We start from the raw sequence: 57,671 nt of genomic DNA, 5'->3' as shown, positions 1-57,671 counted from the left end.
CATCGAGATGCCGTAATGACGCATCCGTTCGGGATCTAGCTGAATCTGATATTCTTTGATATCTCCTCCGAGCACAGCCACTTGTGCCACTCCTCCGGTAGACAGCAGGCGTGGACGGATAGTCCAGTCCGCAATCGTGCGAAGATCGAGCATGGAAGTGGAGTCGGCAGTCAGACCGACGATGAGCATTTCGCCCAAGATAGAAGATTGCGGTCCAAGAGTCGGTTTGCCGACATTGACCGGCAGTGATTCGCTCACCACCGCTAATTTCTCACTAACAATCTGACGGGCGAGATAAATATCCGTTCCCCAATCAAATTCTACCCAGACAACGGAAAATCCGTTGGTAGAAGAAGAGCGGACACGACGCACACCCGTAGCTCCGTTAACGGCAGTTTCAACAGGAAAAGTAACGAGCTGTTCAACTTCTTCCGCAGCCATACCATTCGCCTCGGTCATGATTACTACCGTAGGTGCATTTAGGTCGGGGAATACGTCTACTTCCGTATGCATGGCGGTATACGTTCCTGCAATAAGCAGGAGGATGGCCGCACAAACTACAACCAGCCGGTTGTGTAGGGAGTAATGTATAATTTTATTAAGCATGATGTTTCATTAATTGAGAGTTATAAATAACTTGATAGATGCGCCGCACAAAAAGACGGCTGCGACGCCTAGTCTCTTTAGTGTTCGTGGCTGTGTGCCGGGATTGCATTGCTTGCGCTTGCCAGTCGAACCTGATAAGCACCCTCGGTCACTACACGGTCGCCGGCCTTTACACCAGTCAGAATTTGAACACTTTTGCCGTTGTCGGCTCTTATCGTTACTTCCTGTTTTTTATAACCCTCTTCGTCCAGTTGCAGATAGATGAAGAAGATACCTTGTTCCTCTGTCAGCGCGGTGCGCGGAAGAGAAATCACGTTTTCCATTGCTGAAGAAAGCAGGAATACCTCCACAAATGAGCCGGGAATCACTTCCCCTTTGTTGTCGAACTCAAAAGTGACAGGCACATAAAAAGAATTGTCTCCGGCAGCTTTTCCGAAAGAGAGAAGTTTACCGTTCAATGCTTTCAACTCGTACACCTGATTATTATAAGGAGTCTGGAAATTGGCGGAACTGATGGTGCGGAGATACGGGTAATACTTTTCCGACACTTCGGCACGGAGGAAAAGACGACGGTTCTGCGTCACGCTTACCAGCGGTTGTCCGATTGTCACATAGTCGCCTTCTTTCACGAGAATACTTTTCACATATCCGGCAATGGGAGCCGTAATACTTTGTCCGATGGCCGAATGATTCTTGGAAAGAGCTTCGTAACTAAGACGGGCGTTTTCGTAACTTTGCTCCGCTTGTGCAAAATCCTTGTCGGATACAATCTTGTTTTTAACAAGCTCCTTCATACGTTCGTATTCCTTCTTGGATACCTCGTAGGCAATGCGGGCACGTTGCACCGGATCACCGTCAGCGATATTCTTTGAAGAAATGGTGACTAGAGGAGTGCCGCTGCCGACGCTCATTCCTTCCGTTACTTTTCCACGGAAAGATACCACGCCGGCTACTGTGGCTACGGCAACCGATTCATCCCCTTGAGCAGCCAGCACCTGTCCGCTGGTTTTAATTACTTGCTGGAAAGGTGCAGGTTCAATAACGCTCACCTTTACACCGGCTGCTTCAGCTTTCGCTTTCGGAAGAATGATTTCATCACTGTGGGCTTCGGCAGCTTCGTTGTGTTCATCGGCTGCTTCATGATTGTGTTCTCCGCTACATTCGCCTTCATGGGAATGATCGGGTCCCTCTGCCTCGTGATTATGTCCTTCCGCGGCATGAACGTGTTCATTGTGTGTGTGTGTGACGGTACTATTATTACAGGATCCCAGAACGAATAAGCTCAGGATTCCCACGAAAATAAGTTTTTTCATAATGATATTTTCCTACTAAATTTTACTGTTTTCTTTTTACGCTACAAAGATAAGGTAGCGCAGATGCAACTGATTTGCATTCACGCTTTTACGCAAAAACAGAGTAGGGAGGGGCACGAAGAGAAGTGGTACGATGGGTATCCGTACCATGCAAAGAGTCTCGGTAGACGTAATAGTTCTTAACCCGTTTCTCTTGCGGTCGTAATAGATGTTCGATGATTACATCCGTGAATAAGGTAGCAATGAATACGTAATCCGGTCCGCTATCCGTATGGATGGATGGAGTGGGGGAGTAGAAACGAGTCAAACATTCGCTGCTGCAACATGAGTCGTTTCCCGGGTGATGATGATGCGTGGGACATTGCTGTTCTACAGGCAAGTCCTGCTTCATGCAAATCATCCCGTTGGGATGATGATGATGGGGAATAACCGCTGCCACCAACATAATAATGTTGATAAAAAACAGCAGAGTTACTATTATTCGTTTCTTCCCTTTCATCCTTTCTTTTAGAGAATTTATTTTTTTAGTGATTCTTTTTCTTTTTCCTGCAAACGTTCCAGCAATTCGGTTGCTGACACATAAATAACTTTTCCATCCGGTGTCCCCTGACTAAGGAGTGTGCCGTTACGAGCATTTTTTTCCAGCAACCGCTTTTCGGCTAATTGAAGGCCGCGCCGTAATTTATCGCTCAATTCTTGCATTTCATTATTTGACATAATTCTTGATGCATTTAAAAAGTTCAAGTTCATATATCCGATCCTCGCCGTTTTGGTAGCCTTCGGCTACAATCACTCGAGGAGAAATACTGTTATCAGCTAACAGCCAGTAGTCTACACGCGGCATATATATCTGAAACAGATTATTAATGCCTGCCTGATAGCGGCGGTAGATGACATCCATCGGTACATTATGTCCCCCTTCATTGACCCGTTGTAATACACGGTTGACGGCAAGTTCCGGAGAATTCAGCCAAAAATAAATCAAGCTGATTTTATATCCGGCATTTTGGGCTCTTTGAATGAGCCGGGTATATGAACGGGTTGCTAATGTCGTTTCAATAGAGAAACTCACTTTAGAAGCTAATAGTTCATCAATACGTTTCAACATCAGACGACCGGCTTCTATAGCCATACTTTCTGGATTGAAAGGTGATAAGCCTTTGGCAATTTCATCCGCATTGACAAACTCTTTGCATAATAGAATTTCAGGCAATACAGTGTAGGAAGCCGTAGTTTTACCAGCTCCGTTACATCCACTTATAATGTACAACTGCCTTGTTTCATCCATTCTTTTCTAAATACCTGTTTTAAATGATGTTGCAAATATACAAATACTTTTATTTCGCCTGTAGCCGATCCCCTCTTTTTATTATTTATTATTTCTTTTCCAGTTCTTGCAGTGAATCCATTTTCTTCTTTTCGAGGAACTCATAGATACCGCAAAGATGTTCCGTCACCTTTTGATTACCGAACTCATACACCTTGGTAACCAGCCCGTCGAGGAAGTCACGGTCGTGTGAAACGACGATCAGCGTACCGTCAAAATCCAGCAATGCCTGTTTCAGAATATCTTTCGTCTTCATGTCCAGATGATTCGTCGGTTCATCCAAAATAAGGAGGTTGACAGGCTCCAGCAACAATTTAATCATGGCCAGACGGGTACGCTCTCCGCCCGAAAGCACTTTGACCTTTTTCATCGATTCCTCGGGACCGCCAAACATAAACGCCCCCAGCAAATCACGAATCTTGTTCCGGATATCCCCTTTGGCTACATCGTCAATCGTTTGGAAAACCGTCAGGTTTTCATCCATCAGCGAAGCTTGATTTTGAGCGAAATATCCGATTTGCACATTATGTCCCAGAGTCAATGTACCGTCATGCTCAATTTCCTTCATAATACACTTCACGAGCGTAGACTTACCCTCACCGTTCTTACCGACGAAAGCCACCTTATCACCGCGCTCAATCGTCAGGTTAGCATTGCGGAATACCACTTTGTTTCCGTATGTCTTTCCAACTCCCTCCATAATGACCGGGTAACTGCCCGAACGGGGTGAAGGCGGGAATTTCAGTCGCAATGCAGAAGTATCCTCTTCATCCACCTCCAGCAATTCCAGCTTCTCCAGCATTTTGACGCGGCTCTGCACCTGCAACGTCTTTGAATAAGTCCCCTTGAACCGTTCGATAAACTCCTTCGTTTCAGCAATAAACTTCTGCTGCTCGTCATAAGCCTTCTGTTGCTGTTCGCGGCGATCCTTGCGCAATTGCAAATATTGCGAGTAATTCACCTTGTAGTCATAGATACGTCCCATCGTCACTTCGATGGTGCGTGTTGTAATATTATCCACGAATTTGCGGTCGTGACTAATTACGATGACCGCTTTCCCATTATTAATAAGGAAATCCTCCAGCCATTGAATAGATTCGATATCCAGATGATTCGTCGGCTCATCGAGCAAGAGCACGTCCGGTTTCTGCAACAGCAATTTGGCGAGTTCGATACGCATTCGCCATCCACCGCTGAAATCACTCGTCTGACGCTGAAAATCCTCTCGGGTGAACCCTAATCCGAGCAATGCCTTTTCCACATCCTCTTCATAATTAGTCGCGTCAATCGAATAAAACTTCTCGCTCAAGCTGGACACTTCCTCAATCAGCGCCATGTAACTGTCGCTCTCGTAGTCCGTCCGTGTCTCAAGCTCCTTATTCAGCTTTTCGATCTGCGCTTCCATCTCATGAAGATGTGAAAAAGCCTGTGCCGTTTCGTCAAACACTGTTCTTCCGTCTTCCGTCATCAGATGTTGAGGCAGGTATGCCACTACACAATCTTTGGGTGTGGAAACTTTTCCACGTGTCGGTTGCCGTGCGCCTGCCAGAATTTTCAGCAGCGTACTTTTTCCCGCCCCGTTTTTACCCATCAGAGCGATGCGGTCTTTTTCATTAATTACGAAAGAAATATCACTAAATAAAGCAGTGCCGCCAAACTCTACGGCTAGTCCGTCAACAGAAATCATACTATTCTTTTAAATTGAGGCACAAAGATAGCGAAATATATGAATCTTTTTTATACCTTGCGGGCTGAAAAGGAAAATTGCTTAAAAAAACAGATAAAAAAACAATATATAAGCGATATGGAAAGCGAACAAATGAATGAATTCAGACCTTTAATTTTGGTAGCTGAAGACGATGACAGCAACTTTAAATTAATCAAAGCTATCATAGGCAAAAAGTGTGATATCGAGTGGGCTAAAAATGGACAGGAAATGGTGGAGTTGTTTCAGCAGCACCAGCAAAGAGCCAAAGCAATGCTGATGGATATTAAGATGCCGGTGATGAACGGATTGGAGGCAACGAAGATAATTCGTGAATCTAACACAGAAATTCCTATTATTATGCAGACTGCTTATGCTTTTAGCTCGGATAAGGAAAATGCAATGAATGCAGGAGCAACTGAAGTATTGGTGAAACCTATCACCTTGGGTATTCTCCGCACTACGTTGAGTAAATATTTACCCGATTTGCAGTGGTAAGATTTATTCTTACGGGATTTTTTAAATTTATCAAAAAGAGCTTAAGCGCTAAAAACGTAAAAGCATAGAAAAGAAGTATGATTGGGTAGAAAAATGGTATTACTCTAACTTCATCTCATGCATTTGGATAAAATAAAATAGGCGAACCTCACGGTTGGCCTATTTTTGTTCGTCTCTGTTAATTTGTTAGAGTACAGAAACGACTCTATGTAAAGTCTCTCCTTTGAGAGATTTTAAGTTCATTATTTGTTTCCGCCAGCCCACCATACGGCCTCGCTATATACGTACTGACCGTCACCGAAAGCAGCTTTCACTTCAGGATTTGCCAATACATCGTCTGCTCCATAACCGAAGCGCAATGGGAATTTACTGCTGTTCTGCGGGTTTTTCAGTACAATGAAGTTTTCTCCTGCACCTTTCAGACGGCGGTAGTCATTATAGGCTTCCAGTGATTCGCCGGATGCGCCGAAGAAAGCAAGATACTTTTGTATCATTGTCTCTTGCAGAGGATTGGCATCGAACAAAGGTTCCACTTCATCCGTGAAATATGTTTCTGCCACATCTGCACCCAAATCGCTGTCACCATCATATATCCAAGTATCAGCAGCATCTATAATTGAATTTCCCAGATTCTCGAATCCGGCAGTGATAGCAGCTTTCAAAGCACTCTTAGCTTCACCCAGTCTGCCTCCTAAGCGGCATAATGCTTCTGCTTCAAGGAATTTCACTTCGTGATAGCTGATTAAAAGAGTAGGAGCCGACATAGCCCATGATATCATCGACATACCATAATTATTCTGCAACTCTTGCGGAGTTCCGTTAGGAGCCGCTTTGATGCCTGCGATGTCCGTAGCTTGCGTAGCTCCGTATCCATAAGTGATATATCCGGTAGGATCAGGCTCCAGAAACGCTTGCGGTGCTCTGGGGTCATTGCGCTCAACGAACTTTTCAATCAGACTTTCACTGGCTGCCAAACTGTTACGGCTGTAGCTGAATGCCCAAAGCGGATTTACTTGTGCATCAGCATCGTAAACTGCCAACTTACATTCTTCACTTGCGTTGGCGAATGATTTGCTTACATAAGTAAGAATATTCTGAAGATCTGTTGTCTTATTGGCACTTTTGTTGAGCAGACGCATTGTATAACGTGCTTTTAACGCATAGGCCGTTTTGAGCCACATACTTGCCTGTGTACTGGTGCTTGAACCATAGATCAAGTCTTTAGAACCGACAGCACCGGATAAACCCGTATCTTTGGCAGTACCGTTATTCAGTAGGGTGATAGCATCATCCAGGTTCTGCATCACTTCCTGATAGATACTTTCCTGTGTATCTATTTTAGGTTGCATATACATCGGTGTGCCGTCCGGATTGAGGATACCAGTCTGGCTGTACGGTGTGTTTCCGAACACATCGGCTGCCACTGCTCCGTTGTAGGCGAGCAGGATTTTAGCAATCGCTTCTGTCACTACGTTTCCTTTTTCCGAAGGATCTTCTTCGCACTTCTTGATAACGATTTTAGCGTTCTTGATATTTGCGTACACATTGATCCATGCGTTGTTGTAGGTTGTAGCCGTTGAAGGCTCTCCGCTGCGTACTTCCGCGCGGTAAAGCTGGTTGGATATACCCGTTTCATGTTCTATGTAAACAGAAGAGTAGAGCGAGAAATCCCCTCCTACAGTGCTGAATGCAGTACTTACGCCTAAGTCTGTAATCAAAAACTTAGCGGGCGCATCCAACGGATTGTTAGGGTTTTCATTGATTTTATCCATTGCGTCTTCCGTACAAGCAGAAGCAATGGCAGCAGTCAAGAAAGAAACTGCCAGCAATTTTCCTATTGATTTATATTTTTTCATTGTCTTGCAGATTAAAATTTAATGTTGAAACCAAAGCCGAAACTAGCTGTTTGCGGCATTGAATAATCTTCAAATGCTCCTGCCATGTTGTTGTTACCCTGACTGGCTTCCGGATCGAGGTCAGGCAATTGTGCCCAGATCAGAATGTTTCTGGCAAATGCGTTCACAGAAAGTTCAATCGAACGTTTTTGAAGAATTTTGTAGTTGACAGCCACTTCACGCAGTTTGATGAAAGAGTTGTCATATACAGAAGATTCGTCGATGTCGTTCAGACGGCTGTAATATACCTGTTGTGCGTTTGCACCTGTGATGGCGATATCGTTTTTAGTTCCGTCAGTTTTGTATCCGTCGAAGATGATGGTACCTTCACGGTTTTCCGTTCTCTTGCTGACACCGTAGTAATCTGCCAGTCCGGTTGTTCTACTATACATCTGACCACCCTGTTTCCAATCAAGCACTGCGCTGATAGTACACTTCCATAAGCGTAATGTGGTGTTGAAGCCCATCAGGAAGTCCGGAGAAACCTTACCGATAACCTGTGCTTCACCAGCGATAGGTAAACCGTTTTCGTCTACCAGACGATTACCGTTTGCATCTCTCTTGAAACCTACACCATAGATGACAGGGAATTTCTCACCTGCTGAAGCGCGTACCTGCGGAGTAACGTAACCACCCAGAGAGATATTCTCTACACCCGGTGCCAGTTCATCTACGTAGTTGTCGATCTTTGTCCAGTTGAATGCAAAATCCCAGTTGATATTCTTCGTCCGGATTGGGGTGAAGCCAAGAGTGAATTCGTGCGTGTTGGTATGAATCTTACCACCGTTGGTAAGCAGTTTGCTGGCACCGGTAGAAGAAGCCAAAGGCACTTCAAAAATCTGGTCTTTAACGTTCTGGCGTGAGTATGTATAACTGAATGTGATTAAGTTATCGAGGAAGTTCACGTCAGCACCCACTTCATACGAACGTGTGTTCTGTGGTTTCAGTTTCGGGTCGAAAATCGTTGAGTACGGAGTATAGGCGGTAGTGCCTTTCATCGGGTACATGATCGGAGTCAACATATAGAATCCACCTCCATAAACCGGAGTCGAGTAATAGTTTTCGAGGAAATCCCCTGCTTGTCCTACTTCCGCGTAAGATACTCTTAATTTGGCGTGATTAACCACATTGTTTTTCAATGCATCCAGTTCCGTCAGGATAAAACCGGCCGAAATAGAAGGATAGAAGAACGAGCGGTTGTTGCGTGGCATATTAGATACGTAGTCCTGACGTCCGGTGAGGGTCAGATAAAGCATATTTCTGTAAGAAGCCGATATGTTACCGAAGAATCCTACTGTACGGTTTTTCCATGTCTCTTCCTCCGTCTGTTGAGTAGTGGCGTTGTTGATGTGGTTCCATCCCGGGAAGTTGTAGTTCGTACCATATTCATAATACTTCTTTCTGTTGCTTTGGATAATTTCGTTACCCACTACCGCATTCAGTCCCCAGTCTTCATTGATGTGCCAGTCGTAGTTGATGGTCAGTAATGAGTTGTATGTAGCGTTCGTCCAGCCGTAGTTCTCGATCTGTCCGCGACCGCCACCGGTGTTACTACCGTATCCGTAGCTATCTACGTAATGAGTGGTGTAAGCATCCACACCAACCATGTATTTAGCGTTCAACTTGTGGTTCGTTGTGCCGAAATCAGTCTGATAGCTTGCATATACATTTCCGAAGAAACGGTTGGTATCTTCCGTAAATTTGTTGTTCTCCATCGCCCAGTAAGCGTTGTCAAAACTGCCACGGAAAGAATTTTGTGCGTACAGGTTGCCGTCTACATGGCTTGGAATCCCGGCCAGATCATAACTGGGAGGGGCTGCGTAAACCGTTCTCAACAGACCATTACCGGAAGTCACCGCTTTATCGATGGAAGTGGTGATGTAGTTAGCTGTAAATCCGGAGCTCCAGTTATTAGTCAGTTTGGTGTCCGCACTTACCTTTACATTATATCTATCCATGCCAGTGCTTGAGATAATACCATCTTGATGTGTATTTCCCAATGAGATAGAGTAGGAGCTTTTATCGAGCATCTGTGCTACATTCAGTGAGTTACTCCAGGTAATTCCTGTGTCGAAGAAATCCTTGGCATTGTCGTATGCCTGTGGAGTGACCCATGGATCAAGACCAGCTGCTGCACGTTGGGGAACATAATATTTTCCTTGATGTACACCATACTCTTTGGCATAGTCACTATTTGCATTACTACCACCATACGTTGCGTCGTTGGGAAGTTCGGAAATCTTAGGTCCCCAAGATGTTCCCGAAGTGGCACTGAATACTCCCCCGAACCTTGTGCATATGTTTTCTGGAACTCCGGCAGACGACCGACTACATCGAAGCTGACATTGGAAGAGAAGCTAACCTGCGGTTTACCTTTTTCCAGTCCTTTACCGCTTTTGGTCGTGATGATAATCACACCATTGGAAGCGCGGATACCATAAAGCGCAGAAGCAGCCTGACCTTTCAAAATGTTGATACTTTCAATATCATTAGGGTCGATATCCACTGCACGGTTGGCGAAGTCCGCTCCGCTCACACTACCATTGTTCTGAATGTCTGTGCTAACGTCAGGAGTACTGGTCACCGGCATTCCGTCAATAACGTAAAGCGGAGTATTGTCACCCGAGAAAGAACGTGCACCACGGATGGTGATCTGTGAAGAAGCTCCCGGCATACCACTTGAAGGTTTAACGTCCAGACCTGACACTTTACCTTGCAATGCTCCCGCCAGATTAGAGTTGGCAGCTTGCGTCAGTTGATCTGATTTTACGTCCTGAACGGCGTAACCCAGTGCTTTTTTCTCGCGCGAGATACCCATGGCTGTCACTACAACCTCATCCAGTGCTTTCGCGTCGCTTTTTAATACAACATTTATCACTCCCGGTTTGATGGAAACGTCCTGTGAAATCATTCCTACATAAGAAACGCGCAAAGTTTTAGCAGAACTTGGTATGTAGAAGTTTCTGCCTTTATCATTGTTAATAGTTCTTTAACCTTTTTGAAGGTGTAAAATGATAAAAAGATACCGTTTAGGAGGTAATAATGTTCACTTTTCCTTGAAAAGCCTGATTTTGATGCTTTCTTTCTGATAGAAATCATCTTTTAAAAGATGCTAAATTGGAAACGTTTTGTTTTAACCTATCAGTTTTTAGAAAGTTCTTGCTTTCAAAACGATATTTTTTAGTTAAATACGTAACACTTTTTTCGATTTGTCATAATTCGTGTTATCTTTGCAACCTGTTAGAGACAAAAAATCTGTTTATAGGTTAAATTTAAGAGAGAATTTATGAAAAGAAAATTGATGTTCTTAATGACCTTCCTTTTTATAGGTATAGGTCTGGTGACAGCGCAAACATCCAGAGTTACCGGTTTGGTTACCTCTGAAGAAGATGGGCAACCTGTCGTAGGTGCTTCAATATTGGTGAATGGCACTACCCTTGGTACTATCACTGATATTGACGGTAAGTTTACAATCACGAATGTACCAAGTTCTGCTAAGACTTATTGATCTTTTTTTCTCCCTTTCCTCGTGCTTTTTTTCTCCTATCTTATTGTTTTTCAATGTTTTTGTTTCGGATTTTAAAAAATAACCTATTCTTCCGTTTCTTTTATTGAAACTTCCTTTATCAATTCTCATTTATTTAGTAATCTTTGCTTCTCATTGATTTTTGAGATGGGATTAATATTCTACCCAAATTTTGAATGAATTTCCCGGTGTTTTTCTTCATCTAAGCATTTTTAATGTTCGTGTTTTGAAGGCATGAGTTAAACGTTATAATCTAATAGTGATTGAAATTATAAGTGATAGTAAAGGAGAATATGAAGCACTGCAAGTATAAGTTGTCTGACACCCGGGTGTCAGACAACCTAGTTCTACTAACTAAAATAAGTGTAAAGCCATACTATTTAATTTGTATTAGAACAAATCAAATTTACGTTTCTACAAAAACGGGATTTTCAATTGCTGTTATTTTATTCCGCCACAATTACTTCGATGTCATAACCTATGAAAAGTCCACTCTCTATAACACCGGTGATTGCCTTCAGTTGTTCTTCGAGCGAAGAGTCGATGTAGTTGAAACGGGTGTCGAGGATAAAGTTGCCGTTTTCTGTAAAGATAGGCCCGTCTTTGCCATGAGCAGGACGGAGGACAATCTCCGAGGCACCCAGTCGTTGCAACTCGTGCTCTACATAAGTCAGCGAGTCCGGAAAGACCTCTACCGGAATGGGGAATTTGCTTCCCAACTGATTGACACGCTTGCTGGGATCGATGATGATGAACGTTTTGCGGCTGCTTCTAATCAGCAGTTTCTCTTTGAACATCGCTCCGCCACGTCCCTTAATCAAGTTCTGTTGCGGATCTACTTCGTCCGCTCCGTCGAATGTCCAGTCGGGGCGTTTGTTCCAGAGGGTAGTTTGGGGGATGCCTAGCTGTATGCAGGTCATCGAGATTTCTTGTGAGGCGGGAATCACTTCGATATGCAAGTGCTCTTCACGAATTCGTCGTGAGAGTTCGAACAGAGTCAGGTAGACTGTAGAGCCGGAGCCGGCTCCTATCACATCCCCGTCTTTTGCCGTGGCGGCAATTTCGCGGGCTACGTGTTCTTTTGCCTCCCGGTTGATGATGGAGTCCGACCATTGCAGGTGTTTTATCAGGTGATTTTCCCAATCCATAAGTTTACGTTCTAAATCGTTTTCGTTTTAAGTTCCTCTTTCCTATATAACGAATTTGTGAATCTGTTTGTTTGTTCGTTCATTGGTTCATTTGTTCGTTCGTCTGTTGGTTCATTCGTCTGTTCGTTTCAATTTCAGGTGATTCGATTGTTTAAATAGTTAATAAACGGTTCGTTAATTTTTAACTTTGTTGCGTTAAACGTTAACGAATCTCTGCTTTTTATTAAACCGTGTTATAAGTTCGGCTGCTTTGGCCTGAAAATTTGGAGATGACCGAAAAGTTCGTATCTTTGTACTGTGTTTTTCATAGTATTAGATTTAAGGTTAACAAAGATTGGCTGTCTGGGATAGATAGCCTTTTTTTTGTTCCTACCATTCCTTACAGAATCAGCCAGATGGCAATGATATGTCCGATGCTGCCTCCCAGGCAAAACAAATGGAAAGTGGCATGCATATACGGTTTGCGCAATGAATAAAAGACAGCTCCCACGATGTATGAGACTCCACCGCCGATCAGCCACCAGAAAGCGGTAGTGGCTCCCATTTCTCCCAGATGATCCAGCAAAGGCTTCATGGCCACTAATATGCACGCACCCATACCCACATAACAGGCCGTTTCGAGGTTGCTGTGTTCTTTTAGCTTTTTGAAGCTAAGAATGAAACCGGCAATAGCCGACAGCCAGACGAAAGCGAAAATTCCCCATCCCCATCCCCCGGCATGCCGCAGGACAAGTAGCGTGAAAGGAGTGTAGGTGCCCGCGATATGCAGGTAGATAGCTCCATGATCGAATTTGCGGAGCAACTCTTTCAGTTTCCCCGGACGGCTGCCGTGATACCACGTAGAACTGATATAAGAGGAAAGCATCCCCGCCAGATAGACGGATACACAAGCAACTGCCCACTGCGGTTCCATATTCTCGGAAGCCTTTTCCAATAGGAAATATCCGGCCACGATTCCAAGTAGGATACCTGCTCCGTGACTAAGAGTATTTGCCCATTCTTCTATATGATTGTATCGTTGGTTCTTCAATGTTCCTTTTATTGAATGGTTAAGTCGCAAAAAATATTGAGTCGCAAAGATAAAAAAATAGAGAAAGGTGTATCACCTTTCTCTATTTTAATTTTGTTTTATGTATAAAATATATTATACCAAATGTCCGATCCATTCTTCGCGGTCGCCGGGGAGAAGGTCGATAACGGGAACTTCTACCATCGTGTAGCATCCCGGTTGTTGCTTCATGGAAGCGCGTGCCACGCATACCAGTACTTGTGCGGTCAGTGCGGGGTTGTTGATACGCATATTAAATTCGAACAACTGGTTCTGTGTTTTGCCTGATACACCTTTGCGAGTCAGATTTACACCATGACCCATGTCCAGCAGGGCGTCTACACTCGGAACGAGTTTTACGTGTGTTTCATCGTTCACGAAGTAAGGATCTGCTTTGATGGCAGCGGCTACTTCTTCGAATTTATATCCGTCTTTCAGTTCGATGTATACCATGCGGCGGTGGATTCCCGTGCCGGTCGGAATGGTCATGGAAAGGGCAGCTTTCACTCCGTCAACCGCTTTTACGGCTACTGTGTGTCCCATACTCATACCGGGACCGAAGTTGGTGTAGGTGATGCCTTTCGGAGCAATTGCTTCCAGCATGGTGCGTACGATGGAATCGCTTCCCGGATCCCATCCGGCAGAGATGATCGATACGGCTTTATGTTCTTTGGCGGTAGCATTCAGGGTACGGCGCAGGTCTACGATACCGGTGTGGATATCGAAACTGTCTACCGTGTTAATTCCCATCGCCAGATATTCTTTTGCATATTTCTCTACGCTGCGGGTCGGCGTGCAAAGAATAGCTACGTCTACTTCTCCCAGCTCTTTTATGTCCTTCACTACTGCGTAGTTTGCCAACTCTTCCGGTTTGTTCTCTGCTCCTGCACGACGAACGACTCCGGCTATTTCGAAATCAGGTGCCGCCTGAAGCGCTTCAAGTACATAATGTCCAATGTTGCCATAACCAACGATGGCAGCTCTTACTTTTTTCATTCTTTTCTTGGTTTTAATGAACAAATTTCTTTCTTTTGCTTGCAAAAGTAAACAAATTACTACTAACTTTGGTTCATCTGCTTTAATATTTTATTTTTTTTCACTAGCAGGTGATATCGGTCCGCATGAAAGCAAATCAGGGTGTGATGTGCTACATTGAAAAAACTCTGTGGCCTCTGTGTCCTCTGTGGTGAAATTGTTTTATCTTTGTCCCTGTTATGATAGAATATAATTAGATATGATAGAATATATTAGGGGCGAACTTGCCGAACTAAGTCCGGCAACCGCGGTGATTGACTGTAACGGGGTGGGATATGCCGCCAATATATCTTTGAATACCTATTCGGCTATTCAAGGAAAGAAAAGCTGTAAGCTATATATTTACGAGGCGATTCGTGAAGATGCGTATGTGCTCTACGGATTTGCCGAGAAACAGGAGCGGGAGATTTTCCTATTATTGATTTCCGTCTCCGGAATCGGGGGGAACACGGCACGTATGATTCTTTCGGCTCTCTCGCCTGCCGAACTGGTGAACGTTATCAGCACCGAAAATGCGAACATGCTGAAAACGGTGAAAGGCATCGGGCTGAAGACTGCGCAACGCGTGATTGTCGACCTGAAAGATAAGATAAAAACAATGGGAGGGGTTGCTGCCGGAGGGGCTTCCGCAGGTCTGTTGTTGCAACCTGCCAATGCGGAAGTGCAGGAAGAGGCGGTGTCTGCATTGACGATGTTGGGGTTTGCTGCTGCACCTTCACAGAAGGTGGTATTGGCTATCTTGAAGGAGGAGCCGGATGCTCCGGTAGAAAAGGTTATCAAACTGGCTTTGAAACGTTTGTAGTATGAAGCAACAGAAGATATATATGAAAGCATGGCTGGACGCTCATGGTCGTGCAAAGGTGGTAGGCACGGATGAATGGTATCTGGATTTCGCTAATCATTTATTGCCGTTGGTGGCAGAATCGTATTTATTTAAATGGGAAACAGCGGAAAGTCAGCAACAAGTAGCTTTGATGGTGGCTTTGTACCTGGAAGATTGTGTAGCGGATGGCGGAAACTGGCGTCAGTTTATTCATTGGCACCGGAAAAGCTACGGACGTTATTTGCCTTTCTACGCACTGACGGAGGAATATTTGCCGGACGAAATTAACCGTGAAGATGTTGTTTTCCTTTTGTGGGCCATCAATTCTCCGGTTGGCGATGATTTTGATGGAGTAGAGAACCCGATGGATGCGGATTTGCTGGAGTTTGCGGATACACTTTACAACCGTTTGGATGCTGCGTTCGAATTGGCTCCTATCAGCGATCACCTGGCAACGGACTGGCTGATGGAAACGGAGCTGATGCAAAAGAAGCGGATGCCTCTGCCGGTAGTTTTGCCGGGAGAAAAGATGCCTACAAACGTAGAACGTTTCCTTGAAGCGAGCAAAGGTGAACCACTTTTATACTTTGATTCTTACGAAGCGCTGAAATTTTTCTTTGTGCAGTCGTTGAAGTGGGAAGATGAAGAGGATTCTTTGTTGCCTGACTTAAAGGAGTTCGGTAACTTCGTGGTTTTTGCCAATCCGAAAGGGTTGTTGATCGGTCCTGATGTAGCCGAATATTTTGCAGACAAACGTAATCCGCTCTACAATGCCGAACTGGCTGAAGAGGAAGCATACGAATTGTTTTGTGAAGAAGGCTTGTGTCCGTTTGATCTGCTGAAATATGGAATGGAACATGATTTGTTGCCGGAAGCACAGTTCCCGTTTGAGAACGGAAAGGAGTTGTTGCGGGAAAACTGGGATTTTGTGGCTCGCTGGTTTTTGGGTGAGTATTACGAAGGAGAATAGGAGTTATAAGAAATAAGTACTGTTTATATAATTGCTGTCTATGCCAATCAAAAAAAGTAACAATCCTTTTGCCGGAAAGACAAAGTCTGCAGTCGGTAAAAAGAAGACGACCGGAAAACGGGTCGGAAAATCGAAACAGGAAAAGGCTAATAATCAGTTGAATAGAAGGGTGAAATAAAGGTGTGTAGACCACGCCGTTTTGGGTTGTCAGGCTACGCCGTTTGATGATGGCAGACTACGCCTTTTCTCCCTACCAGGAAACGCCTTTTCTCTCACGCAGAGGATTAAGAGTCTCATTATACATTTGACGGGAATAGTTGTCGTTTATGAAAAATAACAACTATTCCCGTCTATTTTATTATTAACCAATGTTTTTTTCTGCTGGATAGCTTCTCTTTTGACGGTTATGAGTGATATTATAAGTAAGAAAGTAGGCACGGATTACGCGGATTACACGGTTTTAAAAAGATTGCGCAGCCAAGACCGTGTAATCCGCGTAATCCGTGCCTAAATATATTTCTTTCTAACCGGATAGTTTTCTTTTTGCTGAATGGTTTCTTTTTACTAATCGGTAATTTCTTCCTGTGCTTTCCGTTCTTTCTTCTTATTGATGAATCCGATTTTCAGGTTGGCTTCCTCTTGTTCTTTTTTAATCTGCTCCATGGCAGAGAGGATTTGTGCTAATTCGTAAACACCTGCTGCGGCCTGGCGGTCGGTGGGACTCATTGTCGTTTTATAGGTGCGGTCGCCTATATATTCCACACGGATATTTTTGTCTTTATTGAGATTCAGGAATTCGATTACATTTCCGTCTTCCCCTAGTTTGTAGTCAGCTTTTTCTATTTTCTCGTTCATATCCGTTGACTCGTAGCTGTCTTTGGAGCTTGGAGTTTCTGCAAAACTGCCGTCAGGGGCAATCACTTTCACTTTTGTATGGTGGATATTGCCGGCACCACAGTAGATGGAAGTCATACTCATTATACCTTGCTCGTTCACTTGGAAGCGGAGGTATGAACGGTGCATATTCTTTTCAATGGTCTGTGTAGGCCAGAGGTAGTTGCCGACTTGTTGATATTCGGCATCTTTTTCTAGTTTGAATTTGTCCTTGATGGCATTGAATTCTTCCGTCTTTGCCTGAAAGGCGCTATCCAGGTAAGCAAGCGTTTTTTGCTGTGCCTTTGTTTCAACATCGAGCATCAGTGCCTGTCCCGCCTTACGTGCTTCGAACGCTTTGGGATAGAGAATCTTGATACTGTCAATTTGTAACTTAGCTTCTTCATAGTCGCCACGTTCGTAGGCAGCCTTGGCAACCATCAGTTTTTCATTGGCTTTTTTCTCAAGGCCATTTCCGCAGGCAGCTAATGCCAGCGTACCCAAAAAAGAGGATAGTCAGTTTTTTCATCACAAATTCTATTTACTGGTTTTATTAGCGGCAAAAGTACAAATATATCCCTTATTTTTGTAATTTTGTCCCCTCAAAACTTATAACTAAAAAGAATGATAGAGTTGACTCAAGAGGAATTGAAGCAGCATTTTAGCGAACCCATCTTCGGACAGATAGCCGAAACGGCTGATACACTTGGTATGGAGTGTTATGTGGTAGGTGGTTACGTTCGTGATATTTTTCTGCAGCGTCCCTCTAAAGATATAGATGTAGTAGTTGTAGGAAGTGGAATTGCAATGGCGGAAGCCCTTGGAAAACAGTTGGGACGTGGTGCTCATGTTTCTGTTTTCAAGAATTTCGGAACAGCACAAGTAAAATATAGAGGCACGGAAGTAGAGTTTGTTGGTGCGCGTAAAGAGTCTTATCAACGGGATTCGCGTAAACCTATCGTTGAAGACGGCACGCTGGAAGACGATCAGAATCGTCGCGATTTCACGATCAATGCTTTGGCCGTATGTCTCAATAAAGCACGTTTTGGCGAATTGGTAGATCCGTTCGGAGGTTTGGAGGATATGAAGGAAAAGACAATCCGCACTCCCCTCGACCCGGATATCACTTTCAGCGATGATCCCTTGCGCATGATGCGTTGCATCCGTTTTGCTACGCAATTGGGTTTTTACATTGATGATGATACTTTCGAATCGCTTTGCCGGAATAAGGAACGGATTGAAATTATATCCCGTGAACGTATTGCGGACGAACTGAATAAGATTATTCTTTCTCCAATCCCCTCAAAAGGATTTATTGATTTGGAGCGTAGCGGTTTGCTGCCGTTGATTTTTCCGGAATTTGCTGCCTTGCAGGGGGTGGAAACACGGAACGGGCGTTCCCATAAGGATAATTTTTATCATACGTTGGAAGTGCTGGATAATATCAGCAAGAAGACTGATAACCTTTGGCTTCGTTGGGCTGCTTTGTTGCACGACATTGCCAAACCTGTCACGAAACGTTGGGAACCTAAAGCGGGATGGACGTTCCATAATCATAACTTTATCGGTGAAAAGATGATTCCGCATATCTTCCGCAAGATGAAGTTGCCGATGAATGAGAAGATGAAGTATGTACAAAAGCTGGTCAGCCTGCACATGCGCCCGATCGTTATCGCGGATGACGTGGTGACAGACTCGGCTGTACGCCGTCTGCTCTTCGAAGCGGGTGATGACATTGACGACTTGATGATGCTTTGCGAAGCGGACATTACTTCCAAGAATATGGAACGTAAACAGCGTTTCCTGAATAACTTCCAGTTGGTTCGACAGAAACTGAAGGATTTGGAAGAGAAAGACCGTGTCCGTAATTTCCAGCCTCCTGTGAGCGGTGAAGAAATTATGGAGATTTTCGGCTTGGAACCTTGTCGTGAGGTCGGAGTCTTGAAGAGTGCTATTAAAGATGCAATCTTGGATGGAGTGATTCCGAACGAATATGAGGCGGCTCATGCTTTCATGTTGGAACGGGCGAAGAAGATGGGAATGACGCCTATCCGCTGATAGAAGGATGGAACAGATATATTATAGTATTCAGATACAGATTTATACGAGTCAGTAGTTGAATTGGAGTAAAAACAGTATATAAATGAACTATTTCACCACAGAGGACACGGAGGACACAGAGGTTATAATAATCTCTGAATTAGAACTCTGAAAACTCTGTGTCCTCCGTGTCCTCTGTGGTGAAAACGGTACGGAAATGAATGATAACTTGCTTTCCAACTGCTGATTACTCATTATTTCTTTATCCGTACGTTTACCGTTTGGGCAACGTTACCGAAAAATGAGGATTCGGAGTATGTTGTTCAAAGATGATAGCCTTCATCTTTTCCACGATATCCGGATGTTGGAGTGCTATATCATGATCCTCATGAATATCTGTTTTTAGATTATAGAGGAACGGTGTTCCTTTTTTCACTACCATTTTCCAATCATCCATGCGTACGGCAATCTGGTCTGTTTCATCAAACTCCCAATACAGAAAGTCATGTTTCTTTTGCTTATTTTTACCCAGCAGTGTGGGAGCGAAAGAAATCCCATCGAAATAATCGACTTCTTTTTCCTTATTGCGATATTTCTTTTCGTAGTCTTTGATACCAATGACTTCGCAGAACGTCGGCATTAAATCATAAAATGCACAGATGTGATCATTTACTTCGCCTGCAGGTATGTGTCCCGGCCAACGGGCGATAAATGGAATACGTATTCCTCCTTCGTGACATTGACGTTTCAGTCCGCGTAGTTTTCCGTCTCTGCCGAAGAAAGTAGGATCGGCTCCGCCTTCCTCGTGAGGGCCGTTGTCACTGGAGAAAATAACCAATGTGTTTTCGTCCAGTCCTTTTTCTTTCAGTTTTTTCAAAACTTCGCCCACGTAATAGTCCAGGCGGGTAATCATTCCAGCAAATTGGGCGTGTGTATGCGTGATGGCGTTGTATCGTGAGCCTTCGCTTCCCTTAAATTCTTTATCCGGGTTGAATTTAGCTTTGTATTCATTCAGGATAGAATCTTCCGGCTGAACGAGTTCCGCATGAGGCAAGGTGTAAGTCAATACGCCGAAAAACGGCTGTTTACCGTCTTGCTGATCCAGCCACTCCAATGCTTTCTGGTGGATCATGTCGGCCGAATATTGCGGACGTTTCAGGTAGTCGGGACCATACATCGGATATTGGATGTTTTCATCCATCACTACACGTACCACTCCGGTGTCACCCAACGCTTTACTATAACGGTTCAGGAAATTAGGGTAATAAAGATGGGCCTGAAACTGACAGATATAACCGTAGTATTCGTCTATCCCCCGTTTGTCGGGAGTGGAACAGGAGCCTTCGTAACCTCCGGCCCATTTGCCGAACATACCTGTGGTGTAGCCGTTATCTTTCATGATCTCCGGCAGGATTACGTGGTCGGGATCATAAGGGTGTTGCCCCACTATTGAGTATTCTTTATTCTGTCCATATTCCACGATCGGTGCATTTTTCCAGTACTCCTTGTTACCTCGTACTTCACAATGGCCTGAATGTTGTCCTGTCATGAATGAAGCTCTGGAAGGGGCGCTGACGGGACTTCCTGCGTATGCTTGCGTAAAACGCATTCCTTCACTGGCCATGGCGTCTATATGAGGGGTGCGGATAAATGGTTGACCGTAGCATCCCAAGTCTCCATATCCCATATCGTCACAAAGGATGAAGAGGATATTGGGCTGGGTATTTTTTTTCTGTCCGTTGGCAGATAGGGTAGATAGAAGCAGGATGCTGCCTATCAATGGGATTGATTGATGATTCATGATGTTGTTGTCTTTAAAATGAAACATTTCCTTCACGTACGCTTTGAAGGATACCCTGCAGTTCTGCCACTTTCTCCGGCATATTCTTTGCATAGTTGGTTACCTCTTTCACTTCTTTCATCTTATAAAGCTGGGGTTCTTTAGAGTTTCCGGTTTCTATCTTCGGTCCCCATTGAATCATTTTCGGTCCGTCATTCGGTTCGATGTATTTCCAGTCTTTGGTGCGGACGGACAGTGTGTGATTGGAAGCCTGCTCTATCACCCACGGGCGGTCTGTCTTTTCTTTACCCAGCCAACTTCCCAGATAGTTGTAACTATCCGGTGCGGCATTCTTAGGCATCGTAGCTCCGGTCAGGGAAGCGAGAGAGGCGAGCCAGTCCACTTGTGAAACCAATAAGTCTGAAGTCATTCCTTTTTCTACTCCTGCAGGCCAGCTGACGATGGCAGGAATACGGGTTCCTCCTTCGAAGGCACTATATTTGTTGCCCCGTAGCGGTCCCGCAGGACTATGACCGTTGAGCAGTTCCTCTGCTTTGTCATCGTATCCGTCGTCTACTACCGGGCCGTTGTCACTTGAAAGAATAATGAGTGTATTTTCTCTTAATCCCAGTTTTTCGAGTGCATTCAGGATTTCACCGACACAATAATCGAACTGTACGATAGCGTCGCCTCTTAATCCCATCGGATTTTTTCCTCTGAAACGGTCGTGAGGAAAGCGGGGCACATGTACGTCATTGGTGGCAAAGTAGAGAAAGAAAGGTTTGTTTTGGTTGTCCTCGATGAATCGAATGGCGTGTGTGGTAAGTGAATCTGCAATGTTTTCGTCTTTCCAGAGTGCTTTTCCACCGCCTTTCATAAAACCGATGCGTGAAATTCCATTAACGATCGACATATCGTGACCGTGACTTGGCTTGAGGTTATAAAGTAATTCAGGATTACTTTTTCCGGTTGGTTCACCCTCGAAGTTCTTTTGATAGCTGACTTCGATGGGAGCACTCGGATCATAGTTGGCTACTTTCCCGTTTTCGATGTACACACAAGGTACACGGTCGGCTGTAGCTGCCATAATGTAATGATAGTCGAAACCTAAATCGCCCAGTGCACAAGGTAACGGAGCATTCCAGTCTTGAGTGGCGGTTTGATCTCCGAGTCCCAGATGCCATTTGCCTACTGCGGCAGTGGCGTAACCGACACTTTTGAACATATCTGCCATGGTGTATTGTTCGGGACGGATAATCATTCCGGCATTTCCTGCCGCTACATCCGTTCCTTCTTTGCGCCATGCGTATTCTCCGGTCAACATGGAGTAGCGGGAAGGGGTGCTGGTGGCGGCTGTTGCATGAGCATTGGTGAAAAGGATTCCCGATTTTGCCAGTCGGTTGACGTTGGGTGTCTGTACGTTTTTAGCTCCGTAACATTCCAGATCGCCGTAGCCGAGATCGTCGGCATAGATAAATACAACGTTGGGTGTTTTTGACTTTGTCGGTGTGGTGTTTTCCGGTGCTTTGTTGGCGGCTGTTGCAGCGCAGGCAACAGAGGAAACAAGGGTTAGAATGAAAGGTTGTTTCATTGTTTTTGGGGGTTAAGTGTGTTATTATTAGTAGAAAAAGATGTGCCTGTTCTTTGCCGGACACATCTTTTTCATTGTCTGTTTAACTTAATTCAATGATTTCTTCATTGCAGTTTGTCAGTTTTTCGATTCCTTCGTTGGTCACTACCCAGGAGTTCTCAATACCTACGGGACCTACACCCGGAATAACGATTTTCGGTTCGAGGGCAAAGACCATACCCGGTTCTAATGGTTGCTTTATGCGGGGAGCCAGTACCGGAGCTTCATTAATCTCAAGTCCGATGCCGTGACCGATAAACTTGGCTTGTTGTCCTGTTCCCATAAATTTGTCGGCAAATCCGGCTGCTTTGACTACTTCGATTGCTGTGTCGTAAAGCACTTCACAGGCAATGCCCGGTCTGGCAATGGAAGCAATCTTTTCCTGGATATCCAGACAAACTTGATGGGCGGTGTAAGCTTCTTCGGGCAGTTTGCCGATGGAGAATACACGGCTCATATCGTTCATGTAGCCGTTGAAGTTGCCACCTAAGTCCACCATAACGCTTTGTCCCTCTTTTAACGGAGTTTTATTTGCTCCTCCCGGCAAGGCAGGATCAAGTCCCTGACCGCCTAAGGCAAAATCGTAAGGAGAGGGGTAACCGGCATTGTCTCCGGTCAGTACACTACCCATGAATATTTCCATACTGCGTCCGAATACCCGGAAAATTCCAAGACAACCTTGCAGGCGCATCAGACGTTCTATTTCGATGGAAAATTCAATGTCCGTCATACCGGGACGGTATACACTTGGAATCTGCTCATAAGCCTTTGCATGAGCAATGCTGGAGCGGCGGAACATTTCAATTTCTACAGGTGTTTTCACACTGCGCGCCTGGCGAATCAACGGGGTACCATTTACCACTTCCGCTTCCGGGAAGAGACTGGCCAGACGACAATATTCCGTATAAGGAAGTTCGTCACCTTCTAACATCAGTTTGGTTGGCATCGGCAATCCTTGTTCTTTCAGCAGATCAACGATTTGTTCCGGTTTGCGGATAGAGAATGAGTGCTCTCCTGTGATGTTATTAGGACGTTTAAAAAATAATAGTGCAGGCGAATGAAGGGGGGAGGTAAAGATAGCCACTGACTACACAGCCATACGTGTAAATTAAATTTGCATTACAAGTGATAAGTGCGGCGTCGATGCCCTGTGACACCATCAGGCTGCGAATTTTGTCACGGCGAAATTTCAATTCGGGTTGTAGCATTTTTTATTTATTACTTGATTATTAATTACAAAACCAATAATAGTAAATTATTAGTTGTGAGTTATTTATCGCATATAACAAATTCACAAACTATTATTTAACCTATTATGCCACAAAGATAATTAATTCCAGCGAAAATAACGTTAATCTCAAAAAAATAGCGCTACCCGCGTCCTGTCACAGGAGGCGAGCAGCGCAAACCACAAATACAAATACAACTAAACAAAGTCCTTGAATAAATTGAGAATTAAAAATTGAGAATTGAAAAATAAATGTCTTGTTGACTAACATAGTCCACTACCAAACTCTTTTATTTTTTAATTTTTAATTCTCAATTTTCAATTATTAAATAACGCCTTGTCCCATCATTGCGTGAGCTACTTTCATAAACCCGGCAATGTTGGCACCTTTCACATAATTAATATATCCGTCGGGTTCCGTGCCGTATTTCACGCATTGTGCATGGATGCCGTGCATGATTGCATGGAGCTTTTCGTCCACCTCGGCAGCACTCCAGCTAAGGTGCATTGCGTTTTGAGACATTTCCAGACCGGAAGTGGCTACACCACCTGCGTTGACCGCTTTACCCGGAGCGTACATCGTCTTATGTTCAATGAAAAGATCGATAGCTTCAGGGGTACATCCCATGTTGGAAATTTCTCCGACGCAAAGTACGTCATTTTTTATGAGATTTTGAGCATCTTCTCCATTTAATTCGTTCTGGGTGGCGCAAGGAAGTGCGATGTCTGCTTTCACTTCCCACGGGCGTTTTCCTTCTACGAAGGTTGCGTTCGGATATTGTTCGGCATAAGGAGCCACAATATCGTTACCCGAAGAACGAAGTTCGAGCATATAGTCTATTTTTTCACCACTGATACCATCCGGATCGTAGATATATCCGTCCGGACCGGAAATCGTGATTACTTTTGCACCTAGTTCGGTAGCTTTAGTAGCTGCTCCCCAGGCAACGTTGCCGAAACCGGAAATTGCCACTGTCTTACCTTTTATATCAATCCCTTTTGCCTGAAGCATCTGATTGACAAAATACAGTCCTCCGAAACCGGTAGCTTCCGGACGAATCAATGAACCGCCGAATTCCAATCCTTTGCCGGTGAATGTACCGGTAAATTCACGAGTTAGTTTTTTGTACATGCCGAACATATAGCCCACTTCACGTCCTCCTACGCCGATGTCACCGGCAGGCACATCCATGTCCGGCCCGAGATGGCGCCACAACTCCAGCATAAATGCCTGGCAGAAACGCATGATTTCGGCATTACTCTTACCGCGTGGAGAGAAATCGGAACCGCCTTTACCGCCACCCATAGGCAGGGTAGTCAGTGCATTCTTGAATGTTTGTTCGAAACCAAGGAACTTCAGAATGGAAAGATTAACGGATGCATGGAAACGGATACCACCTTTATAAGGACCTATCGCATTGTTGAATTGTACACGATAGCCGAGATTGGTCTGTACCTCGCCTCTATCGTCCACCCATGTCACACGGAAAGTGAAGATACGGTCAGGTTCTACCAATCTTTCTATGATTTTAGCTTTTTCAAATTCAGGATGTTGATTGTATATATCTTCGATAGAAAGAAGAACTTCCTTCACTGCCTGAAGATATTCAGATTCACCGGGATGCTTAGCCTCCAAAGAGGACATGATTTTCTGGATGTTCATGATACTATATTTTAAAAGGTTAATTCTGATAAAATGTCAACTAACTCACTGCAAATATAGGAAAAATTTTCAGATGTGATTGATTTTATGCCATTATTTTGATTAAATAATGATAAAATGATAGTAGGAACAAGTGCTAGGTATAAAGTATAAGGTATTAAGTATTAGGCTGCGCTGCAAACCGCATAGACTTATACTTAATACCTTATACCTAATATTTAATGTAAGTATTCAGCGCTAATACTTAATATTCATCCCTAGGTTGTACATGATGAAACCGTAGATGTCTGCTTGTTCTTCAAGTACTTTTGCCATCGGTTTACCTGCACCGTGACCTGCTTTGCTGTCGATACGGATCAGTGTCGGGTTTGTACCGTCGTTGTCTGCTTGCAGCGTAGCGGCAAATTTGAATGAATGGGCGGGAACCACGCGGTCGTCATGGTCGGCAGTGGTCACCAGTGTTGCCGGATATTTCGTGCCCGGTTTCAGGTTGTGCAATGGAGAATAGCCTTTGAGGTATTCAAACATTTCTTTGCTGTCTTCGCTTGTTCCGTAATCGCTTGCCCAGTTCCAGCCGATAGTAAATTTATGATAGCGTAGCATATCCATCACGCCTACCTGCGGAATTGCTACACGGAACAGGTCCGGACGCTGTGTCATGCAGGCACCTACCAGCAGACCACCGTTGGAGCCACCTACAATGGCGATTTTATCTTTGTTCGTATATTTTTCGTTGATAAGATATTCGGCAGCAGAGATGAAGTCGTCGAATACATTCTGCTTCTGCATCTTAGTTCCGGCTACGTGCCAGTCTTCACCGTATTCGCTGCCACCACGCAGGTTGACTTGTGCGTAGATACCGCCATTTTCGAGGAATGGGATGCGCATTGCACTGAAACCAGGGTTGAGGCTGATGCCGAAACCACCGTATCCGTAAAGGAATACAGGATTTTTTCCGTCTTTCTTCAGATCTTTCTTATAGGTAAGGAACATCGGGACTTTTACACCGTCTTTGCTGGCAAAGAATACTTGTTCCGTCACAAAATCATCCGAGTTGAACTGTACTTTCGGTGCACGGTATAGTTCATAGGTGTTCTGGTCCATGTCATATTTATAAGTGGCACCCGGAATGGTGAATGAAGTGAATCCGAAGAAACATTCTTTATCGTCTTTGTTGCCGCTGAAGCCTACCGAACCGAGTGACGGCAGTTGGATTTCCTGAATCTGCTTGCCGTCGAGCCCGTAAACGTATGCATGGTTCGAAGCATCTTTGTCGTAAGTAAGGAACAGTTTTCCACCGATCACTTCTGCGTTTGAAAGAACGGCTTCCGATTCGGGAACGAGTTCTTTCCAGTCCTCCAGTTTCGGACGGTTGATGTCGGCTACCATGATCCGGTTTTTCGGTGCGCCATAGTTAGTATAAATATAAATCTGGTCGCCTATCACTTCAATCGGGTAGTATTGGTAGTCGAGGTCGGTAGTCAGTTGGATGAAAGGAGAATTCGGCTTTTTCAGGTCTCGTATAAATAAGTTGTTCCCTCTTCCGGCACCGGATTCTGTGAGGAAGAGAATACGTTCGTCTTCGCTGGTGCTGGCTGTATAGAAACGTTTCGGATAAGCCGGATTCTGATAAATCAGTTTATCTTTCGATTGCGGTTCACCTATTTTGTGATAATAGATTTTGTGCTTTTCGTTTACGTTGGAGAATTCTTTTCCTTTGGCGGGAGCATCGTAGGCGCTGTAATAGAATCCGTCTCCCTGCCAGGCGGCACCGGTAAATTTGGCCCATTCGATGTGGTCTTCCAATAACTTGCCACTTTCAGTGTCCATGACAAATATTTCAGACCAATCCGATCCGCTGCGTGAGATACTGTAAGCGGTATATTTGCCGTCGTTTGAGAAATAAAGACCGGTCAGTGCCACTGTGCCATCGTCCGAGAGCTTGTTCGGGTCGAGGAAAACGCGAGGCTCGCCGTCCAGTGAATCCTGTACGTAGAATACACTCTGGTTCTGCAGGCCGTCATTTTTACTGAAGTAATATTTGCCATGTTTCTTGATTGGCGCACTGATTTTCTCGTAATCGGCCAGTGTGGTCAATCGTTTCAACAAGTTTTCCCGGAACGGAATCTGGCTTAGATACTCATTCGTTACTTTGTTTTGTGCTTCTACCCAGGCAGTAGTAGCTGCACTGGTGTCATTTTCCAACCATCTGTAAGGGTCGGGAACTTGTGTACCGAAGTACACGTCTACGGTGTCTACCTTCGCTGTCTCGGGGTAGACTAGCTTTTCTGTTGGGGAGCGCATGACATCACCATGATTCCACTCATTAATAAAGTTACTTTTTTCATGTGAATAAAAAGTCTTTTTGAATAAACTTAAAGTTACAAATCTACAAAATAATAAGAGATAAACAAGTAAACTTTATAAAGAAGATGATGGAAAATGAGATTTAAAAAATTAACTTTGCAAAAGTAATCATCAAGTATAAAGGACTATGGGTAATTTTATTACGAATATCAAGGTTAATCACATTTTTCATTTGGAAAACTTTTGTATTCCAATTTCTGAAAATGAGAAAAAACATCTGATTATTACGGGAAAGAACGGAAGTGGTAAGACTATTTTGTTGAATGCAATTGTGGAGCATTTGAGCAAGGTTTGCAATGATAAGACGTTGAGCTTTTTAGATGTTAAAAAGAATTTAATATCTCATCGAACATGGTTGCAAACGGCTAAGGCCGCTAATAATTTGCGAGATATTGTCTCTAATCAGGATAGTATTGAACATTATAAAACTAGAATTGAAGAAATGTATGGAAAAGTGGAACTTTCATTCCATGATATATATTCCATCTCTAAGGATTTTCTAAGTCAAGATTTTATCATAGCCTATTATGCAGATGAACGTAGATCTCTTTTTGTAGAACCTAAGAATCCGATTAAACCGGATTTGGAAATGAAAACTGATCTGACACACAATAAAGTAGATCAGTTCTTGAATTTTATGGTTGACTGTAAAGTGCAAGAAGCCTTAGCCCGTAATGAAGGAAAAATGGAGGATGCTGATTATATTCGTCAATGGTTTGTCGGTTTTCGTAATATCCTCCGTCAGATATTTAATGATACAACCCTGGAACTTGATTTCAATTATAAAGATTACTCTTTCCTCATTCAAACACGTGGAAAATCGTTTAAATTCACGGAGTTGTCAGCAGGATATTCAGCTGCATTGGACATCGTAGCCGATTTAATCTTAAAAATGCAATCGCAGGATAATGTGGTACGTGCATACGAGAAAGAGGGAATTGTGTTGATTGATGAAATAGAAACACATCTTCATTTGGAACTACAGCGAATGATCTTGCCGATGTTGACTGCTATTTTCCCTAATATACAGTTTATTGTTACTACTCATTCTCCTTTTATTCTTAATTCTTTAGAGAATGCTGTTGCTTTTGATTTGGAACATCGTGAACCGATTGAAGATTTAACGGATTATTCTTATGAAGCATTAGCGGAAGGTTACTTTGGTGTTCGCACAGATTCCAGTGAAATTCAAATGCGTTTACAACGGCTGGAAGAGTTGATTCGTGCAGAGCAGCTTTCTGTTTCGGATAAAAGTGAATTGGATATGTATCTGAAAGATTTTGATAAGATTCCGGAGGCAGTAGCTCCTGCAGTTAAAGCTAAATATTATGATCTGAAAAGAGAGTGGCAAAATAAGAATGAATTAAGATGATTAGAATTTGTAAGAATGCGGATAAGCCACAAACTTTAGATAAAAGTTATAATACGGACGAAGTCTGCAAACAATTACTGATGGATCAGAATGATAAATGTTATTTGTGCGAACGGCATTTGACAACAGATTACCAAGTAGAACATTTCAAGTCGCAAGCTAATAATGGAGACTTGAAACAAACATGGGAAAACTTATTTGTAGCTTGTGGATACTGCAATAATAAAAAATCGAATAAGTATGATGATATCTTAGATCCGATCCATTATGACATAGAGACTATAATAAGGCATTCGAATGACTTTGTCAATCAGAAAGTAATATTTAATAGTGACCATGCGACTTCCGAAGTGCTTTCAACGATTCAGTTGTTGAATTTATTATTTAATGGGAAACTACCTTATAGGAACTGTCGTGAACAACGATTTTATGATGAGTTTATTCAAAAAATGAACTTTTTCTCTTATGCTGTTAATGAATATATGTCAGGTAAGAAAGAAGATTATTATCCGGTTATAAAGGAGTTGTTGGATATTCGTAGTGAATATTTGGGATTTAAATATGCCATTATTCATAGTAACGATCTGCTGAAACATGATTTTGGAGATATGACGATTTGGAATAAGAAAGGAGAATGACTTTATGCTTAGTAAATATAAATTAAACCAGCTTTACTTCAAAGATACACAATTCGCTAACTTGATGACAAGGCGGATTTTTAACGTGTTATTAATCGCTAATCCTTACGATGCTTTCATGTTGGAGGATGACGGGCGCATTGATGAGAAGATTTTCAATGAATACACTTCTTTGTCTCTGCGCTATCCACCTCGTTTCTCGCAGGTGTCTACGGAGGAGGAAGCACTGTCACAGTTGGAAAACATGTCGTTCGATCTGGTGATTTGTATGCCGAGCACGGGGGATAATGACAGTTTCGACATCGGCCGTCACATCAAAGAGAAATACGAGCATATTCCTATTGTCATCCTGACTCCTTTCAGTCATGGTATTACTAAACGGATTATCAATGAAGATTTAAGTGCGTTTGAATATGTATTTTGCTGGTTGGGTAATACTGACTTGTTGGTGTCTATCATCAAGTTGATAGAGGACAAGATGAATCTGGAACACGATGTGCAGGAGGTCGGTGTGCAGTTGATTCTTTTGGTGGAGGATGGTATTCGTTTCTATTCTTCTATTTTGCCGAATCTGTATAAATTCGTGTTGAAGCAGAGTCAGGAATTCTCTACTGAAGCCTTGAATGCTCACCAGCGTACGCTCCGTATGCGTGGACGTCCTAAAATAGTGTTGGCACGTACGTATCAGGAGGCGATGGAAATCTATCATAAGTATCAGAATAATATATTGGGGGTAATCACTGACGTCCGTTTCCCGAAAGTGGAACGGGGGGAGAAAGACGGTCTGGCAGGTATCAAGCTGTGTGCGGAGATACGTAAGAATGATCCGTTTGTTCCTTTGATTATCCAGTCTTCCGAATCTGAAAATTCGTCTTATGCAGCCAAGTATGGTGCCAGTTTTATCGACAAGAACTCCAAGAAGATGGACGTTGATTTACGCCGTATTGTCTCCGATAATTTTGGTTTTGGTGATTTTATTTTCCGGAATCCGGATACAGGGGAGGAGATTGCCCGCGTCCGGAATTTGAAGGAGCTGCAAAATATTCTTTTTGCCGTACCTGCGGAGTCTTTCTTATACCATATCAGTCGGAATCACGTGTCGCGTTGGTTTTATTCGCGTGCCATGTTCCCGGTAGCTGAATTTTTGAAACCGATAACCTGGAATAGTCTTCAGGATGTGGATGCTCACCGTAAAATCATCTTTGAGGCGATTGTGAAGTATCGTAAGATGAAGAACCAGGGAGTCGTGGCGGTCTTTAAGCGCGACCGCTTCGACCGTTATTCTAACTTTGCCCGTATCGGGGATGGCTCTCTCGGAGGAAAAGGACGTGGACTGGCATTTATTGATAATATGGTGAAGCGTCATCCGGAGTTCGACGAGTTTGAAAATGCGCGTATCGCTATTCCGAAAACAGTGGTGCTTTGTACGGATGTGTTTGATGAATTTATGGATACTAATAATCTGTATCAGATTGCACTGTCAGATGCGGATGATGCTACGATTCTGAAATACTTTCTGAAGGCAAAGTTGCCTGACCGGTTGGTAGAGGACTTTTTCACTTTCTTCGATGTAGTGAAGTCTCCGATTGCCATTCGTTCTTCTTCCTTGTTGGAGGACTCTCATTATCAGCCGTTTGCCGGAATTTATAACACCTACATGATTCCTTATCTGGACGACCGCTATGAAATGTTGCGGATGCTCTCTGATGCTATCAAAGGGGTGTATGCTTCGGTTTATTTCCGTGACAGCAAAGCGTATATGCAAGCCACTTCGAATGTAATCGATCAGGAGAAAATGGCTGTTATCTTACAGGAAGTAGTTGGAAACCAGTACGGCGATCGTTATTATCCGTCTATGTCCGGTGTGGCCCGTTCACTGAATTATTATCCTTTAGGAGATGAAAAAGCCGAAGAAGGAACGGTTAATCTGGCTTTGGGATTAGGAAAATATATTGTTGACGGTGGCATGACCCTTCGTTTTTCTCCCTATCATCCCAATCAGGTGTTGCAAACCAGTGAAATGGAAATAGCCCTCAAGGAGACTCAAACTCGTTTTTATGCATTGGATTTGAAAAATGCCGGACATGATTTTTCTATCGACGATGGTTTTAATTTGCTGAAACTTCATGTCAAAGAGGCGGAAAGTGACGGTGCTCTGCGTTATATTGCTTCTACCTACGATCCGTACGATCAGATTATTCGTGATGGTTTATATCCGGGAGGACGTAAGGTGATTACTTTTGCTAATATCCTGCAACATGATGTTTTCCCGTTGGCTCGTATTCTGCAGTTGGTATTGAAATATGGTGAACAGGAGATGCGTCGTCCGGTTGAAATTGAATTTGCAGCAACGTTAAGTCGCGAACATGATAAATCCGGAACTTTCTATCTGTTGCAGATCCGTCCTATCGTAGACAGTAAAGAAATGCTGGACGAGGATTTGAACGAGATTCCTGATGAAGATGTGATTCTCCGTTCGTATAATTCATTGGGACACGGTATTATGAATGAGGTATATGATGTGGTTTATGTAAAAACCGACAATTATAGTGCTTCCAATAATCAGACGATTGCCTGGGAGATAGAAAAGATCAATCAACAGTTCCTGAGCGAAGGAAAGAATTATGTGCTCGTTGGTCCGGGTCGTTGGGGAAGCAGTGATACATGGCTGGGTATTCCGGTGAAGTGGCCTCATATTTCGGCTGCCCGTGTGATTGTGGAAGCCGGTCTGACTAATTACCGGGTAGATCCCAGTCAGGGGACACACTTTTTTCAGAACCTGACTTCTTTCGGGGTAGGATATTTCACGATCAACGCCTTTATGAATGATGGGGTTTATAATCAGGATTTCCTCAATGCACAACCAGCAGTGCAGGAAACGAACTATCTCCGTCACGTTCGCTTTGAAAAACCTGTGGTAGTCAAGATGGACGGCAAGAAGAAGTTGGGAGTAGTCTTGATGCCAGGCGTTGATAAATAAGCTTTATTAACGTTCAATTTATTATATAATGAAGTTCTGTTTTTCATCTGAAAGACAGAACTTCTATGTTATATCTCTTAAAAATGTTTCATTTTTCATATTCTAGGCCTTAATTGTGGTCTTCTTTTCATATTCGAAAATAAAACTTTCTTTAGATACTTTATTATAAAGAAATAAAACTGTATTTTTGCGGCTAGTTTACAAGATAGCACCTGTATATTAGGTATTTAAGCTTATCTTTGATTTCAGAGAGAGGGACTCCGTATTATTTAAAGGCGTATTTAATTCGGTATGAAGGGTATTTTGAAGTTTATTTTATTTTTAGAGATTGTATTATTGTGCAGTTGTGTAAACGATGAAAAGCGTTCGGGTGCCTTTGGTGGAATGAGCTTGCATCTATCCGCAAATTCTTCGGTGACAGATGTTACGACACGCTCGAGTGAGGAAGTACTGCCTTCCATACAAGATTTCTCTATTTCCGTGTTGCAAGGTGACAAAGTGCAGGCTTCCTGGGATAAGTTAAGTGACTATGATGAAGACACTACTTTTCCGGTAGGAAGTTATACCTTGAAAGCTTTCTATGGTGACATTGAGAAGGAAGGCTTTGATTCTCCTTATTATGAGGGTACTACCGATTTTAATATCCGTGGTGGCGAGACTACTCCCGTGGAAACTACTTGTAAATTGGCCAATACTAAAATAAGTATTGAATACACGGATGATTTCAAACAGTATTTTAAGACTTATTCTTCTACTGTACAGGCAGAGTTGGGAAGTGAAGTTTCTTTTTCGTCCGGAGAAACGCGTGCTGCTTATGTGAAGCCGGGTAGAATTTCAGTAAAACTGACTTTCACGAAAGTGAATGGCGGACTAAGTCCGACTACCGTTGAAGTGGCTACCATTGAGGAGGCGTTAGCTCAACATCATTATCATTTGCAAATGAATGTGGATGCTGGTAAAGCCATGTTGAGCATTGTCTTTGACCGTGTAACGGAAGTCAGACCCATTACTTTGGATATTTCGGATAAAGCATTGAATATTAAACCTCCTTATTTCACATTGACCGGATTTGAGAAAACAAGTAATGATGGTAATCAGTGGGACGGTAATCCGATTGAATCGAATCAGTTATCGGCTTTGTTGACTTCTTTGGGCGGTTTTACGAAATGTATTCTTAGAACTACTTCTCCTAATTTACCCGATTGGCCGGAGGAAGGATTTAATCTGGCGGCACTTACTCCTGAAGATCAAGCATTGCTGGACAAATCAGGTGTGAAGTTGATTGGCTTTGGTATTAATCAGGATCAGATGGGTATTATTAATTTTACTGGTTTGATTCCTAATCTGAATATTACGGATAATAATGATACTCATTTATTCTATTTGAGTGCCACCAGTACTTATGGTAAGCAAAGTGAAGATTATGTGTTGAATATAACAACGCCTAAGAACTTTATGTTGCTACCTACGGATCCTGTGAAGATGAAGAGTAAAGAAGTGACAATTCCGGTGAAACTGAAAGAAGGCAATCCGCAGAATATTAAGCTCTATTATCGTTATTATGGTGTGATGACTTTGATTAACAATACGGTTATCACTCCGATAGAAGGAAAAGAAGGATATTACAATATAAAAGCAAGTGGTATTGATATGGGAGTTGTAGCCAAAGACTTCCAAGCTGAATATAACGGTTTGAAATCGGCCATCGTTTCCGTAGCTGTTATTATACCTTCTTATAGTGTTATTCTCGAACCGTTTCATGTGTGGTCGTATACGGCCGAAATGACGATTGTACCTGAATATGCCGAAGATATGTCTAATGTGATAAGTGCTATTGAAGCATATATTTCTTTGAATGGAAGTACGTGGACGAAAGTGGATGCCAAAGATTTGAAACTTGATGCAACCACTGGAAAGGCTGTCATTTCAGGACTTACTCCGGGAACTACTTATTATTTCAGAACGACTTGTGATGATGGTACGACTTATTCAATTCCTGTTATGCAGGTAACAGAGAGTGTAATACAGCTTCCGGATTTCACGCAAGGATGGGGTAAGACAATCTTTAGTGGAACTATTAATAAAGGAGGAAAGTATAATCATAGTTCTTTTTGGGGAGATAATAGATTTGATACAACAAATTTAACAGCACTTGATTTTGATGAAAATGAATCTTGGGCTACAGTAAATGAAAAGACAGTACCTATTAGTGGTGTTAAGAACACTTGGTATATGATTCCTTCAAGTATGAAACAAAGTAATGGCATTCTGATGCGTAATGTGGCTTGGACTGTGGCAACAAGTGACCCTCCATCAAGAAATGCGATTGGTGCAAGTACTCTTAATGATTTGACGCCTCCTACTCATGGTCATCATTCTGCCGGTAAGCTTTTCCTGGGAAGTTATAGTTATAACCATTCTACTAATGTAGAAATCTATAATGAAGGCATATCCTTCACTTCCCGTCCGATAAAGCTGAAAGGTACTTATACTTATGTAGCTAATAACGATCAGGGCGGAATTGTAACTGTAATAGTAGAAAACCGCGAAGGAGGACAAACATTAAAGTTAGCTGAAGGTAGTGAAGTCTTAACAGCGACGAGTTCTCAAAAGGATTTCACGGTGGACTTAACTTATAATACGATGTTTGAGAAAAAAAGCGACTCATTTAAGAGTGATGTTTGCCTCTTCTTCCAATGCTTCAAACACTCAAAGTGTTGAAGACAGTAAGATTAAAACAACGGATAATAAGGGTGAAGCTATTTCTACTGGTAGTGAATTGTATATAGATAAAAATATAATATTAGAATATAAGTAATGAGTAATATGAAAGCAATAAAAAAACTCGTTTTTATATGTTTGGCAAGCATTTTAGGATTATGCAGTGCTTGTATGAATGATAACCCTGATTTTGGAAGGGACGACGAAGGAACCGGGAATACAAATCAAGGTGAAGGACAGGTAAGACTTGCGGGAACAAGTGTTTCTGTTTCTGTGGATGTGCTGTCACGTGCAGACGGTAAAGCAATCAATACAGATGATTATATCATTCGGATTTATTCGACTGATAATAATTTATTGGTAAAGGAATATACAAGATATAGGGACATGCCCGAAATCTTAACCTTGAATGTGGGTAACTATAAGATTGAAGCATTATCACATGACGTAAAACCTGCTGAATGGGAAAAACCTTTCTATAAAGGAACCCAAACTTTTACAATAAAAAAAGATGAGGTTACATCGGTTGATGTAATCAAATGTTTCTTGCAGAATATAATGGTGACAGTCGACCTCAATGATGATTTGAAACAGAAAGTAGGTGGTGACCAGTCCATTACAATAAAAGTCGGTACAGGTGAACTGACTTTTAATAATACCGATATTGGAAGTGGACGTGCCGGATTCTTTGAAGCTGCCGAAGTAAGCAATATCATTATTGTTCATTTCCAGGGAACGGTAGATGGGGAATGGACAGAAGAGCAAACCAGTTTCAGCAATGTGAAAGGTGGAGAGCACCGGAACATTGTGTTTAATCTGGAGATACCTTCAGTGGGTGACATGGGATTAAGCGTAAAGCTGGATGCAGTATGTAAGAAAGTGGATTTACTTGCTTGGGCTAATCCGGGAGCAGAAGATATATTGCCGGAAGATCCATCCGTAAATCCTGGAACAAGTGCACCGACAATCGTAGGACAAGGTTTCAATATAATGGATGAGATAGAAGTAGAGAAAGACGAAACCAAAACCATTATTGTTAATATCACAGCAGATAATGGTATTCAAAATTTGAAAGTGAAGATTGATTCGGAGACTTTGACACCTGAAATACTGAAGTCAGTAGGTTTGTCTTCTGAATTTGATTTGGCACACCCTGCAGATGCAGATTTGGAAAAAGCGTTGAAGAGCTTAGGTTTCCCAGTGGGCAGTGAAGTGATCGGAGTGAAATATTTGGTGTTTGATATTACACAGTTTACGCCGCTACTCGGATTGTATGGACTTGCTTCTCATAATTTTATTATTACCGTTGTCGATCAGGCAAATAATACCAGAACAGCTACTTTAGCATTGAAATCAATAGCAAAGAAAACAGAATGAAAAAACTGATACATATATTAGTTATAGCTTTCATTGTTGGACTTGTTTGTGTCTCCTGCCGTGAAAGTGACCTGACAAATAATGGAGAGGGCGCATTATCTTTGAAGATAGGTGTTCAACGTGAATTACCTACTGTTTCTGCCGGAAAGACGAGAGCTACGCTTACTGATGAAGAATTGCTCCAGAAGTGTAAAGTGTATATCCGTAACGCGGAGGGCTTGGTGCGTAAATTCGCCACTTTGGATGAAATGCCGGAACAAATACTGTTAGTTCCCGACAATTATAAAGCGGAAGTTACTGCGGGTGATTCCGTAGCTGCATCTTTTACCGATTCTTATTTCAAGGGGACGAAAGAGTTTACAATTTCAAAAGGGACGGCTATTTCGGAATCAGTAGTGTGTGGCATTCGCAATACAGTAGTCAGTCTGGCTCTGTCTGACGAATTACAGGAGGCATTTCCTACTTATAAAATTACAGTGAGTAACCGATTGGGAACTTTGGAATATACACAGGATAACATATCCCAACTAGGATATTTTATGCTGTTGGATGATGAAAACCAATTAAGATGGAACCTTGTAGGGCAACTTAACGGCAGTGGAACAGAAATAACCAAAAGTGGAGTTATTAATCTGGTACGGAAAGCAACCAGATATGATTTGACTTTTAGTAATTCTTCCTCTGAAGTGGGTGGTGGCATGATCTCTGTAAATGTGGTTGAGACAGCTTTGACGACGGATGAGAAAGTAGATATACTGGCACGTCCTGTTATTAAGATAATCGAGAATGATCAGATTTACGAGTTGGATAATGCAGTTTATCGTGCGCAATTCGACAAGGAAACACCTATTGTTGTGCGGATGGCTGCTAGTGTGCCTTTTACTGAATTGAAAGTGACGAGTGCGGATTTTGCACGGTTGGGAATTACCCATTTTTCTTCTTTCGACTTGATGGAATTGACTGAAGTTCAGATAAGAGAACTGGATAATCTTGGATTTAGTATCCAATTTAATGCGGATATGACAAAGGTTCAGTTTGCATTTAAGGAAAACTTGAGAGAGATAATGACTAATTCGATCGATGACGGTAATAACACCTATCGATTTGACATTGAAGTAAGGGACCGGAATGGAAAAGATAGAGCGAAAACGTTGACGGTTATTGCTACAGATGCTTTGGTTGCTACCGAGGATATTGCTACACAGAACGATGTTTGGTCAACAAAAGCCACTCTGTATGGTAGTCTGGTTGCTTCAGTTACAGAGATGAATTTCCGTTACCGGGCGATTGGTTCCAATGATTGGATGTATTCGAATCAGGCTGTGTTGAATAATAAAATATTTACGAGTCAAATAACCGGACTTGAACCTGGTATAACCTATGAATATCAGGCAATGGCTGGTACTGTTGCAGCGAAAGAAACAAAACAATTCACTACAGAAGCTCCTGCACAATTGCCGAATGCTGGATTTGAAGACTGGCATGGAGATTCGCCTCTTTATATCTATAAGAGTGGTGGAGAAATGTTTTGGGATAGTGGTAATACGGGTTCTGCTACATTGAATAAGAATGTGACAACGTATGATGCAGCCATTAAGCACAGTGGGAATTATTCTGCAAAATTACAGTCTCAATATGTGGCTCTTTTTGGAATTGGTGCTTTTGCTGCCGGAAATATATTTGTCGGGAAGTTCCTGAAAATAGATGGTACAGACGGTATTTTACGGTTTGGACGTCCTTTCACTTCACGTCCATCGAAATTGGTGCTTTATTATAGATATGTAGCTGGTACAGTGGACTATTCAACATTGGGTGAGTTGCCGAAAAACAGTAAAGATATGGGCTCTATTTATATAGCATTGGGCGACTGGCCACATCAGACTTTTGACGGAGAAACGGATATACCGGTACTTGTTAAGACAAAGCCTGCTGACAGGCAGCTTTTTGATTCAAATTCTTCAAATGTGATAGGCTATGGAGAGTGTATTCTTAAAGAGTCGACGGAGGGTGAAGGATTGATAAAACTGGAGATCCCGATTAACTATCGCTCTAACCGTAAACCGACTGATATTATTTTAGTGGGTAGTGCAAGTAGATATGGAGATTATTTTACCGGAAGTACGGGCAGTACTTTGTGGCTTGATGATTTGGAATTAATTTATGAATAAGCAAAGTATGAATTACTTTATCAAAACTTCATTCCTGATAATCTTGGGAATAATTGTTGGAACGACGCAAACATGCGCGCAACAGGAGTTCAAACGGAATATAGAAATGAGAACTTTCATTCCTAAGGGACAATGGATTGTGGGTAGTTCAGTTTCTTATTCTCAATACTCAAATGATAACTATCAGTTTCTGGTGATAGAGAATTTGAGTGGGGAAGGGTATGCTTTTAAAGTGAGTCCGGTATTGTGTTATGCTTTTAAGGATAATGTAGCTGCAGGTGGACGTTTTATGTATAGCCGGACGTATACCAAGCTAAATAATATCAGTGTAAATATTGATGAAGATACCAACTTTGATATTAGTAACCTGTATGAATTGAAGAACTCTTATTCGGGAATTGCTGTCTTGAGAAATTACATCAATTTAGGTACTAGCAAGCGTTTTGCATTATTCAATGAAGTGCAGTTAGAATTGGGAGGTTCTGTTTCAAAAGTGGTGAACGGTAAAGGGGATGACCTGACAGGAGTATATCAGACTTCTTTGGATGCAAGTGTTGGTTTGAGTCCGGGTTTGGTTGCCTTTATCAATAATTATACGGCAGTGGAAGTAAGCATTGGGGTGTTGGGACTGAATGTCAGCCGAACCCATCAGGTGACGGACCGGATTTACGAAAGCAACCGTTCGTCGATGAGTGCCAATTTTAAAATTAATCTTTTCAGTATAGGACTGGGAATAGCTTTTTACCTTTAAAAAACAGGACGAATGTATAAACGGTTATTGGTAACAGTACTGGTGTCTGTATTCTTTTTCTCTTTGTGGGGAAAGACAGAAACGGTTTGTCAATCGTTGGAGGTAGAAGATTCTGTCCCCGTTTTTCAGAAGGATACGCTACCAGTAAAAGGGAGCTTGGACTTCCTGCGAATCAAACGTATCGGACGTTATGATCGTGGAATCATGAACTATCGTTTCATTCCTAAAGGGAAGTGGATCTCTGGTTTCACAATGTCATACTGGGATTATAATAGTGCGGATAATAAACTGCTGTTTGCCTATTTTGATAATTTTGATTGTGATGGGCGTAATCTGAATTTTTCTGTATATGGAGGCTATGCTGTCCGTGATAATATGGTGTTGGGATTGAAGTTCGGATACCGGAATATGCGAGGAGCCTTGAATAATATCACGTTGAAAATCGATGATGATGTCGATTTCTCTTTGAAAGATTTAAAGTTGGAACAAAATTTGTATAACGTGTCGTTCTTCCATCGCTCTTATGTAGGTTTGGATGCCGGTAAACGATTTGGATTGTTCAATGAGACTGCCTTGACATTCAATTTTGGAAAGTCTAAATTCGACCGTGGTGTAGACGAAAATTTGGTTAATACTCAAACAGATATATTTGAGGTGCAATTGGGAATAAATCCGGGATTGGCTGTTTTTATTATGCAAAATGTAAGTATTGAATGTTCGCTCGGAATAGCCGGCATTCGTTACAGGCAGGAAAAACAGAAAAATAATCTGGGAGAGACGGGAAAACGGATGACGGGTGGATCTAACTTTAGGGTGAATCCTTTCAATATTAGTTTGGGATTGACGATTTGCTTATGATTTTATGAGACATAGAAAAAAATACATATTACTGTTCCTGCTTCTGGTTGTATGCGCCGGCTTGGTATTCTTTTATGGAATAAAAAGTGAGGGACAGGAAGACAAACAGGAGGTATTGTCATCAGTAGAGGATACTTATCAGGTACCTGAAGCTGCTGTGGACTCTGCCCGCCAGATAATTGGAGAAGTGGAGGAAAACGTGTCTCCAGCAGAGAATTCTGTGGAAAAGGTTGTGAAGAAGCCTGAAGAAAGACCAGTGGGGAAGTTTGTAGATAAAAAGCAGGCAGATAAAAGGCAGAAGGTTGCGTCTAAGAGAGAAGCAGTAGCTGTTCCGCCAGTTTCTTCAACGGATATAAAATTGGCTTCTGATGTTGTCAATACTCCTTTGAAGTTAGAAGGAACGATTTGTGACCTTGTATTGTCGGAGCGTAAACAGGATAGTAAAATAACAGCTGCACTTCCGGTTCACACGGTTGAAACAGTTAAAAGAGAGTTCGATTGGAAAAGTGATACGTTAGAGACCAAGCGAGGCATTGATTTATTGAGAATCAAAAGGGTAGGGCGGTTTGATCGTGGCATTGTGAATTATCGCTTTATGCCTAAAGGAAAATGGATATTTGGTACGGATTTTTCGTTTTGGGATTATAACAGTGAGGACTCCAAATTATTGTTTACTTATCTCGATGATTTTGATTTTGAAGCACGTACCATTAATGTGGCTCCTTTTATCGGTTATTTTTTCAAAGATAATCAGGTAGTGGGTGTAAAGCTCGGTTATAAGCATACGGACGGTCATTTAGGCAATGTTAGTTTTAAGATTGATGATGACGTGAATTTCACTCTCAAGGAATTGAAGTTGAAAGAAGAGTTGTATAATTGCACCTTTTTCCATAGCTCCTATATCGGGTTGGATCCGGGAAAACGTTTCGGATTGTTCAATGAAACCAATCTGCGTTTGGGATTCGGACATTCGGAGTTTACAAGAGGTTCGGGCGAGAGTTTGAAGAATACCAAAACGAATATATTTGAGGCACAGTTGGGGATTAATCCCGGAGTGGCTGTCTTTATTATGCAAAATGTGAGTGTGGAATGTAGTGTGGGAGTGATAGGCTTGAAATACCGTAAGGAAAGTCAGGTGAATAATCTTGGTGAGAAAGGTTCCCGTACGAACGGTGGAGCCAACTTTAAAATAAATTTGTTTGATATTAATTTAGGATTAACTATAAGTATGTAATCATGAAAAGTAAAGGCAGAAATAGACTTTTATCCTTAATTATATGCATTTGCATTGCATTTGCTTTTTCATCATGCGTCAAGAATGATTTGCCGTATCCTGTTGTCAGATTGTCTATTACCGGCTTTGAGGTGAATGGACAGATTGGTAGTGCAGTCATTAATAATGAAGAACGTACGGTGACAGTAGACTTGCTCGATTCTGTGGATTTGAAGAAAGTGATTGTCACCCGTTTCGATTATTCAGAAGAGGCTAATACGGATTTGAAGGTGAATACAACGATTGATTTGTCTTCTCCTAAAGAAGTGGTATTGTCTTTGTATCAGGATTATCGCTGGAAGATTATAGCCAACCAGACCGTCGAACGAGTATTTAGCGTCAAGAATCAGGTCGGAGGAGCCGTGATTGACGAAAAAGCTCGACAAGCTATCGTTTATGTCAATAAAAATACGATGCTCAACAAAATAACCGTGAAAGATTTGAAGCTGGGGCCGATCAGTTCTACCGTTTCGCCTGACTTTACCACTTTGAAGGACTTTACACAAGAGCAGAAAGTAAATGTGACATTTAAAGGAAAAACCGAAGAGTGGAGTTTGTACGCATTCATCACGGATAAGGTTGTCTTTACTAATTCGGCGGATGGCTGGACTAATGTAGCATGGCTTTATGGAGAAGGACAGGAGGATGTAGTGAACGGCTTTGAAATACGTGAAGCTTCATCAGAAGAATGGACAAGGGTAGATCAGGATATCGTTGTACAGAATGGAGTAAACTTCTATGTTTGTGTTCCGCATTTGAAAGCGGACACGGAATATGTATGTCGTGCTTTGGTGGATGGAACAGAAGATCGTGGTGAAGAGATTACTTTTAGAACGACTGCTGAGATTCCTTTAACAGGTGGTACATTTGATAATTGGAATCAGAGTGGTAAAGTCTGGAACCCGTGGGGAAGTAATGAAGCTCCTTTCTGGGATACCGGAAATCAAGGAGCTACAACCTTAGGTGACAGCAACTCTGTTCCTACCGAAGATATATGGTCGGGTAAAACAACCGGTAGGGCTGCGAAACTTGAGTCTAAGTTTGTGGGAGTGGGTTCTGCCGGGAAATTAGCTGCCGGTAACCTCTTTGTCGGTAAATATGTGGCAACCGACGGAACAAATGGTATCTTGAACTTTGGGCAATCGTTCTCTGCTTATCCTACTCATTTGAAAGGATATTATAAGTACCAGCCCGGAGTGATTGATAACTCTTCCATTGAATATAATTATTTAAAAGGAAAGACAGATACCTGCTCGATCTATATTGCCATTGGTGATTGGGATAGTCCGATTGAAATACGCACCAAACCTTCTAACCGGAAATTGTTTGATAAAAATGATAAGCATGTGATTGCTTATGCTGAATTTACATCGGGAACTCCTGTTGCCGTGTATAAGGAATTTGACTTGAAACTGGAATATAGGGCTACGAACAGAAAACCAACCTATATCGTCCTGGTATGTTCTGCAAGCAAATATGGTGATTTTTTTACTGGAGCGTCCGGTAGTGTGCTTTATGTGGATGAGTTTAGTCTGGAATACGATTATGATAACTGATTGGCTTTATAGCATATAACGAAGATAAATGGGTTCAGAGATATAAACTCTCTTTCCTTTTTCAAATCATCATTTTAATTTGTAAAATGGTATGTTATAAGTCCTTTTGGGTATATTTCTTTAAAAATAGAACAGAAACAAGAAAAATAGACCTTGCAAATATCTGAAAATAATAGTTACTTTGCACCTATGTTTTGAGAAAAAACATGGAAGATATTGTTTTATCTTCTTTAGAAGTGAGAAGTTTTTTTAAATTAAAAGAGAATGTTATGAAAAGAATTTCATTTTATTTGTTTGCAATGTTAATTGGCTCAATGAGTTTTTTAATGTCTTGTAGTGACGATGATGACGATGATACTACTGTTGCCTCTGAAAAGGTAGCTGGTACGTATAATGGTAATTTAGTTGTTAAGTTGGAAGGGCAGGAAGTAGCCAATGAGCCCAAATCTTTATCTCTGGTAAAGAATGGAGATGACGCAGTGGATGTAGTTATCAAAGATTTTGTTTTGAATGTATCTATAGGTGGGACTTCTATACCTGTAAGCTTGGGTGATTTAAAAGTGGCGAAATGTGCGTTGACCCAGAAAGACGGTAAATCTACTTTCAGTGGTGCGACGGAATTGAAGGGAATAGAAGTTCCAATAGGTGCTGCGTCGATGTCTGTCGATTGTGCAATTGACATAACTGCTGCAACGGTGGATGGTAAGAATTTGAATTTGCCGATTGTTGTAGAGGTAAGTATGGCTGGAACAAAGTTAATGGATGTGGATGTCCAATATACTGGTGTGAAACAATAAAACAATAGAACATTGAGTGTCACAAATGAACAGCCTGTAAGTAGGTTGTATTGATATATCAATGTGTGAGATTTGAATTGTAGATTCCCGCTGATTATTAAAAACAGAATATTTCTTTTTAATAATCAGCGGGAATTTATGCTTTTTCATAGCCTATTTTAGGTGTATTTCTTTAAAAATGGAACAGAAACAAGAAATATAGACCTTGTGGGTATCTGAAAATAATAGTTACTTTGCGCCTGTAAAAGTCAGGCATCTGTGTGATGGGAATATCACGTATTTGCTTTTATTAATTAAAAGTAGAATTTAGAAAATGAGAAAGAATTTATTTTATTACTTGTTTGCTGTATTGTGTACAGCGACATTGTTTACATCTTGTAGTGATGATGATAAAAACGGTAACGATGGAGGAGAGGGGCTTGGACTTAATAGTTTCGTGGTAGGAACCTATGATAGTCAGTTGAAAGTCTTCTTGGAAGGAGTGGATTTGACAGAAAGTGCCCCAATTTCTCAAAGAATATTTGTTAAATCGGAAGACGAGAACAAAGTAACGGTGTCTTTGCGTAATTTTGCGATAGATATAGCTGGTGCTCCTTTTACTGTAGGGGATATTGTAGTTGGTGGCGTTGTTTTGGAAGGTGATGCTTCTCAAGTAGTATTGCAGGAAACTAAGACCACAATACAACATGCAGATTTGGGTACATTGGACATTACCGTATCGGGAAATGTGGTTGCAGAGAAAGTCAATATGACAATAAATGTGGTCCAACACATGCCGGAAGATCCGTCTACTACAATGAATATTGAAGTGAAAGTTACGGGTACCCGTATTAGTACGGAAGCGGATGATGCTGATTATTCAACAGTATTTGCAGGTTGGTATCCACGTATGGAGAATGGTTTTACTTGTGATTACACAGGTGAAGGATTTGAATTGACTGAACCTTCTAAAGGGATCACTATGGTGGCCAAAGGTTATAATAAAATTAGTATTTCATCATTTAATGTGTCTTTCCCTGTAAAACCTGGGTTTACAGCGAGTGCTTATAAATATCAGGGTTTGAAAGCTGATGAAGTGGCTATCGAAAAGCAGGCAGACGGCTCTTTCAGTATTGGAGAGTATAAAGGAACCACAACCGCAGTTGCTAATAGAAGGGAAGCAACCGAGTATACAATTTCAGGTTCTATCAGTAGCGACAAAGAAATGACCTTGAAAATTAATATAAAGTCAGAAACATATAATGTAAATTATACATTTGTTTCTGGTGTATTAAAGACAGAGAAAGAACTATTGAGTGTAACCATCAATGAAGATGTACTTGCTTATAAACCTTCTATTGTTACTTCTTCAATGGGAGGCAACTGGATTATTCTTTATGCAAAACCGGATGCACAGGCAGAACAATTGAAAATTGTGCCGAAGTTAGTTGTTTCAGATGGTGCAAAGGTGTTTTATAATGGTGAACTTTATAACGGAGGTGCTATTGATTGTTCTAAGACGCAAAGAATAAATATTGTTTCAGAGAAAGATTACAGCGAAGGCAAGACAACTGGAGAAGAATATATTATATCTTGTGGTATTTTGAATTTTGCAACCGATTTGGATCAATGGGAATTGAAAAATAATACTAATGATGAAGATATGAAGTATTATGAACCGATTGGCGGATGGACAACTTCAAATCCGGGAGTTGAATATTTAAAATCAATGAGTTTTTTTACTAAATATGATAAAACAAAACCTTATGCTGTACATGAAGAAGCAGCAGGTTATTCAGGTAAAGCAGCTAAGTTGACAACACTTAATTCAAGTGGTTCAGCCTTGGCAATGGTTCCGTATGTTACTTCCGGTTCTTTGTTTAATGGGGTATTTATTACAGAAATTTCTAACACCTTAAAGAGTACACGTTTCGGACAGCCTTGTGATAGGGAACCGAAAACATTCTCTGGAGTTTATAAATATACAGCTGGAGAAAAATATTATGTATGTCCAGATCCGAAAAAAGCTAATGTAGCGAACTTGGATGAGTCAAAAACAGATGCCCCGGCTATGAATGCGGTATTGTATGAAGTATCGGATTATATGGCTGATTATTTAGATGGAACAAATTTGTTGACGTCTGAAAAAATAGTCGCGATTGCTTCTGTAAAGGATGCTGGTGAGAAAGCAGAGTGGACTACATTTAATGTATCGTTTGAATGGAAAGACGGTAAATCATGGAATGCTTCAAATAAATATAAGCTAGCTATTGTGTGCTCTTCAAGTAAAGACGGAGATAAGTTCTCCGGTGCACCGGATAGTGTATTATATATTGATGATTTGAAAGTATCTTTCTAGGATTTCTTTCGTCTATGACAAATAAAAATAAGCAGGAATATAATTGTTCCTGCTTATTTTTTTATCTACTATTCATTATCAATTAAATCATATGTTTAGTTGAATATATCTTTTTGATGCAGAAATGAACTAATCGCGCTAAAAATGACTAAAGACACAATAAAATTGAGTTCTTCTCCTACACTTTCTTCACTAGGAGATAATTATCTGTCTAATAGGTGTTCTCGGTGAAGATACAAAGAGGAAATCTCTTCTTCACGCCTTCACAATCTTCACACTTTCACTGCTTGTACCTTCGCAGTTCATAATCTTCGCTTCAGCTATAATCTTATTAAATTAAATAGTTGACATATAAGAAACCGACTATTGTTGTCTATCTAGCTGACTGTAGTTGTCTAATCAGTCGACTATAGTTGACTAGGTAGACAACAGCAGTCGGCGATTAGCAAATGGAAACAAAATATGCGGTAAATCAGTGACTTATCAGTAGTAAGAAAGGTTGGTTCTCATATTGAAAGAAAACAAATCTTTTTTGCTAAACGTTTGACCAAAAAGTGGAAATTGATGAAAGAATCAAGCATCCGGTTGGTGAAGAGGGTGAAAGGGTGTGAAGAATGAAAATAGCACTGTTAATTCACAAGAAACATATGTGAATTAACAACTTGGTATTATGTGAAAGATGTGAATAACAAAATACATCATCTATTTAGGCTCTTAGTTTATTTTATATTGAGATCCATAAGATAAGAGTCTATAGAATGAATTAGTTCATTTCGGCACCGGAATTAAATTAAAGTAGAAAGGCAGTCTTTCCTAAGACTGCCTTTGGGTATATTTTATGATAAATATTTTTTAATCCTACACAGACTCTTTAGTGTATTTATCTTTAGAATGCATATCCAAATCCTATATTTAAATAGATGGGATACATAGCAAATGAAATAGTTGTGAAATCCTTTTTGAAAATATCATTCAATCCCCATGTTAAATCAGCATGCAGATTTAAGTGTTTGTATGCTTTCCATTCTCCTCCTACTTGTAAACCCCATTGGAATTTGCGCAGATCATTGGAGAAGTCATAAGTTGCAATATTGTCACCTGTGAAATTAACTCTGTCACCAGTAGCGTCTGGAGATCGAAGATGTCCCTCATAAACATGGCCGGAGAAGTCCCCCTCCATCATATATGACATATAAGGTCCAGCAACGAGTTTCCATCGATCGTTGATTTTGTAGTTAGCTAGGATTGGTATTGTCAAAAGAGACATTTTAACTTTGGTTTTAACTCCTCCTGTCCAAAGTCCTTCAACTTTTCCACCAGTTTCGTTAAAAATTTCCATGCCATAGTTTTTTACTGAAGCTTCAGTAGTCATACTTTTGTTGTCGAGGCGGAGTCCTAAACTAAGTCCCCATTTTTTTTGAGCATCTAGCCATTTAGTTATATTTCCTTCCAAAGTAATCGAAAGTCCAGGTGAGTAGCTTTCAATTTTTCTGATTTCTTTGGGAAGAGGAAGTGGAGATGTTCCACCTATATTCACACCAGCTTTGAACTCATAATCTAATCCATGTAGGGAGGACCAAATAAGTCCTTTATGCTCATTAGATGATTGTGCACTAACTTGGCTAATACCGAAGAAAAGTGTAACTATACTAGCCAATATGTATTTTTTCATATGTTATTTTTTTAATTATTATTCGTTATTTTGTTCGTCTTCTTCACAGTGAATGGTTACTTCATCTATCCACAGAGTACTTCCTATTGAACCTTTGAAATTAGCTCCCTCTATACTTGAGGAGAAAACGACAGCAAGTTTATATTTACCTTCATCGAGAGCTGATTGTTCTATCTCTTTTCTATGTTCAAAAGGTATACTGAAGTGTGTCCATGTATCAGTCTCTTTCATCTCTGTATCGGAGATTCGGGCAATATATACTATTTTTTCCTCGGAATCAAAGTTGAGGTTGCCATCCAAAAAGTCATTAACATTGTCTGCTCTGTATAAAATAGCGTATATATCACCTTTGTCTTTGCCTTCCATTGAAGGATCTATCACAATCTTCGGAGGGCTCTGACTTTTATCAATGCCTGATATATATTCAGTTCCTGGCTTGAACTTATAATATCCTTCCAGTTTTGTAGGGTGCTTAAAAAATGGAAATCCAAATTTGGTCGCAGCTTTTGCATCTTTTAATGCGTTTCCAACTTCAAATGAACCAATGAAGAGGTTACCTGCTGCGATTGGCATACCAACCGTTAATCCAAGGCTTCCTGTGCCTTTAGTTTCCAGTTTCACACCTTTACCTATATATCCTTGGGTTTGAAGAGTTGGATAATCCATCGTGTTTTTCCCCATGCCGGTAAGCTGGAACCCTGGATTACCACTTGCCCATTGGAGCATTTCTGCTTTTTGTTGATTGAATTCATAAAAGATATGATAATTGTTGTTTCCGTCTTCTATGTTCTCAAAATGGTATTCAGTAGGAAGCTCTGATTTGATAACAGTGATGGTGTAGACCGCTTCTGTGGTACCACTTTCAGATGTAACTTTGAACATACGTTGATATTGTTCCAATGTTTGTTCAGATGTAATGGGAACTTTCGAAGTTGAAAAATCATATTTGGGAGCATCGTCATTCGCTAATGCATTGACAGGATTGATGCTAGCTCCATCAGGTAGTTCGAATTTGATTTCTAATGCAGACAAGTCGGTAGATTTAGATACATAAATAGATACTGTTTTGCTGTAAGTATTAATGTTAGCTAATTGGATATTGCTGCCGCTGCATCCGTCTATAGCTGCTTCAACATTTAGAGCTTCATCTTGAATACAGGAAGCAACTGCCAGACATAGTATCATTCCGGCGAATAATTTTTTTAGTTTCATCAGTCTGTTATAAATATTAAGGGGTTATACAGGGGGCAAAGATAGTTAAAAGAGTTGAATGGCTATTTCAGAAGAATGTTAAAAGAAAATTCGAGATTGACGGCAATACTATACAAAAGAGACTGTCTTAAAAATATAAGACAGTCTCTTTATCAGTAAAATATCTTTTTCTTTATTCTTTCAAAGCCTCTTGCAAATCAATACCCAGTGCTTTGGCAACACCTGTTCCGTATGCAGGATCAGCCTTATAACAGTTGCGCACATGACGTTGTTTGATAAACAATTCGGAGTCTCCCATGGCACGAGCTGTGTTTTCGAACAATAATTGTTGTTCTTCAGCCGGCATCAATCGGAATAAGTCACCCGGTTGGCTATAATAATCATCGTCATATTCCCGTTCGTTGTAGTTGTAAACTTCACCGGTAACTTTGAGTGGCGGTTCTTTCATGTCAGGAGAATCCTGCCATTCGCCGTAACTGTTCGGTTCATATCCTTTGGTAGCACCGTAATTACCATCTACGCGCATAGCACCGTCACGATGATAGGCGTGGAAAGGACAACGAGGTTTGTTGACCGGAATTTGTTCTGCATTCACTCCTAGCCGATAACGCTGTGCGTCGCCATAAGAGAATAAACGACCTTGTAACATTTTGTCGGGAGACAGACCAATACCGTTTACAATATTCATCGGGTTGAAAGCAGCTTGTTCCACTTCAGCAAAATAATTTTCAGGGTTACGGTTCAGTTCAAGGATGCCGACATCTTGTAGAGGGAAATCTTTGTGAGGCCACACTTTAGTCAGGTCAAACGGGTTGATGCGGTAGTTGTCCGCTTCTTCCTCCGTCATTAACTGAATTTGGAATAACCATTTTGGGTAATCCCCTTTCTCGATACTCTCGAAAAGGTCGCGTTGATGAGATTCACGGTCTTTGGCAACAATTGCTTCTGCTTCTTGATCTGTTAGGTTCTTGATGCCTTGCAAGGTACGAAGATGGAATTTAACCCAGATACGTTGATTTTCTGCATTGATAAAACTATAGGTGTGACTGCCGAAACCGTGCATGTGGCGATATGAATAAGGAATACCGCGAGGACTCATAGTAATGGTAACCTGATGCAGAGCTTCCGGCAAAAGTGTCCAGAAATCCCAGTTGCTGTTCGGGCTACGCATATTCGTTTTCGGATCCCGTTTGATGGCATGGTTCAGATCCGGAAACTTAAGCGGATCACGTAAGAAGAATACAGGAGTGTTGTTGCCCACCAAATCCCAGTTACCTTCTTCCGTATAAAATTTCATGGCGAAACCTCGGATGTCACGTTCTGCATCAGCAGCTCCACGCTCTCCGGCTACAGTAGAGAAGCGGACAAAACATTCTGTTTGCTTTCCGACTTTACTGAAAATTGCTGCACGGGTATATTGGGTAATGTCATGAGTAACGGTAAAAGTACCGTAAGCTCCCGAACCTTTAGCGTGCATACGTCTTTCCGGAATAACTTCACGATCAAAATGGGCAAGCTTTTCAATAAGCCAGGGGTCTTGTAACATTACAGGTCCGCGTTGACCTGCAGTTTGCGAATTCTGATTGTCGGCGATGGGACGCCCGTTCGCTGCAGTAAGTTTTTTCTTTTCCATAAAATAGATTCTTTTTAGTCGGAAGTAAAGTATAAACAAACCGTAGTTTTTCATTCTTTTATTCCGGAGTTTATAATATATAACAAAGATAGGCTTCTTTTGCTCGCTTGTCAAACAGATAATTTCTATCTAAAGATAGAGAATAACTATGAATTGTGTACGTATTGCCTGTTATTTATTTTTCTACATAAAAAAACTCCCGCACTTCCTTTCGGAAGGCGGGAGTTTTTAAATAAACTATAGCTTATATTTCTTTTGCTGATTATACGATACCTTGTGCCATCATTGCTTTAGCAACCTTCATGAATCCGGCTACGTTAGCACCCTTCACATAGTTTACGTATCCGTCAGCTTCTGTACCGTACTGAACGCAAGCTTCGTGGATATTCTTCATGATACTCTTCAGTTTTTCGTCTACTTCTTCAGCACTCCAACTTAATTTGATAGAGTTTTGAGTCATTTCAAGACCTGATACTGATACACCACCGGCGTTAGCAGCTTTACCCGGAGCATAAAGGATTTTTGCATCCTGGAATACTTTGATAGCTTCCGGAGTAGAAGGCATGTTGGCACCTTCAGATACTGCGATACAGCCGTTTGCTACCAACTGACGGGCGTGGTCACCGTTCAATTCATTTTGAGTAGCAGAAGGAAGAGCAATATCACATTTCTCACCCCAAGGTTTAGCTCCTTCTACATATTTACAACCATATTTTTCTGCATATTCACGGATACGGCCACGATACAGATTCTTCAGTTCCATGATGTAATCCAGTTTTTCACGGTCGATACCGTCCGGATCGTAGATATAACCGTCAGAGTCAGAGCAAGTAACTACTTTGCCACCTAGTTCGATTACTTTTTCGATTGTATATTGAGCAACGTTACCAGAACCAGAAACCAGACAAACTTTACCTTTCAAGTCAGTGCCTTTTCTCTTTAGCATTTCCATCAGGAAGTAGATATTACCATAACCGGTAGCTTCCGGACGAATCAGTGAACCGCCGAATTCGCGGCCTTTACCTGTGAATGTTCCGGTAAATTCATGAGCCAGTTTCTTATACATACCGAACATGAAACCTACTTCGCGGCCACCAACACCGATATCACCGGCAGGAACGTCAGTTTCAGGACCGATGTGACGCCACAGTTCCAGCATGAATGCCTGTACGAAACGCATTACTTCGGCATTTGACTTTCCACGAGGAGAGAAGTCGGAACCACCTTTACCACCACCCATTGGCAGAGTAGTCAGCGAGTTTTTGAATGTTTGTTCAAAGGCAAGGAATTTCAAGATAGAAAGGTTCACAGATGCGTGGAAACGGATACCGCCTTTGTAAGGGCCGATTGCGTTGTTATGCTGAACACGGTAACCCATATTGGTTTGAATATTACCTTTATCGTCCATCCAAGTCACGCGGAACTGGAATACTCTATCAGGAATACACAAACGTTCGATCAAGTTTACTTTATCAAACTCCGGATGTTTGTTGTATTCTTCTTCAATCGTAGAAAGTACTTCTTCTACTGCTTGATGATATTCCGGTTCATTGGGAAATCTTCTTTTCAGATCGTCTAATACCTTTGCTGCATTCATAATCTTTTTTTTCTTTAATTGGTTGATATAAATAAAGTGCTAATTTGACAATTTGCTAATATACCGTTTGACTATGTGCTTTTGTGCTATATAGCAGATTTGCACATCTGCATATGGGTACATCGGATATTTATTTTCGGTTGCAAAAGTAAAGATAAAAATTGAACTGGCAAACATTTTATAAAGAAAAATGCGATAAAACATCAAATTTGATATTTTATCGCATTAAAAGTAGGAAAAAAGATATTTATTTGTTCTTTTTGATCGACTTATAGACAGGAATAAATACTAATGCTGCCGAAATGCCAAGCATTACTACTGTCATCCCGTCAATTCGTTCGGCTTTTGTCAGAACTAGATAGCAAAGCGCCAACCAAAGCAGGCTGATGCAAACTATTTGTGATTTGGATAACGGACGTTTCATTTACCTGCTCTTTTCTTTTTGTCAACGATGGCGTCGATCACGGCTACAGCTGTGATATTGACAATGTCGCGGACGGAGCTTTCGAAATCGGTGAAATGAATAGGTTTGTTCAATCCCATCTGGATAGGGCCGATGAATTCCGTATCCGGATCCATTGCTTGCAATAGCTTGTAACCGGCGTTTGCTGAACTCAAATTCGGGAAAATCAATGTATTTACATCTTTGCCTTTCAGGCGGGTAAACGGATATTTGGTATCACGCAATTCGCGGTTCATGGCAAAGTTAACCTGCATTTCACCGTCGATAGCCAGTTCCGGATATTCTTCCTGCATATGGGCAACAGCTTCGTGCACTTTCACAGGGCTACCTGCGGTATCAGCACCGAAGTTGGAGTATGACAACATGGAAATAACCGGCGTGTGATTGAAGAAACGAACTGTTTTATCAGACAGTTTAGCGATGTCAATCAATGTTTCCGTATCCGGGTGGCGGTTAATCAGTGTGTCTGCCAGGAAGTAAGTACCTTTCTTGGAGTTCAGGATATGCATTGTTCCGAAGTGTTTGAAGCCCGGTTGGATGCCGATTACTTCTTTGGCCACTTTGATCGTATTGCTATATCTTGTATAAAGTCCGGTGATGAAAGCATCCGCATCTCCGGTTTCCACCATCATCATACCGAAGTAGTTGCGTTCGAACATCTTATCGTTGGCTTCTTCATAGGTAAAGCCTTCGCGTGCACGTTTTTCTGCAAGAATACGTGAGTAACGTTCGCGGCGTTCCGATTCGTCCGGGTGACGGAGATTGACGATTTCAATACCTTCCAGACTAAGATCCATTTCTTCTGCCAGTTTTCCGATAGCTTCGTCGTTTCCTAATAAGATAGGATGGCAGATACCTTCGGCTTTCGCTTCAACGGCAGCTTTCAGCATATTCGGATGGATACCTTCGGCAAATACGACACGTTGCGGTGAACGACGGGCTGTATCATATAGTTGGCGAGTCAGTTTGGACTCATAACCCATCAATTCGCGCAGATGAACACAATAAGCATCCCAGTCTTTGATTTCAGTGCGAGCTACTCCGCTTTCCATAGCAGCTTTTGCCACTGCACAGGAAACTTCAGTGATGAGGCGTGGATCTACCGGTTTCGGGATAAAGTATTCCGCACCGAAAGAGAGGTTGTTCACGTGGTATGCCGCATTGACTACATCGGGTACCGGCTGTTTTGCCAGGTTAGCGATAGCGTGTACGGCTGCAATCTTCATTTCTTCGTTGATAGCTTTAGCGTGAGTATCCAAAGCGCCGCGGAAGATATACGGGAAACCGATTACATTATTAATCTGGTTCGGATAGTCGGAACGTCCGGTAGCCATCAGTACGTCAGGACGTGCTGCCATGGCGTCTTCGTAAGAGATTTCCGGTGTCGGGTTAGCCAATGCGAACACGATCGGCATCGGAGCCATGCTGCGCACCATATCCTGGCTTAACACGTTTCCTTTCGACAGGCCGAGGAATACATCTGCACCTTTGATGGCTTCTTCCAGCGTGTGAATATCCGTGCGGTCGGTTGCAAAAAATCTTTTCTGTTCGTTCAGATCCGTGCGCGCTTTGCTGATAACACCTTTACTATCCAGCATGACGATGTTTTCGAGACGTGCTCCCAGTGACACATACAATTTAGTACAAGATACGGCAGATGCACCTGCACCGTTCACAACGATTTTTACATCTTCGATTTTCTTTCCGGCCACTTGCAGGGCATTCACCAAACCGGCACTGGAGATAATAGCAGTACCGTGCTGGTCGTCGTGCATGACAGGAATATCCAGTTCTTCTTTCAGGCGACGTTCGATTTCAAAACATTCAGGAGCTTTGATGTCTTCCAGGTTGATACCTCCGAAAGTAGGAGCAATAGCTTTTACTGCAGCAATGAATTTCTCCGGATCTTTTTCATCCACTTCGATGTCGAAAACGTCGATACCCGCGTAAATTTTGAAAAGCAGACCTTTACCTTCCATTACAGGTTTACCGCTCAATGCACCTATATCACCCAGTCCGAGTACGGCTGTACCGTTGGAAATAACAGCCACCAGATTACCTTTAGCTGTATATTTATACGCATCCTGCGGATTCTTCTCTATTTCGAGACAAGGTTCTGCTACACCGGGAGAATATGCGAGTGATAAGTCGGTTTGTGTACTGTAAGGTTTGGTAGGCACTACCTCAATCTTACCGGGTTTGCCCTGTGAATGATAGAGCAAAGCGGCTTCTTTCGTTATTTTAGCCATGGTATTTATGAAATTTGTTAATAAGTTATCATTTGACCGCAAATGTAGGAATAAAAGTTCGAAATTGTAGCTGTTGATTAATAATTTCTATTAATTTTATAGCAAAATGGCTGAATTTATGATATGATATGTCAAGGATGTGTTTTTGTATTCTATTCCCTTTTAAATGCTATGATATTGATTTATTGAAATTTTAACAAGTGCTTTGGTTGTCGGTTTTAGTTATTTCGCTATTTTTGAATCGATATATGATTTAACCTTATTTTATAATGATTACCACCCAGCAACTCCAATTGTTGAAAGAAGGAAATAAAAATGCTTTTGAAGCATTGTATCGTGGATACAGTGCTCGCATTTACAATTTTGTCCTTTCTATGGTGAGCAATGCCGGGTGGCGAAAGATATCACACAAGATATTTTTCTCCATATCTGGGAGAAGCGGCTTAATATCAATCTGGAAGGTAACTTTGACGGCTATCTTTTTAAAATATCCCAAAATATGGTATATCATTATGTGAGACGCGAACTTCTGCTTCAAAATTATGTAGACAAGCTTTCGGATGAGTCATCTGACGAATCCGTAGAGATAGACGAAGAACTGGATTATTTGTTTTTGGAAGAATATATCCTGAAACTTTTAGAAGAATTGCCTCCAGCACGTCGGGAAGTTTTTATGCTTTACTGGAAATCAGGGTTGAACTATCGTGAGATAGCCGACCAGTTGAATATCTCGGAAAAGACTGTTGCCACACAGGTGCACCGTTCTTTGGATTTCTTGCGTGACAAATTGGGAATAATTGCTTTTTCAGTCTCTCTCTTCTTACACGATATCTAATGTGAAAGCTTTAATAAAAGTTAATATCCGAATTATTTCGATTTCTCTGTAGTCCTTTTCTGTCTCTCAAGACTAGTATAAATAGAACAGGAAAATTATGGAGCAACACGATTACATAGTACTATTGGAAAAATTCTTCAAGAAGGAGGCCTCTTCTGAAGAAAGAAGGATACTTATTGAATGGATTCGTAAACCGGGAATTCGTGATGAGTTTAATCTGCTTTGCGAGCAAATGTGGAAAGAAGCAGCCGTCGAAATCGATAGGACAGTGGAAGAGGAAATGTGGAACCATCTGCAGAGGAATTTGGATGAGTCCAAGATACTGTCTCCGAAGAAACGGCGCTGGCAACCTATTATATATAAGGTGGCGGCCACCATCTTATTACCGGTTTGTTTAGGACTGGCCGCTTACTTTGGGGTAGAACATATGAATAAGGTGTCACAGGACCCTTTCATGGTGGCAGTCGATTATGGACAGAAAGCGAATCTGACTTTGCCTGATGGAACGAAAGTCTGGTTAAATTCGGCCACTCATCTTTCTTATGATGCGGAGTACAACAAATCCGACCGGAAAATCTATTTGGATGGAGAAGCCTATTTCGAAGTGGCGAAAAACAAAGAAAAACGTTTTATCGTCTGCTGCAATGATCTGGAGATAGAAGCGTTGGGAACTACCTTTGATGTGAAAGGTTATCGTGACGATCATTCTGTCACGACACTGCTGGCAGAAGGAAGCGTCAAGGTTTCTAATAAAACGGATGCTACCTTGTTGAAACCCGGAGAAAAGGTAGAATACCATAAGAACAAGCAGACATTTACTAAATCGGCAATCTCGGATATGCGTGAAATCGACTTTTGGCGGAACAATATGTTGATTTTTAATTCATCATCTTTAGCGGAGATCGCGACTACGCTGGAGCGGATGTACGGAGTGAAAGTCGTGTTTGACTCCGAAAAACTGAAGAACGTGCTATTTTCCGGAACCATCCGGAATAGCAGCTTGCATAATGTATTTTATATTATAAGCCTTACTTATCCTTTAACCTATGAGTTAGAAGGAGATACGGTGAGAATAGGAAGTAGTATTAACTAAAAAAGACGATTTATGGAAGACACCTCATAAAAAACAAAGAGGGTAGAATTATGTAGCAGCATAATTCCACCCCGAAATCAAATACGGTTTATACATGATAGTAAAAAGAGTTTTTCCTTATACGGATAAGGGAAAGGGAATCCTTTTGCTTCACGATTTTACAAAGATAATAAAAAGTCTAATTTTCAGACTTATATTTTAAAGAATTTAAAGCTAATTACTAATGAGAAAACAATTACATATCATATTCAGGCTTGTTATGTTTAGTTGTATCTTGCTGTTTGTGTCTCAAGAGGTAAGTGCGCAGATCACTTTCTCTGTGAAGAATCAGACGATACGTCAGACGATACGAGTGATTGAAAAGAAGGCCGATTACAGCTTCTTTTATACAGATAAGCTTCCCGGATTGGACCGAAAAATTTCATTGACAGTGAGCGATGAAAGTATTGATACGGTTTTAGAAAAAGTTTTCAAAGGATCATCTATTAGTTATAAAATAGAATCGGGTAAGCAAGTGGTGCTTACTCTGAAGAGTGAACAGAACGCCCCTCAGAAAGGCGATAAGAAAACAATCACAGGTGTTGTTGCCGACCGGAGGGGAGAACCTTTGATT

Annotated in this window: 39 protein-coding genes and 5 pseudogenes (2 of these 44 running past the window's edge); 21 read left to right on the top strand and 23 right to left on the bottom strand. The window is 41.7% G+C overall.

The genetic code is table 11. The features are described 5' to 3' along the window. The 6 genes from NXV01_RS24580 to NXV01_RS24555 all read right to left on the bottom strand — a co-directional run. Positions 1 to 606, bottom strand: the 5' portion of a protein-coding gene (locus NXV01_RS24580; protein ID WP_217721682.1) for an efflux RND transporter permease subunit. 2,493 nt of this gene lie to the left of the window's left edge; 606 of the gene's 3,099 nt are visible here — the first part of the coding sequence; the start codon lies at positions 604 to 606; the stop codon falls past the left edge of the window. 77 nt (positions 607 to 683) lie between these two features. Continuing rightward, the gene (locus tag NXV01_RS24575) at positions 684 to 1,919 is read right to left on the bottom strand and encodes an efflux RND transporter periplasmic adaptor subunit (protein ID WP_259023345.1); all 1,236 of its coding nucleotides are present in this window, start codon (positions 1,917 to 1,919) and stop codon (positions 684 to 686) included. An 88-nt stretch (positions 1,920 to 2,007) separates the two neighbouring features. Continuing rightward, positions 2,008 to 2,418 (bottom strand): DUF6769 family protein, encoded by a 411-nt coding sequence (locus tag NXV01_RS24570; protein ID WP_148365111.1) that lies wholly within the window; start codon positions 2,416 to 2,418, stop codon positions 2,008 to 2,010. A 17-nt stretch (positions 2,419 to 2,435) separates the two neighbouring features. Further along, positions 2,436 to 2,636, bottom strand: a complete 201-nt coding sequence (locus tag NXV01_RS24565) for a hypothetical protein (RefSeq protein WP_099147112.1) — start codon at positions 2,634 to 2,636, stop codon at positions 2,436 to 2,438. Then, positions 2,626 to 3,207 carry a zeta toxin family protein gene (locus NXV01_RS24560; protein WP_259023344.1) on the bottom strand — a complete coding sequence of 194 codons (582 nt, stop codon included), beginning with the start codon at positions 3,205 to 3,207 and terminating at the stop codon, positions 2,626 to 2,628. Before NXV01_RS24560 ends, NXV01_RS24565 begins: the two co-directional genes overlap by 11 nt. A gap of 88 nt (positions 3,208 to 3,295) precedes the next feature. Further along, positions 3,296 to 4,933, bottom strand: coding sequence for an ABC-F family ATP-binding cassette domain-containing protein (locus NXV01_RS24555; RefSeq protein WP_258981668.1), 1,638 nt, complete (start codon positions 4,931 to 4,933; stop codon positions 3,296 to 3,298). Positions 4,934 to 5,050: 117 nt separating this feature from the next. Here NXV01_RS24555 and NXV01_RS24550 point away from each other — a divergent pair, with 117 nt between their 5' ends. Continuing rightward, positions 5,051 to 5,449, top strand: coding sequence for a response regulator (locus NXV01_RS24550; RefSeq protein ID WP_004297972.1), 399 nt, complete (start codon positions 5,051 to 5,053; stop codon positions 5,447 to 5,449). 242 nt (positions 5,450 to 5,691) lie between these two features. Here NXV01_RS24550 and NXV01_RS24545 read toward each other — a convergent pair whose 3' ends face one another. Beyond that, positions 5,692 to 7,305: a SusD/RagB family nutrient-binding outer membrane lipoprotein gene (locus NXV01_RS24545; RefSeq protein ID WP_148365109.1), complete on the bottom strand. Its 1,614-nt coding sequence runs from the start codon at positions 7,303 to 7,305 to the stop codon at positions 5,692 to 5,694. Positions 7,306 to 7,316: 11 nt separating this feature from the next. Then, positions 7,317 to 10,276 (bottom strand): annotated as a pseudogene (locus tag NXV01_RS24540) (SusC/RagA family TonB-linked outer membrane protein). 354 nt (positions 10,277 to 10,630) lie between these two features. Between NXV01_RS24540 and NXV01_RS24535 the strand changes: the two are divergent. Beyond that, complete coding sequence (locus tag NXV01_RS24535; protein ID WP_004297975.1) at positions 10,631 to 10,852, top strand: carboxypeptidase-like regulatory domain-containing protein; 222 nt, start codon at positions 10,631 to 10,633, stop codon at positions 10,850 to 10,852. Positions 10,853 to 11,316: 464 nt separating this feature from the next. Here the strand turns inward: NXV01_RS24535 and rpiA are convergent, their stop codons facing one another. The 3 genes from rpiA to NXV01_RS24520 form a co-directional block, all read right to left on the bottom strand. Next, positions 11,317 to 12,018, bottom strand: coding sequence for a ribose 5-phosphate isomerase A (rpiA, locus tag NXV01_RS24530; protein WP_099147106.1), 702 nt, complete (start codon positions 12,016 to 12,018; stop codon positions 11,317 to 11,319). A 379-nt stretch (positions 12,019 to 12,397) separates the two neighbouring features. Next, a complete protein-coding gene (trhA, locus tag NXV01_RS24525) occupies positions 12,398 to 13,048 on the bottom strand; it encodes a PAQR family membrane homeostasis protein TrhA (RefSeq protein ID WP_259023343.1) in 651 nt (216 codons plus the stop codon). A gap of 114 nt (positions 13,049 to 13,162) precedes the next feature. After that, positions 13,163 to 14,062 carry a diaminopimelate dehydrogenase gene (locus tag NXV01_RS24520; RefSeq protein WP_074558786.1) on the bottom strand — a complete coding sequence of 300 codons (900 nt, stop codon included), beginning with the start codon at positions 14,060 to 14,062 and terminating at the stop codon, positions 13,163 to 13,165. 238 nt (positions 14,063 to 14,300) lie between these two features. Between NXV01_RS24520 and ruvA the strand changes: the two genes are divergently transcribed. From ruvA to NXV01_RS24505, 3 genes are read left to right on the top strand one after another with little or no spacing between them, the layout of a single operon-like run. Then, entirely contained in the window at positions 14,301 to 14,903 is a 603-nt protein-coding gene (gene ruvA / locus NXV01_RS24515; RefSeq protein ID WP_148365104.1) for a Holliday junction branch migration protein RuvA, read from the top strand. A gap of 1 nt (position 14,904) precedes the next feature. Continuing rightward, on the top strand, positions 14,905 to 15,894 hold the full coding sequence (locus NXV01_RS24510) for a DUF3843 family protein (RefSeq protein ID WP_148365103.1): 990 nt from the start codon (positions 14,905 to 14,907) through the stop codon (positions 15,892 to 15,894). Positions 15,895 to 15,934: 40 nt separating this feature from the next. Continuing rightward, positions 15,935 to 16,072 carry a hypothetical protein gene (locus NXV01_RS24505; protein ID WP_162864708.1) on the top strand — a complete coding sequence of 46 codons (138 nt, stop codon included), beginning with the start codon at positions 15,935 to 15,937 and terminating at the stop codon, positions 16,070 to 16,072. 386 nt (positions 16,073 to 16,458) lie between these two features. Here NXV01_RS24505 and NXV01_RS24500 read toward each other — a convergent pair. Then, positions 16,459 to 17,296, bottom strand: a pseudogene (locus NXV01_RS24500) (hypothetical protein). A 95-nt stretch (positions 17,297 to 17,391) separates the two neighbouring features. Here NXV01_RS24500 and NXV01_RS24495 point away from each other — a divergent pair. Further along, a complete protein-coding gene (locus tag NXV01_RS24495) occupies positions 17,392 to 18,825 on the top strand; it encodes a CCA tRNA nucleotidyltransferase (RefSeq protein WP_074707796.1) in 1,434 nt (477 codons plus the stop codon). Positions 18,826 to 19,081: 256 nt separating this feature from the next. Here the strand turns inward: NXV01_RS24495 and NXV01_RS24490 are convergent, their stop codons facing one another. From NXV01_RS24490 to NXV01_RS24470, 5 genes and pseudogenes are all read right to left on the bottom strand, one after another. Then, positions 19,082 to 20,608, bottom strand: a complete 1,527-nt coding sequence (locus tag NXV01_RS24490) for an arylsulfatase (protein WP_259023342.1) — start codon at positions 20,606 to 20,608, stop codon at positions 19,082 to 19,084. A 13-nt stretch (positions 20,609 to 20,621) separates the two neighbouring features. Then, positions 20,622 to 22,178, bottom strand: coding sequence for an arylsulfatase (locus tag NXV01_RS24485; RefSeq protein WP_074707799.1), 1,557 nt, complete (start codon positions 22,176 to 22,178; stop codon positions 20,622 to 20,624). 82 nt (positions 22,179 to 22,260) lie between these two features. After that, positions 22,261 to 23,425 (bottom strand): annotated as a pseudogene (locus NXV01_RS24480) (M24 family metallopeptidase). 345 nt (positions 23,426 to 23,770) lie between these two features. Beyond that, complete coding sequence (gene gdhA, locus NXV01_RS24475) at positions 23,771 to 25,108, bottom strand: NADP-specific glutamate dehydrogenase (protein ID WP_074707804.1); 1,338 nt, start codon at positions 25,106 to 25,108, stop codon at positions 23,771 to 23,773. Positions 25,109 to 25,345: 237 nt separating this feature from the next. Continuing rightward, positions 25,346 to 27,456, bottom strand: a pseudogene (locus NXV01_RS24470) (prolyl oligopeptidase family serine peptidase). Between the two features lie 146 nt (positions 27,457 to 27,602). Between NXV01_RS24470 and NXV01_RS24465 the strand changes: the two are divergent. The 12 genes from NXV01_RS24465 (at position 27,603) to NXV01_RS24410 (ending at position 46,304) form a co-directional block, all read left to right on the top strand. Beyond that, a complete protein-coding gene (locus NXV01_RS24465) occupies positions 27,603 to 28,847 on the top strand; it encodes an AAA family ATPase (protein ID WP_259023341.1) in 1,245 nt (414 codons plus the stop codon). Next, positions 28,844 to 29,485, top strand: a complete 642-nt coding sequence (locus tag NXV01_RS24460) for an HNH endonuclease (RefSeq protein WP_117935352.1) — start codon at positions 28,844 to 28,846, stop codon at positions 29,483 to 29,485. Before NXV01_RS24465 ends, NXV01_RS24460 begins: the two co-directional genes overlap by 4 nt. A 4-nt stretch (positions 29,486 to 29,489) precedes the next feature. Beyond that, entirely contained in the window at positions 29,490 to 32,465 is a 2,976-nt protein-coding gene (locus NXV01_RS24455; protein WP_074707814.1) for a PEP/pyruvate-binding domain-containing protein, read from the top strand. Between the two features lie 291 nt (positions 32,466 to 32,756). After that, positions 32,757 to 35,186, top strand: coding sequence for a DUF4493 domain-containing protein (locus NXV01_RS24450; RefSeq protein ID WP_259023340.1), 2,430 nt, complete (start codon positions 32,757 to 32,759; stop codon positions 35,184 to 35,186). Between the two features lie 105 nt (positions 35,187 to 35,291). Next, positions 35,292 to 36,563: a DUF4493 domain-containing protein gene (locus NXV01_RS24445; RefSeq protein WP_074707884.1), complete on the top strand. Its 1,272-nt coding sequence runs from the start codon at positions 35,292 to 35,294 to the stop codon at positions 36,561 to 36,563. Further along, the gene (locus tag NXV01_RS24440) at positions 36,560 to 38,731 is read left to right on the top strand and encodes a DUF4493 domain-containing protein (protein WP_074707820.1); all 2,172 of its coding nucleotides are present in this window, start codon (positions 36,560 to 36,562) and stop codon (positions 38,729 to 38,731) included. The genes NXV01_RS24445 and NXV01_RS24440 overlap by 4 nt, the downstream gene beginning before the upstream one ends. A 7-nt stretch (positions 38,732 to 38,738) precedes the next feature. Then, a complete protein-coding gene (locus NXV01_RS24435; RefSeq protein ID WP_004306842.1) occupies positions 38,739 to 39,482 on the top strand; it encodes a hypothetical protein in 744 nt (247 codons plus the stop codon). Between the two features lie 12 nt (positions 39,483 to 39,494). After that, complete coding sequence (locus NXV01_RS24430) at positions 39,495 to 40,340, top strand: hypothetical protein (RefSeq protein WP_074707822.1); 846 nt, start codon at positions 39,495 to 39,497, stop codon at positions 40,338 to 40,340. Between the two features lie 4 nt (positions 40,341 to 40,344). Further along, a complete protein-coding gene (locus NXV01_RS24425) occupies positions 40,345 to 41,574 on the top strand; it encodes a hypothetical protein (protein ID WP_258981639.1) in 1,230 nt (409 codons plus the stop codon). A 2-nt stretch (positions 41,575 to 41,576) separates the two neighbouring features. Next, positions 41,577 to 43,169 (top strand): PCMD domain-containing protein, encoded by a 1,593-nt coding sequence (locus NXV01_RS24420; RefSeq protein WP_195650701.1) that lies wholly within the window; start codon positions 41,577 to 41,579, stop codon positions 43,167 to 43,169. 206 nt (positions 43,170 to 43,375) lie between these two features. Beyond that, positions 43,376 to 43,966, top strand: coding sequence for a calycin-like domain-containing protein (locus tag NXV01_RS24415; protein WP_217721669.1), 591 nt, complete (start codon positions 43,376 to 43,378; stop codon positions 43,964 to 43,966). Between the two features lie 313 nt (positions 43,967 to 44,279). Beyond that, complete coding sequence (locus NXV01_RS24410; protein WP_217724494.1) at positions 44,280 to 46,304, top strand: PCMD domain-containing protein; 2,025 nt, start codon at positions 44,280 to 44,282, stop codon at positions 46,302 to 46,304. Between the two features lie 886 nt (positions 46,305 to 47,190). Here NXV01_RS24410 and NXV01_RS24405 read toward each other — a convergent pair. The 6 genes from NXV01_RS24405 to NXV01_RS24380 all read right to left on the bottom strand — a co-directional run bounded on the left by NXV01_RS24405 (position 47,191) and on the right by NXV01_RS24380 (position 55,130). Then, entirely contained in the window at positions 47,191 to 47,976 is a 786-nt protein-coding gene (locus NXV01_RS24405; RefSeq protein ID WP_217721668.1) for a porin family protein, read from the bottom strand. 18 nt (positions 47,977 to 47,994) lie between these two features. Further along, complete coding sequence (locus NXV01_RS24400; protein WP_217721667.1) at positions 47,995 to 49,188, bottom strand: PCMD domain-containing protein; 1,194 nt, start codon at positions 49,186 to 49,188, stop codon at positions 47,995 to 47,997. A 172-nt stretch (positions 49,189 to 49,360) separates the two neighbouring features. Next, positions 49,361 to 50,821, bottom strand: a complete 1,461-nt coding sequence (locus NXV01_RS24395) for a catalase (protein ID WP_258981631.1) — start codon at positions 50,819 to 50,821, stop codon at positions 49,361 to 49,363. 262 nt (positions 50,822 to 51,083) lie between these two features. Then, positions 51,084 to 52,418 carry an NADP-specific glutamate dehydrogenase gene (locus NXV01_RS24390; RefSeq protein ID WP_074707838.1) on the bottom strand — a complete coding sequence of 445 codons (1,335 nt, stop codon included), beginning with the start codon at positions 52,416 to 52,418 and terminating at the stop codon, positions 51,084 to 51,086. A 247-nt stretch (positions 52,419 to 52,665) separates the two neighbouring features. Beyond that, positions 52,666 to 52,842, bottom strand: coding sequence for a hypothetical protein (locus NXV01_RS24385; RefSeq protein WP_004297674.1), 177 nt, complete (start codon positions 52,840 to 52,842; stop codon positions 52,666 to 52,668). Next, positions 52,839 to 55,130, bottom strand: a complete 2,292-nt coding sequence (locus NXV01_RS24380; protein WP_074707841.1) for an NADP-dependent malic enzyme — start codon at positions 55,128 to 55,130, stop codon at positions 52,839 to 52,841. The genes NXV01_RS24385 and NXV01_RS24380 overlap by 4 nt, the downstream gene beginning before the upstream one ends. A 269-nt stretch (positions 55,131 to 55,399) precedes the next feature. Between NXV01_RS24380 and NXV01_RS24375 the strand changes: the two are divergent. From NXV01_RS24375 to NXV01_RS24365, 3 genes and pseudogenes are all read left to right on the top strand, one after another. Further along, positions 55,400 to 55,965 (top strand): annotated as a pseudogene (locus NXV01_RS24375) (RNA polymerase sigma factor). A gap of 97 nt (positions 55,966 to 56,062) precedes the next feature. Then, the gene (locus NXV01_RS24370; RefSeq protein WP_074707846.1) at positions 56,063 to 57,058 is read left to right on the top strand and encodes a FecR family protein; all 996 of its coding nucleotides are present in this window, start codon (positions 56,063 to 56,065) and stop codon (positions 57,056 to 57,058) included. A 223-nt stretch (positions 57,059 to 57,281) separates the two neighbouring features. Then, positions 57,282 to 57,671 carry the 5' end (the start) of a TonB-dependent receptor gene (locus tag NXV01_RS24365; RefSeq protein WP_259023338.1) on the top strand. Its footprint extends 2,853 nt past the window's final position, so the window shows 390 of its 3,243 coding nt (coding positions 1–390); the start codon lies at positions 57,282 to 57,284; the stop codon falls past the right edge of the window.

The organism is Bacteroides sp. BFG-606 (genome assembly GCF_024788145.1).
GTDB lineage: Bacteria > Bacteroidota > Bacteroidia > Bacteroidales > Bacteroidaceae > Bacteroides > Bacteroides vicugnae.
The sequence above is the reverse complement of the archived record's forward strand: the minus strand, read 5'-3'. Positions and strand labels throughout refer to the sequence as shown.

What these genes read in the sequence shown, in the direction of transcription:
- NXV01_RS24575 (WP_259023345.1), bottom strand. Translation starts at nt 1,919, where the DNA reads ATGAAAAAACTTATTTTCGTGGGAATCCTGAGCTTATTCGTTCTGGGA.
- NXV01_RS24570 (WP_148365111.1), bottom strand. Translation starts at nt 2,418, where the DNA reads ATGAAAGGGAAGAAACGAATAATAGTAACTCTGCTGTTTTTTATCAAC.
- NXV01_RS24565 (WP_099147112.1), bottom strand. Translation starts at nt 2,636, where the DNA reads ATGTCAAATAATGAAATGCAAGAATTGAGCGATAAATTACGGCGCGGC.
- NXV01_RS24560 (WP_259023344.1), bottom strand. Translation starts at nt 3,207, where the DNA reads ATGGATGAAACAAGGCAGTTGTACATTATAAGTGGATGTAACGGAGCT.
- NXV01_RS24555 (WP_258981668.1), bottom strand. Translation starts at nt 4,933, where the DNA reads ATGATTTCTGTTGACGGACTAGCCGTAGAGTTTGGCGGCACTGCTTTA.
- NXV01_RS24550 (WP_004297972.1), top strand. Translation starts at nt 5,051, where the DNA reads ATGGAAAGCGAACAAATGAATGAATTCAGACCTTTAATTTTGGTAGCT.
- NXV01_RS24545 (WP_148365109.1), bottom strand. Translation starts at nt 7,305, where the DNA reads ATGAAAAAATATAAATCAATAGGAAAATTGCTGGCAGTTTCTTTCTTG.
- NXV01_RS24535 (WP_004297975.1), top strand. Translation starts at nt 10,631, where the DNA reads ATGAAAAGAAAATTGATGTTCTTAATGACCTTCCTTTTTATAGGTATA.
- rpiA (WP_099147106.1), bottom strand. Translation starts at nt 12,018, where the DNA reads ATGGATTGGGAAAATCACCTGATAAAACACCTGCAATGGTCGGACTCC.
- NXV01_RS24520 (WP_074558786.1), bottom strand. Translation starts at nt 14,062, where the DNA reads ATGAAAAAAGTAAGAGCTGCCATCGTTGGTTATGGCAACATTGGACAT.
- ruvA (WP_148365104.1), top strand. Translation starts at nt 14,301, where the DNA reads ATGATAGAATATATTAGGGGCGAACTTGCCGAACTAAGTCCGGCAACC.
- NXV01_RS24510 (WP_148365103.1), top strand. Translation starts at nt 14,905, where the DNA reads ATGAAGCAACAGAAGATATATATGAAAGCATGGCTGGACGCTCATGGT.
- NXV01_RS24505 (WP_162864708.1), top strand. Translation starts at nt 15,935, where the DNA reads ATGCCAATCAAAAAAAGTAACAATCCTTTTGCCGGAAAGACAAAGTCT.
- NXV01_RS24495 (WP_074707796.1), top strand. Translation starts at nt 17,392, where the DNA reads ATGATAGAGTTGACTCAAGAGGAATTGAAGCAGCATTTTAGCGAACCC.
- NXV01_RS24490 (WP_259023342.1), bottom strand. Translation starts at nt 20,608, where the DNA reads ATGAATCATCAATCAATCCCATTGATAGGCAGCATCCTGCTTCTATCT.
- NXV01_RS24485 (WP_074707799.1), bottom strand. Translation starts at nt 22,178, where the DNA reads ATGAAACAACCTTTCATTCTAACCCTTGTTTCCTCTGTTGCCTGCGCT.
- gdhA (WP_074707804.1), bottom strand. Translation starts at nt 25,108, where the DNA reads ATGAACATCCAGAAAATCATGTCCTCTTTGGAGGCTAAGCATCCCGGT.
- NXV01_RS24465 (WP_259023341.1), top strand. Translation starts at nt 27,603, where the DNA reads ATGGGTAATTTTATTACGAATATCAAGGTTAATCACATTTTTCATTTG.
- NXV01_RS24460 (WP_117935352.1), top strand. Translation starts at nt 28,844, where the DNA reads ATGATTAGAATTTGTAAGAATGCGGATAAGCCACAAACTTTAGATAAA.
- NXV01_RS24455 (WP_074707814.1), top strand. Translation starts at nt 29,490, where the DNA reads ATGCTTAGTAAATATAAATTAAACCAGCTTTACTTCAAAGATACACAA.
- NXV01_RS24450 (WP_259023340.1), top strand. Translation starts at nt 32,757, where the DNA reads ATGAAGGGTATTTTGAAGTTTATTTTATTTTTAGAGATTGTATTATTG.
- NXV01_RS24445 (WP_074707884.1), top strand. Translation starts at nt 35,292, where the DNA reads ATGAAAGCAATAAAAAAACTCGTTTTTATATGTTTGGCAAGCATTTTA.
- NXV01_RS24440 (WP_074707820.1), top strand. Translation starts at nt 36,560, where the DNA reads ATGAAAAAACTGATACATATATTAGTTATAGCTTTCATTGTTGGACTT.
- NXV01_RS24435 (WP_004306842.1), top strand. Translation starts at nt 38,739, where the DNA reads ATGAATTACTTTATCAAAACTTCATTCCTGATAATCTTGGGAATAATT.
- NXV01_RS24430 (WP_074707822.1), top strand. Translation starts at nt 39,495, where the DNA reads ATGTATAAACGGTTATTGGTAACAGTACTGGTGTCTGTATTCTTTTTC.
- NXV01_RS24425 (WP_258981639.1), top strand. Translation starts at nt 40,345, where the DNA reads ATGAGACATAGAAAAAAATACATATTACTGTTCCTGCTTCTGGTTGTA.
- NXV01_RS24420 (WP_195650701.1), top strand. Translation starts at nt 41,577, where the DNA reads ATGAAAAGTAAAGGCAGAAATAGACTTTTATCCTTAATTATATGCATT.
- NXV01_RS24415 (WP_217721669.1), top strand. Translation starts at nt 43,376, where the DNA reads ATGGAAGATATTGTTTTATCTTCTTTAGAAGTGAGAAGTTTTTTTAAA.
- NXV01_RS24410 (WP_217724494.1), top strand. Translation starts at nt 44,280, where the DNA reads ATGAGAAAGAATTTATTTTATTACTTGTTTGCTGTATTGTGTACAGCG.
- NXV01_RS24405 (WP_217721668.1), bottom strand. Translation starts at nt 47,976, where the DNA reads ATGAAAAAATACATATTGGCTAGTATAGTTACACTTTTCTTCGGTATT.
- NXV01_RS24400 (WP_217721667.1), bottom strand. Translation starts at nt 49,188, where the DNA reads ATGAAACTAAAAAAATTATTCGCCGGAATGATACTATGTCTGGCAGTT.
- NXV01_RS24395 (WP_258981631.1), bottom strand. Translation starts at nt 50,821, where the DNA reads ATGGAAAAGAAAAAACTTACTGCAGCGAACGGGCGTCCCATCGCCGAC.
- NXV01_RS24390 (WP_074707838.1), bottom strand. Translation starts at nt 52,418, where the DNA reads ATGAATGCAGCAAAGGTATTAGACGATCTGAAAAGAAGATTTCCCAAT.
- NXV01_RS24385 (WP_004297674.1), bottom strand. Translation starts at nt 52,842, where the DNA reads ATGAAACGTCCGTTATCCAAATCACAAATAGTTTGCATCAGCCTGCTT.
- NXV01_RS24380 (WP_074707841.1), bottom strand. Translation starts at nt 55,130, where the DNA reads ATGGCTAAAATAACGAAAGAAGCCGCTTTGCTCTATCATTCACAGGGC.
- NXV01_RS24370 (WP_074707846.1), top strand. Translation starts at nt 56,063, where the DNA reads ATGGAGCAACACGATTACATAGTACTATTGGAAAAATTCTTCAAGAAG.